A 57,671-nucleotide genomic window follows, 5' to 3' on the forward strand; every position below is an offset into this window, starting at 1 on the left:
CATGAGCAACGACCACTGGTAATGCTAACGGTTACAGCGCCAAATAAGTTAACTCAAATAGAGCAAATACGCCAAACGCACTTGGCTCGCTTGGGTAATAACAGCAAAAAAGCAAAAGATGAATCTGCAGTTGTGTGGATGGGTTACAGCGTGCATGGTAACGAGTCATCGGGTAGTAATGCATCGCTCTTAACGGCTTATTACCTAGCTGCAGCACAAGGTGATGAAATAAACAATTTATTAAATAACACGGTTATTTTACTCGACCCATCACTAAACCCCGACGGACTTGCACGTTTTGCAAATTGGGCAAACAGCAACCGCGGCATGAATTTGTCGTCAGATCCAAAAACTCGCGAGCATACCGAAAACTGGCCAAGCAGCCGCACTAATCATTATTGGTTTGACTTAAACCGAGATTGGCTATTACTACAGCACCCTGAATCGCGTGCGCGTATTGCTAAATTTCATCAGTGGAAACCAAACGTACTTACCGATTTTCATGAAATGGGCCCGAACAGCAGCTACTTTTTTCAGCCGGGCATTCCAAGCAGAAAGCACCCAATTACGCCAGTTGAAAACGTAACATTAACCAAAGCAATTGCTAATTATCATGCCAAAACATTAGATGAAAATAATGCACTGTATTTTACAGAAGAAAGCTTTGACGATTTTTACTATGGAAAAGGTTCAACTTACCCAGATGTAAACGGGGGGATTGGTATTTTGTTTGAGCAAGCAAGCTCTCGTGGCCATATACAAGAGACCATTAATGGCCCTTTAACGTTTCCATTTACGATAAAAAATCAGCTATTAACGAGCTTATCTACCTTTAAAGCGGCGGTCGAAAATCGCCAAGCGTTGCTTGACTATCAAGCTAAATTTTATAATCAAGCAACAGAGCTTGCAGGTGACGAAAACTTTGCAGGTTACGTGGTTGAAGGTGCAAAAGACAGCACTCGCATTACCGACTTTTTAGCGCTATTAAAACAACATAAAATAGAGGCATTCGAGCTTACTAAACCATTAAAAGCAGGTGGCATAAATTTTACTACTAACAGCTACTACGTCCCTTTAGCCCAGCCCCAATATCGTTTAGTTAAAGCGATATTTAGCGAGCAGAAAAACTTTGCAGATAATACATTTTACGATGTATCTGGCTGGACATTAGCGCACGCATTTAATCTACCTTTTGCAAAAGTAAAAAGTAACTGGGGGCTAGGCGTTGCAGACACGCCTTGGAGTAGCGAACCTAAAGCACCCTTAGCAAGTTTAGAGTCTGCGTACGCGTTTGGTTTTGCATGGGACGACTACTTAGCGCCTAAAATGTTAAATACATTATTAAAGCAAGGTATAAAAGCACGAGTAGCACTGAGTGCCTTAACGGCCAAATCGAGCGCGGGCGACATAAATTTTGAACCAGGTAGTATTATTATTCCGGCTGGTTTGCAAACACAGCAAAACTGGATTGCTTTGTTAAACACTGCACAAAGTGAATTTGGCATTGCCATAAAACCTATTACAACAGGTTTAACGAGTAAAGGTGCTGATTTGGGTTCACGCTCTATGGCAGTTGTTAAAGCACCTAAGGTTTTACTGGTTGGCGGCCAAGGCACTAGCCAGTACGAAGTAGGTGAAGTGTGGTATTACCTAGATAGGTTTGTAGGTATTGCCCCTACGATTGTTGAAATGACGCGTTTAAGCTCGCTTGAGCTCAGTGATTATAGTCACATTGTGTTGGCCCACGGTAATTACACTAGCTTAACCGATGCAGAAAAAGTAGCGATTAAAAGCTGGGTAAGAAAAGGCGGGGTTATTTGGGGTCATAAAGGCGGTGCTAAATTTTTAGTCGACCAGCAATTACTTAAAGCAAATTATTTATCGCGACAGGATTTAGCCGGCGCTTTCAAAACTGAAGGCCTCAGCTATGGCGATAAAGATCATCTAGCGGGGCGTCAGCGTATTGCTGGGGCTATTTTTAATACTAGCGTGGATTTAACGCACCCAATGACCTTCTCACTGACGCGCGACACCTTACCGGTATTTAAAAACAGTACATGGTTACTGGAAGCGTCAGAAGCCCCATTTGTTAATGTACTTACTTATACAAAACGCCCGTTATTAGCAGGCTTTACAGACTCTGTAAATGTAGAGCAAGTAGCTGAAGGCGCTGGTTTAATAGCACATTCGTACGGACGCGGCAGTGTTATTGCTATGACCGACAACCCTGTATTTAGAGGTTACTGGTATGGTACAAGCCGATTACTCAGTAATGCACTGTTTTTTGGCCATACATTCCGCGCAAGTGGGCAGTAAAATAAATTAACTAAATTGGCGTTAAGCAGGTTGTAAATGCCCACACCTGTTTGGCGCCTGCCTTTTTTAAGGCCTGAGTTGCGGCATTTAATGTTGCGCCGGTTGTCATAATATCATCAACAATAGCAACTGTTTTGCCACTCATGTCTTCAGTACATATAAATGCATTAGTCAGATTTTTAATACGCTTTGCTTTAGTGAGTTGCGATTGTGCATGGGTTTTTTTATTGCGAATAAGCGCATTACTTAAAACAACGCGAGAGCGTAAACAAGGGTGCCATACTTGGCTTACTTGATTAAAACCTCGCTTTAAAAAGCGGCTTTTGTGCAAAGGTAAAATTATAAATAAATCAGGGGATTGCGTACTACATGTAAAAAACGCATCGAGCTGCTTTTGTACAATTTGTTGAAGTGTTTTTTTGTAATGTATTTGGTTACTAAATTTAAGTTGAGTTAACCACTGTTCAAATGGAGGGCGGTAAAAAGCGCAAGCAAATAACCTTTCAAATTCGCAGTTAGGAAACATATCAACAATATCAGGGCGATGAAGTAAATTTGGGTGTTTGGTTACATCTATTAATGCTAAATCTTCTAAGCAATAACCACATAAACCCAGATCAGCGCATACAGGGCTTTTGCATTGTACGCAGTAGGATGGAAACAGCCAGTTAAACAGACCTTTCATGAGATAGTGCCCTGCATTGCAATCATCTTTTTAAACGTTATTATGAGCCTAAGTTTGGTTAAGATTATGCAAATATGCAAAAAGAGTTAGTACTTTTACATGGTTGGGGAATGAATAAAGGCGTTTGGCAGCTTATACAGCCAGAGCTTGAAAACTTATATACAGGACAAGTGCGTAGCCTTGATTTACCAGGGTTTGGCAATAGCGCAACCACATTACCAACCCCGTATAATTTGCATGATGCCGCTATGCAATTAAGCCAACATTTAAAACCTGATTCTATTTTAATGGGGTGGTCTTTAGGTGGTTTGTTTGCTTTATACATTGCAAAGCATTGGCCTGAAAAAGTGTCTAAGGTTATTTTAGTTGCATCTACGCCTTATTTTGCAGAGCAGGACAAATGGCCGGGAATTAGTGAAAAAGTACTAACTCAGTTTAAAGACCAATTGGTTAATCATAGAGAAAAAACCATTGAACGCTTTTTGGCTATCCAGGCTATGGGAAGTGAGTCAGCGAGAGATGACATAAAGCAGCTTAAACAATTGCTAAACCAATATTCAGCACCCAACAGTGAGGCGTTAACAGCCGGTTTAGATATTTTACAAAATGACGATTTACGCGATTTATTTGCAACGTGTCCGGTAAAAATTATGGGTATATTTGGTCGCTTAGATGCATTAGTGCCGTATAAAGCAATAGCTAAAATGTCAGTACTAAATGCTGAGTTTGAATACCAAGTAATAGATAAAGCATCTCATGCACCGTTTATTTCTCACAAAAGTGAGTTTTTATCTATCGTTAAATCAATGCTTTAAAAATGCAACGGTCATTGTGCCTAGTAAAGCTTTATTTTGCGCATAAACTGAGCGATAATTAAACAATATTTAAGTGGTGGAGGTTTACCATGTCAATCGGATCTGTATTTAATAATGGTGTTGAAGGGTTTAATCGTGCAAGCCAAGGTATTGAAAAGGCCAGCGCAGAAATTAACCGTGCCAGTATAGAACAGCAAGATGATGCGCAACTTGCACAACAGCGACAGTTAGTCGCAGCAACGCCGGATGAAGCTGTAACAGCACCGGTTGCTCAGCCTGCGCGTATTGACGAATCACTTGTTAACCTAAAAGTTGAAGAATTTAACGCTAAAGCCAATGCGCAAACAATTCAAACAGCTGATGACGTACTGGGTACGTTAGTCGACATTAAAGTGTAATGTAATGAATATTGTCACGCCATTTCCATCAATTAATATAAACACAGCCAATGTTTATACGGAAACCGCTCGGCGTGACAACCAACTACGGGAAGTGATCCCTGCTCCGTCTGCAAATAGCGCAAGTAATACCGAAACCAAAGCGCAAAGCGATGCTGAAAAAGCTAAATTACCGGGCAATAATGAAGGTGCAACATATAGCGCGTCGGGTAAGTTAGCTGACGAAAAAGTCGTTCAAGCACGCGATGATGAAAACGCCGAGAACCCTGAGAGCTCTGAAGAGCAAAAAGCGCAGCAACAAGAGTCTGAACAAGAACAGCAAGTTTTAGAGCAAGAGCAGCAGCAAATAAAAGAGCTAAAAGCGCGCGATACTGAAGTGCGTATTCATGAACAAGCGCATGCTTCTGTAGGTGGTAAATACGCAGGTTCGCCAAGTTACGAATACCAGCGTGGCCCCGACGGCACTAACTATGCAGTAGGCGGCGAGGTACAAATTGACGTTGCTGAAATCCCAGGTGATCCCCAAGCAACCATAGAAAAAATGCAAACGGTTAGAGCTGCAGCCCTAGCTCCTGCCGAGCCTTCGGGCGCTGACCGATCAATAGCGGCAGACGCAACTCAAAAGCTGGTAGCAGCTCAAGCTGAACTTGCAGCACCTCAAAATGATGAAGACGACAGTGCTGAAAACAACAGCAAAGCGTCATTCACAAGCAGTGAAACGCAAGAAACTAAAACGGCAGAAAGTGAACAGCAAACACGAGATGCAGACGTAGAAGCACGCGCAGGGCGAATTGCTAATTTTTATCAAATGGTAACTTCGCCATCCACACAAAGTGGTTTTTCAGCAATCTCTTAGCGAATAGCCTTAACACCGACTATTAAACTCTCCTCAATAAATTACTTTTAATGCTTACTGATTTGAATTGAATAAAAAAACCGCTTTCGCGGTTTTTTTTATTTTAAAGCGTAGAGCGCTTTCCAGTTTTTACTTAAAAGCTAAACAAGCTATATGGCCTGCTATTTTTTTACTTTGGCATTCGCAAATGCATCGGCAAACGCGTTACCCATAACCGCATTACCGCTATCGCGTTTAGGTTTAGCTGCCTTTGGTTGCGCGTTGCTAGTGCGCGGCTGTTGTTTTTGTGCAACCGGGGCTGGTTTGTTGCTGGTGTCTATTTCGTCATTTAAACGCATGGTAAAGCTAATACGTTTACGCGAGGCATCTACCTCTACTACTTTAACTTTTACAATGTCGCCCGCTTTAACTACTTCGCGAGGATCAGATATAAACTTATTAGTAATCGCCGAAATATGTACTAAACCATCTTGGTGAACACCCACATCAACAAATGCACCAAAGTTAGCAACGTTCGATACAACACCTTCTAAAATCATGCCTGGTTTTAGGTCACTTATTTTCTCTACACCCGCTTTAAACTCAGCAGTTTTAAACTCTGGACGTGGATCGCGACCCGGCTTATCAAGTTCAGCAATAATATCGGTAACCGTAGGTAAACCAAATTTTTCGTTGGTGTAGTCGTTAGCAACAAGCTTGTTTAAAAATTCGCTGTTACCTATTAACGTGGTTACTTCTGCGTTGTTCTTTTCGCAAATTTGCTTAACAACAGGGTAGGCTTCAGGGTGAACTGATGAGTTATCAAGCGGGTCGTTGCCATTGTTTATTCGTAAAAAACCAGCAGCTTGTTCAAATGCTTTCGGCCCTAAACGTTCAACCTTTTTCAGCTCGCTGCGTTTTGAAAATGACCCATTAGAATCGCGGTAATTTACAATGTTTTGCGCTAAGGTTTTGTTTAATCCTGATACGCGTGTAAGTAAAGGAACCGACGCCATATTTAAATCAACACCTACCGAGTTTACACAGTCTTCCACAACCGCGGTGAGTGTTTGCCCCAGTTGGCTTTGTGATACATCGTGTTGATATTGGCCTACACCAATTGATTTAGGCTCTATTTTAACAAGCTCAGCAAGCGGGTCTTGCAAGCGACGTGCAATCGATACCGCGCCACGTAAAGATACATCTAAGTCAGGAAATTCGTTAGCTGCAAATTCAGATGCCGAGTAAACCGACGCACCCGCTTCGCTCACCATAATTTTATTTAGTTTTAACTCGGTATTTGCTTTCATTAGCTCAGCAACCAATTTATCTGACTCGCGCGACGCTGTACCGTTACCAATGGCAATCAGTTCTACTTTGTGTTGTCGGCAAAGTTGCTCTAATGTACGCAGTGATTTATCCCAATGGTTTTGCGGGGCATGAGGAAAAATAGTTTGCGTAGTTAGCAGTTTACCTGTGCTGTCTACAACAGCAATTTTGCAACCGGTACGTAAACCGGGATCAAGTCCAAGTGTTGTGCGTGGACCTGCAGGTGCCGCCATTAGTAAGTCTTTTAAGTTTTTAGCAAATACATCAATAGCGCCTGCTTCTGCTTTTTCGCGCATGGCTGCAAAAAACTCGTTTTCTAAGTGTAAACCTAGCTTAATTTTCCACGCCCATTGCACCACGCTTAAAAGCCAAGCACTCGCTGTTTGGTCGGTAATATTTAAGCGGTAGTGCTGTGCAATCATGTTTGCACAAAGTTGAGCGGGGTTTTCTGAACTTGGCTCTGGGTTCACATTTAATTGAAGTATGCCTTCGTTGCGAGCTCGCAGCATGGCTAATGCACGATGAGAAGGAACTTTAGTAAGTAGCTCCTGATGATCAAAGTAATCGCGATATTTAGTGCCAGTTTGTTCTTGACCTTTAATTACTGTGCTTTGGATTGCACCGTTTTGGCTTATGTGACTTCTTAATTTAGCGAGTAATTTTGCATCTTCAGCAAAACGCTCCATTAAAATAAACTTAGCACCATCAAGCACGGCTTTTATGTCATTAAAACCATTTTCGGCATTAATGTACTGCTCAGCGTGCTGCTCAGGGTTTAAACTCGCGTCGGTAAATAACGCATCGGCTAGGGGCTCTATGCCTGCTTCTATGGCTATTTGGCCTTTGGTGCGGCGCTTTGCTTTATAGGGAAGATATAAATCTTCGAGTTCTGTTTTACTTTGCGCGCTAGTGATGTCGGCTTTAAGCTCTACGGTGAGCTTTTTTTGAGATTCAATGGTCGATAAAATAAAGCTACGACGTTCTTCAAGTTCTCGAAGGTAAGATAAGCGCTGCTCTAGCAAGCGTAATTGAGTGTCATCTAAACCGCCGGTGACTTCTTTTCTGTAGCGGGCAATAAAGGGAACTGTTGCGCCTTCATCAAGTAATTTTGTTGCAGCAACAACTTGTTGTTGTTGTGCATTTAGCTCACTGGCTAAACGTGCAGAGATATCGCTCATGCAAAAACCTTTTTAAACAAAAAATAAGACCAGAAATAAATATCTGGGTCGGCTAATTGCTTGAATAATATCACATGAAGTTGTAATAAAAAGCTCTTAAAGCAAGCTATTTAACTTGCTTTAAGACGGTTGCTTTAGTTGAGACAGTTAAGCGATAAAACAGCCTCTAATGAGGGTGGTCTACGCTTTCTAGTACGTCGCTAAACGAGTTGGCAATTGGGCTAATATGCAGCGGAATATGCAATGTTTTAGCTATTTGGCGAGCTGAAATTAATCCACATATTTCGTTATTAGCTGTTGTGACTAATAAAAACATCGACCCTTGATGCTCCATTGTTTGCAAAGCATCGCCCACACAGGCATAACTTAAGCTTTGCATGCTGACACCCATTAGCTGGTTTATTGGTGTCATTATATGGCGAAGGCTTACTTCATTTCGTGGTGTGTTTAAACGTTGAGCAATAATAGTAATTTTAGCGCTTTGTAAATCAGCACTTGAAACAATACCTATTAGCTTGTGGTCATCATCTATCACTAATACAAAGTCAGACTGCTGGCTGCTCGTTTGTTTAAGCGCATCAGCGATTGTTGTTTCGTGATGTGCTCGAACAGGTGTTTTTTGCGTAAAGTTATTCACCATTTTTAAAGCGGGTGAGGCTAAATCGATTAACGGTTGATTGTCAGCAAATGGTTTTGCAATAACCCCATGAGAAACATTTTGAGTACGTAATTCTTTAAAGTTAGACATAATATCCACCTATTAGTTAAAAATTTAATTAAATTGAAAGTAATAAATTAAATTAAATAACAGGGGGCCCACGTTGGTACGCAGTGCTAAACGGTCTACTAAAAGATGAACTCTTGTAAAAAGAGTGAGCGCCTTTAGGGAGTGGTTGAGCTGCCTTAAGGGAAGTGACATCAACAAATGAATCTTCGTCAAAGTCAGGGGTTGCCTGATCGGGAATATCTAGGGCAATTAAATTATTTAAAACGGTTGGGTGTTCTAGGTTGGTGTGTTGGTTGCTGGCATGCAAAGTCAAACTCACACTCATAAAAAGTGCAAGCAATACGGCATTACTAAATATGCGCTGTACTACGTTTGACATAACCATTACAACCTTTGCTAATCTCACATTAAAATTATGTGCGAGCTATTTATATATAGCCTAATGCCATAATTTAAACAATCAAAAGTTAATATGATCTGAATCAAATGCTACTTAGCCGTTTTTTGATACTCAATTGAGTTTATGTACCATTCTTTTTTTCCCTGCGGTGTCATTACTACAAAATCGTCATCAACTTGTTTTTTAATCAGTGCCCGGGCCATGGGTGAGTCGATAGAAATATAGTCTTTTCTGTCGTAAATTTCGTCTGGGCCGACAATTCTGAACTTTTTTATGTCGCCTTGCTCATTTTCTATTTCGACCCACGCACCAAAAAATACTTTTCCGTCTTGCACGGGGGAGTAATCAATAATATTTAAATCGGGAATACGCTTTCGTAAATAACGAACGCGTCGGTCTATTTGGCGCAGCAATCGCTTATTATATTGATATTAGAACCCCACCCAAATACATACTAAAATCACTATTTTGATACTTGCTAGATACTAAAAGAGAGCTAAGATTAAGTAAAAGTAAATATACTATATAATAAAAAGTATGGCATATATCCAAAAAATAAACGTAAAGTATCATGACAGAGAGACTGGTAGTGTTTGTGAGTTACCAGCTCTTTATACAGAGAAAGGTGTCGTGATATCACATATTAGATACCTTGCGTGGTACAGCTCTAAAAGCGAATCTTGGAAAGAACGTTCGATATTTTCTTTAAAGCTTCTACTCACATATATTGATGCCGTACCTAACTTTGAAAGCTCAACTTTATTATTAAAAGGCTTTACTAAAGCGCTACTTGTAGGAACAATCGATTATGAAAAAATGGATGATGAACTTGGATTGTATTGGAAGGCGAGAAAGCCTAGAGATGCAAATAATATATTATTTCATATAACGCATTACTCTGATTTTTTGGCCTTACAGGAAGGGTTTGACTCATCAAGGATAAACCCCTTTAGAAAAGCAACAAGTTATGAAGAAAGGTTAAATTGGTGTGCTTATTATCATAAGCATGCAAATGTGTTCTTAAATCACTTATCTAATCAAAAAGACGCTGCCTTTAACGCACAGAGAGTAAGGTTTATTGATCGGTTATTAGAGCCTAAAATCAATAATGAAAAAGCGATGAAATTCCCCGATGATCACTTTGAAAAGCTTCTTTATATTGGAATGGTAAAAGACTCAACACCAGATTATAAATCTCAAGCTATGACCATGTTATTAAATTATGGTGGGTTGCGTAAAAGTGAGCTATTTCATCTTTATGTTTCAGATATAACTTTACATCCAATATATCAAGATGAAGCATTAGTTAGGGTCTATCATCCTGAAATAGGTCGCTCACCTGATAGTAGTTTTGCAAATAGGCGAGAATACTTACTCGAAAGCACTTCTTATAAACCAAGAAATTCATACCGATTATCGGAAAGATTATATGCGGGTTGGAAATCACCTTTACTCACAAATAAAGATGGTTATTTTGAAGTGATATTTAATCCACCGGAAAAAGCAAAAGAGTTTTTAATATCTTGGGCTAACTATCTAAAATATCAACGTGTAGAGCCGGCAAAAACAGATACTCACCCATTTGCATTTACTAACTCCACAGGAACGCCTGAAACGATAAAAAACTTTCAGCGGATTCATAAAAGAGCGGTTAAAAAAATTGGGCTTGAAGCCAAAAAAGAACTCGGAACCACTGAACATGGACACAGACATGCATATGGTTATCGAGCACGAAAGCTTGGTTTAAGCCAAGTTGAAATTCAAAAAGCAATGCATCATAAGAGCTCTCTATCCTGCTTGGTATATATACAACCAACATCAGAAGATATTCGTAATAAGATGAGGGAGATCAAATGAGTAAGCGTAAAGGTAACTCAAGCCTGACCTCAAATCCTCCATTAAATATACCAGTATCAATAAAAACATTGGATGAATACAAAGCAATATGCAAAAGCAACGGTATCACTAACTCAAGGCTACATTTAGAAAATTATAAAAGCATACCAGGTCTAGTTGCACATCCAGAGAGAGTTTTTAAGGATGAGTGGGTAAGCTATAAAGATACATTTGATGTCCCTGATTTTTATTCATATGACAAATTAAAGAATATTCTTAAGCCATTAGCTCTCCAATCACAAAAGGAATACAGGGCATTTGTTAAAAAGCAAGATGACCCTCAAATACCAAATGACCCACAGGGGGTATGGGAAAGTGAATGGGAAAATTGGTTTAAATTTTTAGGTAAAAAAGAGCCTTACAATTTAAAATTTATTGCAAAACCATATATAGCTTGGGCTGTAAAAATAGAAGAATTTATGACCCAAGCATTAGGCGGAGGTTCTAAAAACTCTTTGCTTTGTCGATTCGTTCGAATCTATATAGAAAAACACGATAAAAGCTTAACTCCAGAAGCATTTCTTACAAAGCAAAAGGTTAATATCAGACCCTTAAAGCAAGAATTAGAAAAGTTGAATACCGATAATATGCGGCGTAACTTGATAATTGCAGTGAATGAATTTTTAGACTTTGTGATTACCAACGATCTAACTAGTGAAGATGAGGAGACTGGCGAGATCATTCGAGTAATGGATGCTAGAAATCCTTTATCGCTTCTATCAAATTCAGCAAGTGTGATGTCTCCGCAGCGCGCTGAATCAACTAAACCTTGCTTGCAGTATTACTTTGTTAAAAAGGCCCAAGAGTGGATAATTCCAGCTAATGCAAAAACTTTTAAAGACCTAAAGCATTTGCAAAAATTTGATGCTGATTGGCTGAAAGTATCATCGAAGGAAGTAGATCGAAGTGACCCTGATTGCGTGATAAAAAAGATTGGAGATCAGCTTTATATGTGGTCTCCAATAAATTGGTTGCATACGTTTACTTTGACAAAAGTTCCATTGCGGGGTCGTCAGATTGCATATAATGATTCAGGTGAAGCAGATGATGTAATAGCAAATGTTGATCAGAATGGAAAAATAATTTGGGAAAAAAATAAATCTATTTTTTCTGGGTTAACAAAAAACCAAGCGTTTATCAAAAGAATGCCTGACGATAACGCAGGGATGTTTATCACTACAAACAAAACAAGTAATAATGGTCAAGGTTATTCAATACCTTGGATACCTGAAGACCTTATTTATTGGTTAGTAAAACTTCGTAAATGGCAGCAAAAATATAATCCTATAGATAACCCTACGAACTGGTCTAATTGTAAAAGAACAAATTTAAATGAGTTGCAACTTAAGGCTAAAGGAATAAATTGTTTTTTATTTAGGGCGTATCAGGATGTTGAGCCACAAAGTGTTGGTAATTCGCTAACACCAAGGTTAGCTGCCGCACTCTATAATGTTCAACCATCAAATTTAGAGCTTGCAACGCTATCAGGGAAGGAAACAACGTTAAATCAGTATAAGTCTAAATATACCCCTCACTCAATGCGTGTGAGCCTTATAACGGCTTATATCATGGAAATGGGGATGCCTATTGAAATAGTTATGAAAGTTGTGGGGCACTCATCAATTGTAATGTCTATTTATTACTGCAAAATTACGCAAGGTGATATTAGAAAGCGGCTAGAGCAGGGCGAGAAAGAAGCATTAAAAACGAGGGTTGACGCCACTCAGAGTTTAATTGAACAAAATAAAATAGAGAAAGTAAAAAATGAGCTGGTATCAAATAATGAAGAGTTACTAAATTCACTAACAAATTCTATTCCAGCAGGGAACTTCATTTTCAGGGATTATGGTATCTGCCCATATGCCGCGACTCGTTGTGAAGATGGCGGAGAACTTAATGGTAGTGGAACATCATTACGTGTACCGGCTCCATCTGGTTATCTAGGGACGCAAAATTGTCTTCGTTGTCGTCATTTTATTACAGGCCCCGCATTTATTGGTGGGTTGCTATCCATCACTAATGAAATATTATTTCACTCTAACACCCAGTCATCTCAATGCACAAAGCTACAAAGTAAAATTACTATGCTTGAGAAAAGTTTAGATGAATTAGATCGCCAAGAGTATGTAGCTAATTTAAAAAATGAAAAAATTGACTTATCAGAGCGTAAAATTCTTGAGTTAAAAATAAGAAAAACTGAGTCAGAATATGAAAGTGCAGCAAAAAAAATGGATATGCTTTTATGTGACTTACAGTCGTCCTACAAGCTAATTAAAATGACACAATCAATAGCTAATCAAAAAGACAGCTTGTCCCTAGTTAAAATGAGTGATTCAGAAATAGAGATATCTTTAGAAGAGACATCTTCATTTGAGCAACTTCAAGAGGTTTGCGAAAATGCAACGATTTATGAGTCGGCCAATGCATCGCATGCCATAATTCCAAGATCTCAACAGTTGGATAAAATGGCTGTATTCAATGAAATATCTCCCGGCTTATTCTTACTCACAGAAGAGCAACAATTGCACGCTGGAAATCAATTAGCGCGCCTTTTAAAGTCTCGTTTAAAAACATGGTCAAAAGTTAGTCGTGTAATTAATTGTGATATTAAGCTCTCAGACCTTTTTGGTGATGAACAGATTTCAAAGTCTGAAATCGAATTTATTAATAAGAATAATACGTTAATTAATAGTGAGTTATGAGTATTTCACCTGAAGATCTACTAACTGAATTACAAAAAGGTTGCTCTGCTAAGATTAGTGAAACCCTCGAAGCAATCTATATGGTTTGTATGGAGCAAAGAAAAAGAGGTGTTGATGACTATTCTATTTCTACAATATCAAAGTTAGGCACTCAACGAGGGGTTCCAAAAGCGCAAAGTATTCGTAATAAATCGGGTGAAAAGTATAGAGCACTTATTGCATCATTTGCAGAGAGCAGCCCAGTAAAAGATCTTGGTAAGCAAAAGCATCAAGAGTTGGATTGGATAGATGAAATAAACAATCCAAAGCATCGATTGCTAGCAAAAATTCAAGCTTCCGAGCTAATTGCGACTCGAAAAAAGTTACAAGAAATTATTCCACCAAACCTTAAAATTGATATTTATGACTACAAGTCTACTGGGCTTGGTTCTGAGCATAAACTATCGACTCAAGAGCGCAGAGCATTAGAATACTTATTATCAAATAGCTTTCAAAGCAAATGGAAATTAACGTCAACCGATTATGGAGAGCTTATTGATGAAAATAAGCAGGCAGTTTTTAAAGCGGCTACCCTTGACGCTATAAAAAAAGCTTTAGAGTTTTTATAGTCACAATATTTATAAGTACACACTCAAATCTAATTTGCCTGTCTGTTTATTTGTAATCTTTATGGTTTAGTCATTCTATTTCATTAGTTTCGCAGTTGTAATGGACAAAGATCATATCGCTAGTGAGATCCTCTATTTCCCACGGACAGCCTATTGAGTTTAAAGTTTGCAACCCCAAGTGATAATCAGATATAAAGTCCATAAATCTATCAACAATCAGCTTGTAGTTGGAGTTATTATTATGTTTTGGAAGTAATAACTTGAATACTTTTCCATTTTCAGCCTCGGCGTGGATTGAACACGCAAGTGAAAATGGGTTGTTAGAGCTTATCTTCCCTTCTGTTGCAAATAAAGTTGGCTCAATTCTAGGTTCTGACATAGCCTTATCGGTCAATTTTGATAACTTATCTTTTAGCAGTGAGTAGTGCTCTTTACCCATTTCTTTTAGAAAAACATCAAAATAGCTTTTAGCAATGTATGCCATTATAGTAGGAAAGATAAACCATTCAGCGCACATCATTGCGCCCATAGGTTCTCTAGTTTCAACTATAATTTTTAAACCATCTGCTTTTACTCCAATTTCAAACTCCCTGAAAATTTCATCAGGTAAATTTTCTTCAAATATTAATCCGATATCAGGTTTTTGCACAAGTAATCCTTAGGTAGAGTAATAATACTCTGTTCATTTTTTACTGATAACTACCCATGGCCTAAGACCATGGATAGTGTTTGTTATATCTTATTGTCGTAGCATCACCAAGTAGTGCAAGTTCTGCATGGTGATGCTACAAAAAGCTATAAAAGCTCAGAAAGTTTTCTAATTAAACCAATCCAATCGCTTCGATTAGGTCTTTTGCTATTTCTGTTAGCGACTAAATCAGTAGTTGTCTTAGTTACCCACACGGTTAAACTAATACATGTAGGGTCGGTAAGAGCCAGCGATAGATTAATTAGCCTCAAAAGCACCCACGACTTACTAATACTTATATCGTCTAAATATTTCGTATCAGCTGTCTTAAGTGATATTTGACCTGAATTTAAATCATTTGATTCTCCGTTTTTGTTATTATTACTCTCATTTTCGTGCATATAGTACTCCTTTGTCGTATGAACATATTAATTTCTTCATGTGTATAAAAATTCATATTGGAAATTCCAAGTTGTTGAATAATTAAAAGTTGAGGTTTTACCTCGCTAGTTTTCTCATTACTTTTTTCTTTCTTTCTTAAAACTTACATATCGACCTCCTCATAGATGTTTGACAATACCAGAATTCATAGGTACTATTATGGTGTCTAAATATTTCGTATCCGCTGTTGTGTAACTAGTCAATTAAGATTAGTTACAAGCACGAAAAAAACTGGTAAGGCCTAAAGCCAAACCAGCTGGTTTGTTGTTACATCTTCTCTCGATTTTATAAATCGAACTTTATTGATTATTAAATTAAAACCTACCTAATTATATAAACCTAAAAAATTTAGAAACTTTAACCACAACCCAACTAATTTTATTATAACTTAATCTCTAAGTGTATATGTTTAAAGTCAACATGTCAAGTTTTAAAAGTCAATAGCTCTTTTATATTTATTTTAGTTCAGCAAGCTCATGTTGCGCTTTGGCTTTGAGTGTTTTTAGCTTGAGTTTGTAGTGAAAAGATGCTTTGACTATTCGTACTTTATTTTATTAATAAACCAGCTTGTTTTGCCTTCGGGGGCATCAACAATAGCTTCATCATCTACCTCTTTTTTTAGAAGTGCTCGGGCCATAGGTGAATCGATTGAAATACAATCTTTTCTTTCATAGAGCTCATCAGGTCCAACTATTTGAAGATTTTTAATATCTCCGTTTTCATTTTCAATTTCAACCCAAGCACCAAAAAACACTTTTCCGAATTGTTGGGGAGATGGATCAATAATACGAAGATCAGTTAAGCATTTTCTTAAATATCTAATTCTTCTATCTATTTGCCTTAGTAAGCGTTTATTGAAGGTATAGTCAGCATTATCCGAACGGTCTCCTAAGCTAGCAGCCCAAGCGACTATTTTAGTCACCTCAGGACGTTTTTTTTCCCATAAGTATTCATGTTCTTCTTTTAATTGGTTAAAGCCTTTGCGAGTGACTAAGTTTGTTTTCACACCAATCTCTTCAAATAGTTAATTTCGAACATTAATGACAACAATTTAATAAAGAAGGCTTTATACCTCTCCACCTTATTGTTATCACACCGTTTTTACCAAATCATTCTACTGCATGTATTGCTCTAGTAAAAGAAGTCTGAGGGTGCAGAAAAACAGGAATATTATTCCGCTCTATTATTTGGGTTTTAGGTAAAAGTTCAACTAACCTCAGTTCATTGATCTAATACATTGAAATTAATATGACTGATTTATACATTTGTTATGAGCAAGAAGTAAATGAGCGTGAGATTATAATAATTAATGAGTATTGGAGCCTAGCAAGCTCTGAGATACCGAGTTTCACTTATTCAGTTAAAGAGCATAACGAACTCTATAAGATCTATAAAAGTGATGTTGGAAATCTTGCTAATTTAATTAAAAAAAAGAGCAGTGTTAGTTGCTGTCATCCTAGCTTTATATGTGACAGTTGTAAGTCAAAAATGACTACTTCATCAAGACATGTGTGTTTGTCTAGGTTAAAACAAACATCCTATACATGTGACCGTTGTGAAATGATAGCGGTAGAGAAAATTAAAAAAGAGTCATTAGATATTATTAACGCCTACAAAAACAAGATGTTGCAATCGGACTACAGTTTTTCGTCTTTAACATACGTTGAAAAGCTATGCTTGTTTATACTACTTACTGAATATCACTCAGCGGATAAGCAACCGTTGAGAATAAACCCTGAATCTTTACATTTAACTGGTTGCGATGAGGTCGATATAAAATACATACGAAGCCTTAAATCGAAAGGTGTGTTGGCTATAGTTGATTCGGTTCCTGATGAGGTTATTCAAGCTAATAATCAATTAAATTACAATCGGTATCGAGTAACAAGTTTTTGGGCTCCAGCAGAGGTAAAGCGAGGTGATAGTGAGTTTAGCCCTGGTATATATCTGCGCTATACAAATGAATTTGAATCATCCGCTGAGCTTCAACAAAAATTGTATTCTGAAATATGCTCTCGAAAGTTTAAAGAAAGCGATATTGAAGAGCTCCGCATACTGATAAATGATATAAGACTAAACAACTTTTATAACATCATTACTTGGGTAAGCGAAGAGTTTCGAATCCATATTGAGAGCTCTTTGAAGTTAGAAGGGTTACTTAATCATTGTGCAAAGAATCATTCGCTTCTTGCCATTTGCTATTGTATATACTCAAATGCGGAAAAGGTGGCAGCAAAGCTTCATAGCCGAGATACACCAATATACATAGCAAATAAGCTGTTCACTAAGTTGTTTGACGATTATCTTACTATGGCTTCAGATAGAGGTTGGTCACTCACATATACAAAAAGATTACCAGATACAGTTGAAACATCTCCGCTCGAATCTTTAGTTAGCAGTCACTTTTGTGGTAATTACTTTAACTGGTTTTTATTGAACACTAATGAAATATTTGATTATTGGATTTCAGGTGCAGACCTTAATACAGAGTTACTCAGGGTTGAAGCTAAGTGATGATTATTTAACTATATGAGGGATAGTAAAGACATATCCCCCTCGTGATTTTACCCTGACTTTACGGTCAGGCATCATAAGTTAACAGTCAGATAAAAGTAAGGAAAATCATGACAAAACCCAAAGTTTTACAATTTCATTTTATAAGCTAACATAGATGAAATCATATATAATCCAATAGCATATCTCTATTCTTTAAGGCAAATTTATAATATTTATCATCTGATGTAGATTCGTTAGTATCTATATGCCATTGTTTAGTAATAACCCAAATTAATGCTGCCTTTTCCATTATGATTAATTCATTTTGATCTGGTTTCATTCCGTAGTCACTGCGTAAATTTTCTTTTGCCTTATCATTTAAATTAGGGTGTATTGTTAGTATTACTGGGACTGATAAATTCCAATTGCGATCTTGAGCTAATGATTCATAAGGTAATTGCAACTTAGCTTCACCATTTATATTCTCAACTTTATCTATACGTGAGAAATTAAAGTTTTTGAAGGCATATTTTTCTTTTTCACTTCTATCGTAAGCCCTAAAGATCCAATTTTTTCCATCACTTAAAATAGTTAATGGAACTAAAGGACGAGGTGTATGCTTATCACTATTTGCAGATAGATAGGTACAGCTAATAGCATGTAAATTAAACATAGCACGAGTGACTTTTGCTACATCATCAATGTCAGTTTGGTCCGGAACTACACCTATTCTTGAATAAGGTAAAAATGGGTTACGAGAAAGTTTATTTTTGTTGAAGCCGTGGGTTAGCATTCCAAGAGCTATATTTACACTAATTTCTATTAATGGTTGGTATGTCTCAGTTCGAATACTATTAACTTTTTGGCTTCTATCATATTCTAAATTATCCGGTCGAAGTTCACTGTATTGAGCTATTAATTTAGATGCGCTTGCATCAGATAGATCAAACTCATCAAGTAAGTCACTTCTTTTTACAATCCCAGTAAACCTTAATTTAAAATCAATAAATGCAATTCTTTCTGCATTAGATCCTACAACCGATTGAAGCATAAGGTAATTCATAGAGTTATTCATTATTAATTATCCATTAAATAATAATTTCCATGCGTTATTATAGTGAATAACCCAACAAACAGCAAATAACACGTGTAATTATTGGATGTGTTCTGTTGATCTAGGTTTCTTTACATGTATAATTAGCGATGAGTATATTTAAGATCCTCTTGCCAATGTTAAGATCTTAATGTACTGTAATACTACATGTTGTGTTGTTAATTTTGTTTTGACACTAAATGTAGTGTTTTAGGCAAGAGCAATCCTTGTAGGATGAATGCAAGATGTATAACTTTATGAATGGATTTTATATGAAATTCTGGAAGTTAGGGTGTTACTTAATGGCGCGGGAACGCCACTAAGTAACCAGTATGCAATCACATAGAGAACACACTTAGGAATGTTTAACCAAACCTTGGAAGGCTGAATTTAGTCTATTTGGTAATACATTTCAACTTGTGTCTTTATTTAATTTTATTAAATGAGGCATTTAAAATGCGCAAAGCTAAATTCGTGCTATTTCAAAGCACAAAAAATGATGAATACTATTTCCATCTTAAAGCTGGAAACGGCGAAATAATTTTAGATAGCGAAGGATATACTACTAAAGCAAGTTGCTTGAATGGTATTGCGTCAGTAAAAGAAAACTCACAAAACCTCAAGCATTTTAAGCTACTAGTAGCTAAAAATGGAGAAGACTACTTTAACTTGGTTGCCGGTAATGGTGAAGTTATTGGTAGCAGTGAAACCTACAAGTCAAGACAAGGCCGTGACAATGGTATTGAATCAGTTATGGTCAATGCACCTAGCGCTGAAATAATAGATTCTACAACTGAACATAATCAATCAGAGCCAGAAAATGAAATTACCATTATCATTAACGGCCGCCCAAAAATTGTGAGAGAGAAAAAACTTTCGTTCATAGATATCATTAAATTGGCTTTCGGTAGCTATCTTGATAATGATCGCACAGTTTATACTATGACTTATAAAAAAGCGGTAGATAAGCATCAGGGCAGTTTAGTATTAGGTGAAGAGTTAAAAATTAAATCGGGGGTGATTATCAATGTCACATCAACTGATAAATCTTAGTCCCGATTTAAAAAAGCTTTCTGATGAAGGCTTTAGTCTTGAAATACGAGATACTCACGTTTTAGTACATGATATTCCTTATGTTAATAGTAATAAGGAAATTCAGTATGGAACGATGATCACTTCTTTAACTATAGAATCAGGTTGTGCAGGTAAGCCAACAACTCATGTAATGCATTTTTCAGGTGAACAACCATGCAATATTGATGGTTCTGAAATTGTGCAGATTAAACATACGACCTGTCGAGAAAATTTAACAGGAAATATTATTTCCGATCGTTCTTTCTCGAATAAACCTCAAGGAGGTTATTCAGACTATTACGAAAAATTCTCTCGATATATTTTAATTGTTTCAGCTCCTGCAAAATCGATTGATGGGACAGTTAAATCCAATCCGTATAAACCTGTAACATCAAAAAGTGATGATGTTACAGTTTTTAATTATCTGGATACCAATGCAAGCAGAGCCGGTATCGCTGCAATAACATCTAAAGTAAAGCATCAGAAAATCGCGATAATCGGTTTGGGTGGAACAGGATCGTATATTTTAGATTTGGTTGCCAAGACCCCAGTTAAAGAGATTCATCTTTATGATGGTGATGACTTTGTACAGCATAATGCTTTCAGGTGCCCTGGTGCTACGGCATTAGAAGATCTTCAACAGGGAAGAAAAAAAGTTGATCACTTTAACGCTCAGTATAGTCAGATGCGATCAGGAATATTCGCTCATGCTGAATATATTACAAGCGAGAATATTACACAGCTTCATCAATATGATTTTGTTTTTATTAGTGTTGATAATGGAGCTATCAAAGAGTTAATTTTTAATCATTTAACTCAAATGAAAATTTCATTTATTGATGTCGGAATTGGTATTCAAAAAGATAATGATAAGTTGTCGGGAATACTGAGAACTACGGCTGCAACTCCAGACAAGCACGATCATTTATCAAAAAATGTATCATTTATTAATAGCGATGAAAATGAATACACAACCAATATCCAATTACCCGAATTGAATAGCTTAAATGCGAGCTTTGCCGTTATCAAGTGGAAGAAGTTAAGCGGGATTTACCATGATCATGACGAGGAACACGATAGTACTTATACGATAAATGCCAATATGCTTTTAGGTAGTGATTATGTTGCGGCATAAGTTTGTTGAGTTTATGCCTGACGATATATCGCCAGGCATTCTATATGTTTCGATGAATTATGGTACTGCTATTCATAAATGTTGTTGCGGTTGTGGTGAAGAGGTTGTAACACCCTTTAGCCCTACTGATTGGAAAATAACATTTGATGGAGACAATGTCTCGTTATCACCTTCAATAGGTAATTGGTCTTTTAAATGTCAGTCCCATTACTTTATACGTAATGGTCGTGTTGATTGGTGCCAGAGTTGGACTAAACAACAGGTTAGCGATAATAGAAAGGAAGACTCTTTAAATAAGCAATTACACTTCCAGGAAAATAAAACTAAAGAGGTAACTGCAAAGTTAGGTTTTATCAGCTGGATTAAAAGGTTATTGAGAATTTACAAGTAGTCACTTTTACATATCTCAATGGGCTCTAAAGTTACTTTAAGGCCCATTCATATCAAAATTATTGTTAATCCTATCTTGTGTAGTCAGCCATATATAAAAAACACAGTATGACTTTGTAAAAAGTAAAATTTTCCTCATAGTATTACTTAAGTGGTTGTAGCTTGTTATATTGATAGGGCTCCGCTTACCGTAATCTGCAGACATGAAACTTATTTTTTGAGTGTGGAATTGCTTATTAAATACCAATAGTAAGTCACTATCTGAAAGTATATTGCTTCATATATCGGTAATTTAGTATAGAGTATAGTATGTGTACTATATTCAGCTAATTGTTTTTATTGGCTTTAAAATAAAATAGTATATTTTGTGGGGTTATAACTACATGTCGGCGTTTTCAGAGCGATCGCCTAAGCTTGCTGCCCAGCTAACTATTTTTGTTACTTCAGGGCGTTTTACATTCCACAGGTGGTCGTGTTCTTGTTGCAGTTGCAAATAGCCTTCACGGGTAATTAAATTTGTTTTCATCGACTTTTAATTATTAGCTTCAATGATGGGCACGGTAATAAACTTAGAAAAATTTGTCGAGCTTAAAGTGTTTAAAGCAGCCATTATTGTTGTTTGAAATGTTCAGTAACAATCTAAGGCCGTAATTAGTTTTTGATTATTTGGTTTTTCATTTATATTAATACTTAATTGGATATAAAAATAAGAAACAGGTAATGGGACACGAAACGACAAAAGTATTGGTTGTAGACGACGATATGCGCTTACGTAGCTTATTGGAGCGTTATTTAGTAGAGCAAGGTTTTATTGTAAGAACCGCTGCAAACTCAGAGCAAATGGATAGGCTTTTAGAGCGAGAAAACTTTCACTTAATGGTACTCGACTTAATGCTTCCCGGTGAAGATGGCTTATCTATTTGCCGTAGGTTACGCCAAAAAGAAAACGAAATCCCTATTGTTATGCTCACCGCAAAGGGCGACGAAGTCGACCGTATCATTGGCTTAGAGCTTGGCGCAGATGATTACATTCCAAAGCCATTTAATCCTCGTGAGTTACTTGCGCGCATTAAAGCCATATTACGCCGCCGCGCTAAAGAAGTGCCAGGTGCGCCCGCCGCAGAAGAAAACCTAATTGCCTTTGGTAAATTTACGCTTAATTTAGCCACTCGTGAAATGAGCGAAGGCGATAAAACAATATCGCTAACCAGTGGCGAGTTTGCCGTACTTAAAGCGCTTGTGTCACACCCAAGAGAGCCGCTTAGCCGCGATAAACTCATGAACTTAGCGCGTGGTCGAGATTACAGTGCTCTAGAGCGCAGTATTGATGTGCAAGTGTCGCGCCTTCGCCGCATGATTGAAATTGATGCGGCTAACCCGCGTTATATTCAAACTGTGTGGGGCTTAGGGTACGTGTTTGTTCCTGACGGTGAAAAGTAGTTTTTATGGGATTTTTTCCACGTAGCGCGTTTGGGCAAACTGTATTTTTGGTGGCGGCGTTATTACTTATAAACCAAGTTGTGTCTTATGTAACAGTCAGTTTATATGTTGTAAAACCCACCATAGAGCAAGTTAACTTAATGCTTGCTAAGCAAGTTAAAACTGTTTTTATTGACTGGGAAGACGGTATAGAAATAAACGACGACTTATCAGAAAAGTTTTTTGAAATAACCGGTATTGATGTCATGACCCAGCGCGAAGCCATGCGCCAAGGGCTTGGTCAAACCCGTGAGTACCCGATGCTTTCACGTAGTATGTCTGCGCAGTTAAATGGCTCGGCGCGGGTGCGTATTACGCAAACTGGCCCACTCGTTTATTGGATAGAGGCTCCGCAAGCGCCTGGCTACTGGGTTAAAATTCCGCTTTCAGGGTATCAAGAAAACAACCTCGAATTTTTAACGTTTTACTTATCAAGTATTGGCTTTTTGAGTGTTTTAGGTGGTTGGTTATTTGCACGCCACCTAAACCGCCCGCTTAAAGCACTGCAACAAGCGGCTGTAAAAGTGGGCAAAGGCGATTTTAGCTCCAAGCTAGAAGAAGAAGGCTCTACTGAAGTCATAGAAGTAACGCGTGCGTTTAACCAAATGTCGCGCGGTATCGCTGCCCTTGAAAACGACCGGCGTTTACTTATGGCGGGTGTATCTCACGATTTACGCACACCACTTACACGTATTCGTTTAGCAACCGAGATGATGAGCGACCAAGACGAGTATCTTCGCGAAGGGATTATTTACGATATTGAAGACATGAACGGTATTATCGATCAGTTTATTGAATATTTACGTCACCACAAACGCGAAGAACTCAGTTGTGAAGATATAAACGCGTTAGTGGGTGAAGTCGTTAATTGCGAGTTAAAGCATCAGCGTTCTATAACCTTTAAAAGTAACCCAAGTATAGAGAGTATTCCGCTCAGCAGCGTGGCTATAAAGCGTGTTGTAACTAACATGATTGAAAATGCCATTCGTTATTCTGACGGCGATATAGAGGTACTTAGTTATTATAACTCCAATAAGAAATACGTGGTCATTGCTGTAAACGACAACGGCCCAGGTATTCCTGAAAGTGAATTAGAGTCGGTATTTGAACCGTTTAAGCAAGGTGATGCTGCGCGAGGCAGTGAGGGCAGTGGCCTAGGCCTTGCTATTATTAAGCGCATTGTTGATATGCACGATGGCAAAGTAAAACTTGAAAACCGACCTGAAGGCGGCTTAAGTGCACAAATTTATCTGCCTATAAAAATACAAAACTCTGCACAGTAACCTGTGCAGAGTTTGCTATTTGTAACACTTATATATCTGTAAAACTGATATAACCGTGAAGCTTAAAGTGCTTTAAAGCGGATGGCAGTGCCGCCGCTGGTGGCAAGTGTTAGTGTTAGCTTGTCGTTAGCGGTCACCATGCGTTTTTCGATGTTTAAATCGTACGGGTTGTTTTTCCATTCGGCGTTTTTACCGTCTTGGTATATATGCGCTTCAAACTTTTTACCTTTTTCTAAAAAGTCGAGTTTTACCTCAATGGTGCGGGCTTTTTCGTCAGTCACTGCACCTAAGTACCAATCGTTTCCTGAGTATTTATCGCGTTTTCGTTCTTTACGAGCGAATACAATAAAGTCGCCCACCTCGCCATCAAGCGCAATACTCTGCTGCCAATCGGTTGGTACATCTTGAATAAATTGAAATGCATCTGGCTTAGCTAAGTAGTTTTTAGGTAGGTCGGCAGCCATTTGAATCGGGCTATACAGCACAACATAAAGTGCAAGTTGCTTGGCAAGCGTTGTTTGTGGGCGGTTTGTATCATCGCCTAAGCCATTAAAGCCCATATCAAATATACCGGGAGTAAAGTCCATTGGCCCTGCCAGCATACGGGTAAACGCAAGCATAGGGATATGCTCTGGCGGGTTAGGCGGTGTGCCCCATGCATTAAACTCTTGCCCACGTGCGCCTTCGCGCGCAATCCAGTTGGGGTAGGTACGGCGCAGGCCAGTGTCTTTTATAGGTTCGTGAGTGTTAATACTAATTTTATGTTTAGCAGCGAGCTTTACGTTATAAAGATATTCGTTAACCATAAATTGACCGTCGTGCCACTCATGGCGGGCAACGCCGTTTTCATCTATGCGTTTTATGTTTCCGCCATCGGCCACATAGCCCGTTTTAACTTGGCTTACGTTTGACTTTTCGTAAAGGGCAAAGGCATCTTCCATTTGATTGCGATAGTTAGTTACGTTGCCTGAGGTTTCGTGGTGGCCAATTAACTGCACCCTTTTTTGCTTACCGTAGCGGGTAAGCTCCTCAATATCAAAGTCGTCGTAGGGTTGTGTAAAGCTAAACACATCGCCATTAAAAAACCAGTCGCCATCCCAGCCTATGTTCCATCCTTCTACTAGCACGCCGTCAAAGCCATATTCTGCGGCAAAGTCCATGTAGTATTTGGTTGTTTGAGTTGTAGCACCGTGTTTTTCACCACTGCCCCATGTTTGCGTATTTATGTGCATACCCCACCAAATACCGACGTATTTACCCGGTTTTACCCACGAAACATCACCTAATTTATTTGGTTCATTAAGGTTTAAAATAATATCCGAGTTAATCAGGTCGACCGCTTTACTGCCTATTTGAATAGTACGCCACGGTGTATTAAATGCGCCTTGCTTTTTTACTGCAATGCCGTCAGACCATGGTGTTAAATCGGCTTGAAAAACACCTGGTCGACGCTGGTTCAGGGTCATACCTGCATAATCGACAAGGGCTGCTTCGTGAATGCTAACGTGTACGCCCTCTTTATTTTTAAATGTAAAAGGGGTGTGTACTAAGGGGGCGTCGTTAACTGGGGTGGTGTTATAAACATATTCGTAACGGTTCCAGCCTCGGGCTGGGATCCACCACGCTGTTGCACTTTGGCTGTCGGTAATGGCAAATTCGGTAAGTTCTTTTGTGATTTCTATATTTTCAAAACCGGGTTGCTTGGGTAGTTCGTATCTAAAGCCCACGCCGTTGTTAAAGGCTCTAAATTTAACGGTAAATACGCCGCCTTGTGGTTTTTTAAATGTAACAGCAACTTCGTTATGGTTGTCGGTAACGATTTGTCGCTCGCCCCAGGGTTGTTGCCACTGTGTATTTTGTGTGTATTTTTGTGTATGGGTTATTTTAAAGCCTTCGCTAAAAGGGGCTTGTTGTTTAAATTTAAACCCAAGCGCGGAGCTATTAATAACCGGTTTGTTTTTAAAGTCGATTGAATAGCTGGGGGTTGTTAATTCGTCAGAAATAGTTATTTTAATATTGCCGTTGGGCGATTGTAATATGGCTGTTTGTGCAAAACAGCTGCCCGAAAAAGCGAAAAGCAAAAGTGCTGATGTTCTCATTTAAGAGATCCTTACTGTGTCAGTGTGACTTATCAGAATAAAGGCTGTTGTTAACAAATACGAATATCTACATACGTATTCATTTATCAATAAAATAGAAAGAAATAAGTCACCTAATAGGTCTATACTGTAAATAATTTGAAAAATAAGAATAGTAAGATGATGTTCAAATATTTAACGTTAATGACTGCCATGCTGTTAACGTGGCAGGCACAAGCGGTTTCTATCACGGTTAACAATAATAAAAACGAGCCTATGGCTGATGCCGTGGTGTGGCTGACTTCTGAGGTGCTTTCTAGTCAATCCAGCCAAGTAGATACGCTTTATTCTATGGTGCAAAGAGATAGGGAGTTTACACCGCGCATTTTAGTTGTACCACAAAATGCAAAAGTGGAATTTCCGAACGCCGATTCAATTTTGCATCATGTGTATTCGTTTTCTGAGGCAAAAACGTTCGAATTAAAGTTATATAAGGAACAACCCAAGGCGCCATTAGTGTTTGACCAAACAGGTGTTGTTGAGTTGGGATGTAATATTCATGACTGGATGCTTGGTTATATTGTGGTTGTTGATAGCCCTATTTTTGCTATTACCGATAACCGCGGACATGTAAATTTAAGCGCAGAGCCAGGTGAGTACACCCTTAATGTATGGCATTCAGGGTTTGGCGATATAAGCCATGTTGAGTCTAAAAAAGTCACCATAGGGCAAGCTCCATTTATATATAAAATTAAACAAGCGATAACCGAGCATTTTGATTTTGCTACGGATGAATTTGATGATTATTAACCACATGCTTAAATATGCGGTTATAAGTGGTGTGTTTTTATTTAGCGCATCAATTAGTGCACAGGTTAAGGGGCTGCTACAAGTACGTGCAGTTCAAGGCGATGCGCTAAAAAGCTTTCAAGACGGAGGCACCGGCTTATACCGGCACAATACTAAAAGCGATAGCGTGTTGTTATCGCAAGGTATTATTGATGTGCGCGCCGATTTAGCAACAAGTTGGTCTGCTCATGGGGTGTTAAACGTTAATCAGGACCCTGATGTAGGATTAGGTTTAACACAAGCCTATTTTACATATAAACCATTAACCAGTAGTGCTTATAAGTGGCATGTGAGAGTGGGTGGTTTTTATCCGCTAATGTCGTTAGAGAACCCAGATATTGGCTGGACATCTCCTTATAACTATACCAATTCAGCAATTAATAGTTGGATTGGTGAAGAGCTTAGAACCGTTGGCGCAGAGGTAACAATAAAACGCCCAGCTAAACGTTTTAACAGCCCGCATAGTTTTAGTTTAGTGGGGGCAACATTTAAAGGTAACGACCCTACAGGCACGCTGCTGTCTTGGCGCGGTTTTGCCATGCACGATAGGCAAACTACATTTAACGAAGGTATTAGGTTTGCACCCGTTGCGGCACTTGATGACTTTTCACTGCGTTGGCAGGCAAACCAGGTTTTACCGTTTGAAGAAGTTGATGGGCGCTTTGGCTATTACCTAGGTGCACACTGGGATTATTTAAAACAGTCACAATTTAGGGTTTATTATTACGACAATAACGGTGATCCGACTAAACTTAACATTAGTTCTGGGCAATATGCATGGCATACACGCTTTACCAGCGCTGCTTGGTTATATAAATTTAATAATAAAACGCGTTTTATAACGCAGGTATTAACGGGTAAAACCGAAATGGGGCATAACAAATTAATAGATAACGCCTTTTATAGTCATTATTTAATGTTAAGCCATAAAGAAGGTAAACATAGAGTATCGGTACGGTACGACTACTTTAAGGTGACCGATAACGACACGACAGTATTTGACCCAAATGCAAGCGATGGCGAAGGGTTAACAGCCTCATGGCGTTACGCGTTTAGCAAATACGGTCAACTAGGTATTGAAGGCTCAGCACTAAAAAGCTTTATAGACAATAGAGCTGCAATGGGGTTACAGCAGCGAGTTTCGCAGCAGCAAGTGATGATTAACACGCAATGGAAGTTTTAGGTTTTATCAACCTACTGCAATTTTAGGTTTAATTTGTAATAGGCGTTTAGGGCCTTGTAGGATGATAAAATGAATTTGCATAGTATTCGCGTTAAAGTGTCGTTTCCTATTGTTGTATTAGGACTTGCCATACTCTCGTTAATTGTGGGGTATACCTACTTAATAACTTTACAAAAAAATGCACTTGATGTGCAGTCTGAAAAGTTTATTAAGGCGCTGTCTCTTGCTTTAAATGCAGACCGCGACCTATACCAAACTAAAGTTGCCGAATTAAATTTAGTAACCCATTCAAAAAATACAGAAAAGTACCAGGCAGAGCACGAAGAAAATGCAATGCAAGTTACTGATAAACTAAATCAGTATTTATCTTTAATGAAAGATTACCCCAGTATAGCTAAAGAGCTAAATGGCTTTGAAAACGACTTTAATACGTGGCTAGCAGCGTCAAAAAGCTACATGGCCGATAAAAATAACCAAGCTAAACAAACGAATTCAGAGCAAGCATTTGCCACTTTAAGAGTTAGGCTTGATAAAGCCGGTGAACTGGCTGAAAAAACCTCTGAGCAAGAAATTATCACGCTTTCATCTAATATTATTTCAACCAAAATTATGATGTTAGTCATCGTTGTTATTATTTTAATTGCAGCGAGTTGGTTTAGTTACAGTGTGCCTAAACAACTTACTCGCCAAATCAATTATGTAACTAAGCGTATTAGTGATATTGCCTCCGGGGATGGCGACTTAACTGGGCGCATACAAGTTACGTCTAAAGATGAGTTTTCTGACTTAGCCACCGAATTTAATACCTTTTTAGATAACTTACAGCAGTTAATACGCGATATATTAGAGCAATCTAAAGAGTTAAATGGCTTAGGTGTTGAGCTAAGTAAAGTGGCCACACAAAATAACAATGTAAACCAAGCCTTGGGGCAAGCGTCAGAGTCTATTGTAAGCGCAGTACATGAAATGAGCACTGCCAGCAAAGAGGTGGCAGGGGTTGCGCAGCAGTCATCAAGCGAAGCCGATAACTCGTTAAAACTGGCTCAACAAGGACTTAGTGCAGTGGCTAACTCTAGTTCGCGTATAACTTCCCTTTCTAACAATATGGAGCAAGCAATGGCTCGTTCTACAGAGCTACAGCAAAGCTCTGACAATATCGCTAAAGTTTTAGAGGTCATTCGCGCCATAGCAGAGCAAACAAACTTATTAGCACTTAATGCGGCAATAGAGGCGGCACGCGCTGGTGAATACGGGCGAGGCTTTGCGGTTGTGGCTGACGAAGTAAGAACGCTCGCTACGCGCACACAAGATAGTACCAACGATATTCAACAAATGATTGAGCTGTTTGCATCGAGTGTATCGCAGTCAATTAATGCCATCGATGAGAGTAAGCAATTTGCAGATGATGCTGTGGAGTCGTTTTCACAAACTAACGATATACTCAATGCTATGCAAAGCTCATCGACTAAAGTAAACGATATGGCGATGCAAACTGCGCAGGCTACGGAAGAGCAAACAACGGTTTCTGATGAAATAAGCCATAACTTATCGTCACTTAACGATCAAACCTTAGAAGGTGGGGCGCTGGCACGCACAACGCAAGATGTATCAACTAAAATGGAGCAGCTAACAGATGAGCTTAATCGATTAGTTAATCGGTTTAAGGTTTAATATAACAAAAAGGGAGCCTGTAGAGCTCCCTTTTTGGCGTATTAGCATTTATTATTTTTTATCAAACACGCGTTTCATAAAGTTAGGTGTTGCTAATGCACCATGGTGAATACCGCTGTTGTAGTATTCACTTTGCTCGGCTATTTGTGCTGCGCCATCTTCTCTGAAGCCCTTAAAGGTTTCAGACTTACGAGCAAGAGTTACCGACCATAAACCGCTTGGGTAAATTGGTTGTGGGAATGGTAATGTTTGTAAATCGTTAAAGCCAACACTTAGCATCGCTTCACGCATTTCAACAAGTAGTGGCATATGCATAAGTGGCGATTCACTTTGCTGTACTAAAATACCACCAGGGCGAAGTGCATTTAAGCAGCTTGTGTAAAATGCATGGTTAAATAGACCTTCGCCAGGTCCTACAGGGTCAGTACCATCAACAATAACCACGTCGATAGACTCACCAGCTGCTTCGCGCATGTACTTAATACCATCGTCAAACATAACTGTAGCGCGTGCATCGTTATTAGATTCGCAAAGCTCAGGGAAGTATTTTAACGACATTTGCGTAACTACTTCGTCTATGTCAATTTGCATTACGCTTTCTACGCCAGGGTGCTTTAATACTTCACGTAACGTGCCGCAGTCGCCACCACCAATAATAACCACATTTTTAGGGTTTGGGTGTGCCAAAAGTGCAGGATGGCTGATCATTTCATGATAAAAAAAGTTTTCGCGGGTTGATACCATGGTACAACCGTCGATGATCATTAAATTACCAAAGTCTGTGGTTTCGAACATTTCTACTTTTTGAAAAGGAGACTGTTTTTCATCTAACTTTTTGTTAATACGTAATGAAAATGCGCTGCCGTCACGATCGCTAATTTCAGTAAACCACTTACTTTGATCTAAGTTTGCCATAGTTGCTGATACACTTTTTAGGTTGAGGTAAAAAAAGGGCAATTCTGCCAGTGCTTGGCAGTTTGCTCAATGACATTTTAACTGATTTAGCGAATAAAGTTAGTTAGGAGTGAGTGAAAGTTCAATTTTTGTTAGCCTCGGAGATAGCGACGTATTAAAATGCGCCTTTATACCTAATTGACGAAAGAAGAGTTGCCATGACCTGGGGTTTAGAAACAGCACGTGCCACTTACAATGTTGCTCATTGGAGTGATGGCTATTTTGATATTAATGCACAAGGCGAATTGGTTGCCTACCCCGACGGCGATCAAAGCAAAGCAGCAATCTCTTTAACCGATTTAACTGAGCAATTTAAACAGCAAGGGTTAACACTGCCTGTTTTAGTGCGCTTTACCGACATTTTAAAAAATCGTGTCGATACGCTTACTAGTGCCTTTACTAAAGCGCGCAGCAGTCGTGAGTACAATGGTAAATACACCTGTGTTTATCCTATTAAAGTAAATCAGCAGCGCTCTGTTGTTAGTAAATTATTGGCGCATCCAAGCGGGTTAGTTGGCCTTGAAGCGGGCTCAAAACCAGAGTTAATGGCTATTTTAGGTGTGGCAAAAGAGCCAATCACTATTGTATGTAATGGCTATAAAGACAGTGAGTTTTTACGTTTAGCGTGCATTGGCCAAGCTATGGGGCACAGCGTAAAAATAGTAGTAGAAAAGCTATCTGAGCTAACTACTTTACTTGAAGAAATCGATAATTTGGGTATTGAACCTGCAATAGGTATTCGAATTCGTTTAAATTCGGTGGGTAAAGGTAAGTGGCAAAATACCGGTGGCGAAAAAGGTAAGTTTGGTTTAACTGCAGGGCAAGTATTAAGTGCGGTAGAAGTGCTTAAAAAACACAATAAATTACACTTGATGCAAATGGTGCATTTTCATATTGGCTCTCAAATTGCCAATATACGTGATATACATCGCGCACTTCGTGAATGTGCGCGTCACTTTGCAGAATTAACACAGCTAGGTGTGCCGCTCAATACCGTAGATGTTGGGGGCGGTTTAGGCGTAGATTATGAAGGGTCGGGCTCTCGTAGTGCGTGCTCAATGAACTACACAGTGGAAGAGTATGCTCGTAATGTAGTCAATGCGTTTGCTGAGGTGTGCGACCAACACGATTTAACCCATCCGGCTATTATTACCGAATCAGGCCGTGCTTTAACCGCGCATCATGCGGTACTCATTACCGATGTGATTGACGTTGAAAAAGCACCCAATCATTTAAATCCTGAGCCACCGCTTGAAAACAGCGTGTTAGTGCTTGATGAAATGTGGCAATGCTTACAGCGTTTAAATCCGCGCATGGCGCTAGAAATTTACCACGATGCGATGCACTTATTTAGCGAAGCTCACGATCAGTACGTACATGGTTTAGTAAGCATGTTAGAGTGGGCGAAAATAGAGCAGCTTTATTTTACTATTTTACACCGCGTGCGTGCGTCGCTTAGTAATAACGCCCGCGCACACCGAGAAGTACTTGACGATTTAAATGAAAAATTAGCCGATAAACTGTTTGTTAATTTTTCACTGTTTCAGTCGTTACCTGATGTGTGGGGCATACAGCAGTTGTTTCCGGTTATGCCAATCGAAAACTTAACGCAACCACTTACTCAGCGCGCCATTATCCAAGATATTACTTGTGACTCGGATGGGCAAATACGCGAATACGTTGAAGGTGCAGGTATTGAAACCAGTTTACCAATCCCTGAATATAAGCATGGCGAACAATACCACCTTGCTATGTTTATGGTGGGCGCGTATCAAGAAATTTTAGGCGATTTACATAACCTCTTTGGTGATACCGATTCAGTGCATGTTGAGCTAAACGACGACGGCTATGTATTAACCAATGCCATAAAAGGTGATAGCGTTAAGGATGTATTAAAGTTTGTTGATTACGATAGTGCTATTTTAGCTGAAAATTTTGCTTATCAAATTAATAAACTGGACGCCTCAGAGCAGTGTAAAGCCGGGTATTTGGCCGAACTTAATGCAGGGCTTGAAGGCTACACCTATTTTGAAGATTAATTTTTAAGTATAAAAGCGCAGTGTTTAATGCTGCGCACCGTTAAAGGAATAGAAGTAATGTCAGTTATTCGTAGTGTTTTTAGTCTTATTTTTTATGCATTAAACACACTTTTTTGGTTTATACCTATTTTTATTTGTGGCTTATTAAAGCTTATTCCTATCAAATCATTACAAAAGTTATTGAGTTGGGTTGCTAAACAGTGCGCCACTATTTGGGTGTCGTTCAACACTTTAAACCAGTTGTTGCTCACACCAACAAAACTTAACATAACGGGCTTAGACTCTATTAAACTAAAAGATTGGTACTTGGTGATTGCCAATCATCAAAGCTGGGTAGACATTTTAGTATTACAGCGTGTATTTAATCGTAAAATTCCGTTTTTAAATTTCTTTTTAAAGAAAGAGCTCATTTATGTACCTGTGTTGGGATTATGTTGGTGGGCACTCGACTTTCCATTTATGACGCGCACCAGTAAAAGCCAGCTTAAAAAGAACCCTAAACTACGTGGTAAAGACTTAGAAACAACACGTAAAGCATGCGAAAAATTTAAAGAAATGCCTGTAACGGTAGTTAACTTTGTTGAAGGTACGCGCTTTACGCAAAGTAAACATGCAAAACAGCAAAGTCCGTTTCCGCATTTATTAAAACCAAAAGCCGGTGGTATTGCCTTTGTTATGCAAGCAATGGGTGAGCAAATTTCTCAAGTTGTGAATGTTACATTGCATTACCCTGACGGTATTCCTACGTTTATGGATTTTGCTGGCGGAAAAGTAAAAAATATTAATATACACGTGAATGTCATGCCAGTAAGTGACGAGCTAATTGGTGATTACACGGGCGATTCTGAATTTAGAGTTCGTTTTCAAGGCGAGTTAAACCGTTTATGGGAAGAAAAAGAACAAACATTGCAATCACTTGACGCCCCAACAAGTACAAAATAACACGGTGAGCTTACAGTTATGCTAAAAAAATGGTTACCAAATTGGCTAAATGGCCTAATTGTAGGCTGCGTATTATTTACTAATCTTATAATTTTTGGCGTATTGGTATTACTTTTAGGATTAGTGAAGTTATTACTGCCTATCCATGCTGTTAATCGGTTATTACATAGCGCTTATCGGGGGTGGTGTAACGGTAATCGGTTAGGTTTATGGCTAGGCTGCCCAGATATTAAAATTGATGTAAAAGGTGATTTAAACTCAAAAAGTTGGTACTTACTAATTTGTAATCATATGAGTTGGTTAGATATTACGGTACTTAGTTCGATGCATGCGTTACCCGCCCCTAAGTTTTTTTTAAAAGACGATTTAAAGTATGTGCCATTTATTGGCACTGGCGCATGGGCGATGGGAATGCCATTTATGAAGCGTGTAAGCAAAGCGCAAATAGCTAAAAACCCAAAGTTGAAAGGGTTAGACATAGAGCGTACCAAAAACAGCTGTCGTAACTTTCGTAACCACCCAACAACTATTATCAACTTTGTTGAAGGAACGCGTTATACCCCCGCTAAACATGCACAACAGCAAAGCCCGTTTAAGCACTTACTAAAGCCAAAGGCTGGCGGAATTGCCTTTGCACTGGAAGTACTCGGAACCCAGTTTGATGCTATGTTAAATACCAGTTTGGTCTATAGCGGTAAGTCAGATCATGTGTGCCGCAACTTATTAAAAGGTGAGCTAGACTCTATTCACGTATCAATTGATGTAATGGCTATTACCGACACTATGTTAGGTAGTTATCAAACAGATGAAGCGTTCAAAGTTAACTTTCAACAATATGTGAACGATTTATGGGTTGCAAAAGATAAGCAATTGGCAGGTATTTATGCTCAGCACGCTATGCCAGATGCACAAATTAGTAAGGAAGCCAAAACACTATGACCAACACCCATATACAAGAGCTAATTGCTCCTTGGTTTGAAAATGTCCCCGACGCTGCTTTTTTTAGTGCACTAACGGCTACCGCCATTGGCATTTGTTCGTTACTTGTTGTGTATTTATTTACTCGCAGGCTTATGCTACCAGGTATTCAAAAGGTGGTTACTAAGTTATCGCCTGAGCGTATTGGCGCGCTTTCTCCAATGTTAACTAAGCTAAATAAGCGTATTGCTGGGCTACTGTGTTGTGTATTGTTTTTAGCCACCTTCGACAGTTTTTATCCGGTTGGTGAGCTAGCGGCTGAAATACTTAAAACCATAGGCCAAGCCTTATTAATTATTTACACTGGCTTTATTATCAGCAGCATTGTTAGTATCGCTGCTGCTATTTATAACCAATTAGACTTTGCCCGAGAAGTCCCCATTCAAGGCCTTGTTCAAGTTGTAAAACTAATTACCTTTATTGTGTGTGGTATTTTAATTGTTAGTATTGTGCTTGAAAAATCACCGACATATATTCTTTCGGGTTTTGGTGCTATTGCCGCCGTCACTTTATTAGTATTTAAAGATACAATTTTAGGGTTTGTTGCCAGTATACAAATTGCGGCTAACCGATTAGTGACTTATGGCGATTGGATCCAAGTTGATAATTATGGCGCCGATGGTGAGGTAATAGACTTAGGCTTGAACACGGTAAAAGTACGTAACTGGGATAACACCATTACGACGATTCCTACTTACATGCTGGTGGCCGGGTCGTTCAAAAACTGGCGAGGTATGCAAGAGTCGGGTGGAAGGCGGATTAAGCGCTCACTCAATATTGATATGAACAGTATTTGCCTAGTAAACGACGAGTTTAGAGCGCAAATTGATGCGGCTATTCCGCTACATGAGTATATTCGAGTGTCGGCATTACCAGAGCCTGTGTCTAATTTAGGGCTGTTTCGTCGTTATGCTGAAGGGTATTTAAAGCAGCATAGTAAAATAAACTCTTCGCTTACTTTAATGGTGAGAGAGCTTCAACCGTTAAACCACGGTTTACCTATTGAGTTTTACTGTTTTAGTGAAGATAAGCGCTGGATCTCTTACGAACATTTGCAAGCTGAAATAATGGATCACTTACTTGCCGTGCTGCCTATTTTTGGATTACGTGCTTATCAAAGTGTGAGTGGGCAGTTAAGCCCACCAACCAATGCGGGGCAAACTGAAAAGCCCAGTATTAAAGTGCCCAATAATGCTGTGCAAGACCCACGCTAATAAAGAATATTAATAGCCACCAAATAGGTGGCTTTTTAAATCGTAGCCATGCAAAAGCCACAACAACTAACCCAACATGTAACCAGCTGTGCACTGCCGATGTCCAAATAGGTGAGTATAAAGCTGCGGCCAAAAAGCCCACAACGGCGGCATTAAGTGCGGCAATTGAACTAGCAAAACGCGGTTTATTAGCCAAGTTAAGCCAGCTTTTTTGAAATGCTAACATCAATAAAAAGCCGGGTGCAAAAATTAATAACGTAGCAACCAGTGCGCCAAATAAAGGCTGCGCAGTATTAAGTTGTGCACCTAAATAAGTAGCAATAGTAAACATAGGGCCAGGGATTGCTTGAGCGCTGGCATAAGCGCTTAAAAATTGGTCATCGCTCAGCGCAGGTACACCAGCTTGCAATACGGGTAATACAACGTGCCCACCACCAAACACCATAGCGCCTGCTTGGTAAAAAGGAGCAAATAAAGCAAATTCTTTTCCAAGGGGGGCAAAGCTAATAGCCAGTAACAATGCAAATAAGCTCAGAGCAACCCAGTTAATATTACTTTTTGTGTTGGTATTCGTATTTTGATTTGCCTCGCCTAATTTTAATAAAGGCCATATAGCACCAATAGATGCAGCAATAACTAAAACTGCAATTTGCGTGCTTAACACCGGAAGTAGTACAAGCGCTAAGGTGCTTAATACGGCAAGTAACTTTAGCACCGCACTTGTGCAAAAGCTTTTAGCCATAGACAGTGTGGCATCAGCTACGATGACCACGGCAAATAGTTTTAAACCCGCAATAATCGCATAATAAACGGCATCAAATTGGTGTGCACTAATGGCCAGTATCACCATAATTAAAAAAGATGGCAGCGTAAAACCAACAAACGCGGTAATACCACCTAATATCCCTGCGCGTTCAACGCCAATAGCAAAGCTTACTTGGCTCGAACCAGGCCCCGGCAACGCTTGGCTTAAACTAATTAATTGCGCGTAGCGTGTGTTGGTGATCCAATTTAATGTATCTACAAAGTGGCGCTTAAAATAGCCTAAGTGTGCCGCTGGGCCACCAAAGCTCATGCAGCCAAGTAAAAAAAACTGTCTAAAAATAGCAACTAGCATTGCGCTTGTATCCTTTTTTGAATTCATTAAATTGTCACAAAGGAATATGACATGTTTATTAAAACTCAATTTTGTAGGGTTAATAACAAAATTATAAGGTGATTGTTACGCACTTCATAGTTTGTTCATACAGGTAATTACATACTGTTGCTAATTTCTAAATGAATAGGACATCATCATGACATTAACAAAATCACTTTTAAGCGTTACAGTAGTAGCCGTATTACTTTCAGGTTGTGAAATGAATAATACCGGCAAAGGCGCGGCAATTGGCGCAGCTGCTGGTGGCGTGCTAGGTAAAGCAACGGGTAACCACAAAGACAAGCGCATATTTATTGGTGCTGCTATTGGTGCATTAGCAGGCGCTGCTGTGGGTGATTACATGGATAAGCAAGAAGAAGCGTTTCGTGATGAACTAGCAGGTTCTGGTGTTGAAGTAGTTCGCGAAGGCGATAACTTACGCTTGGTTATGCCCTCTAATATTACGTTTGCAACCGATCAATCATACATTTCAACAGGGTTTAACGATACGCTAAACGCCATTGCTAAAGTTATGAACAAGTATGAGAAAACCTACCTAAGCGTAGAAGGGCATACAGATAGCACAGGGCAAGATAGCTACAACATGAACTTATCGCGCGAACGCGCTCAAAGTGTAAAAGCTTACTTAGCCAACCAGGACATTATGGCAGCGCGCATTAGCACTAGCGGCTTTGGTGAAACACGCCCAATTGCCACTAACGACACTGCAAACGGGCGAGCTCAAAACCGCCGTGTAGAAATTCAAATAGTGCCAAACACAGAGGGTTAATCCTTATTAAACTGTAATTCACACAGCTTTTGATACAACGGGTTGCTTGACACTAACTCTTGGTGAGTACCCGTTGCAATAATTTCTCCATTTTCCATGACTACAATCATATCTGCGTGGATAACTGTTGCTAGCCTATGTGCAATAATAAGCGTGGTTCTATTTTGCATTAAGTGCTCAAGTGCGGCTTGAACATGGTGCTCGCTTTGCGCATCGAGTGCGCTGGTTGCTTCATCAAGAAGGAGTATTTCAGGGTCTTTTAAAATAGCCCTAGCAAGTACAATACGCTGCTTTTGACCACCGGATAACCTAACGCCTTGCTCGCCTAAAAAGCTGTTGTAACCTTGTGGTAATTGTTTAATAAATTCATCGGCATGAGCATGTTTTGCAGCAGCGTATACTTGTTCATCAGTGGCGTTTGGGTTGCCGTAACGAATGTTATGCACTACATCTGAGCTAAATAAAATAGGGTTTTGTGCCACCATGCCCATTTTATCGCGCAGAGTGTTTAAAGAGAGCGACTTAATATCAATATCGTGAAATTTTATTGCGCCACTAGCTGGGTCGTAAAAACGTTGTAGTAGCTCAAATAAGGTTGTTTTACCTGCGCCAGATGGGCCAACAATAGCCACTGTTTGACCTTGCGAAATGCTTAAGCTTATTTTGTTAAGTGCGCTGACATCCGGGCGAGACGGATAATTAAAGCTGATATTTTCAAGCGAGATTGCAGGTAAACTTGTGTTATTTTGTAGCTGAGCGTCTTGCGGGTTTTCAGGATTTTCAATTTCACTTTTAACCGCAAGTAATTCAAGTAAGCGGGCGGCTGCGCCTGCCGCTCTTTGCAATTCGCCGTATACTTCTGCAACCGTTGCTACCGACATTGCCACCATAATAGCGTAAAACACGAATGCACCCAGTTCACCCCCGGTCATAGTGCCTGCCAGTACATCACTGCCGCCAACCCACAGCATTGCGCTGATGGCACTGAAGGTTAAAAATATTACAGCAGCAATTAAAAACGAGCGCTGTTTAATGCGGCTTTTGGCAACGTTAAAGGCTTTTTCGGTTTCAAGTGCAAAAGCATGTTGCTCTTGCGTTTCGTGGCTGTAACTTTGTACCACTTTAATATTTTGAATGATCTCGCCGGCATAGGTGCTTATATCGGCAATGGCGTCTTGGCTAGAGCTTGCAAGCTTGCGCACCTTTTTGCCAAATACCATCATCGGCACTAATACTAGTGGCACACACGCAACCACTACAAGCGTAAGCTTTAAGTTGGTAATTAATAACATGACCAAACCGCCAACCAGCATTAATGTACTGCGCAGCGCCATTGAAAACGAGGAGCCAATAATAGATTGCAGTAAAGTGGTGTCGGTTGTTAAACGCGACATTAGCTCGCCACTGCGGTTTTCTTCAAAGTAGCTTGGATGCAATGTCACAATACGGTTAAACACGGCCTTACGAATATCGTTACTGACTCGCTCGCCAATCCACGACATTAGATAAAATCGGCTAAACGTGCCTACAGCCAATAAGCTAATTAAACCAATAAGTACCAATACAGCTTGTTGAAGTTGCGCTTGAGATCCCGCAATAAAGCCATGATCTATGACAAATTTAACCCCTTGGCCTAACGATAAATTAACACCAGCCGTTACTAATAAAGCGCCAAGGGCTGCTACGACCATCCATTTATAGGGTTTAATAAATGCAAAAATAGGCAATAAACTGCTAAATGCAGCTTTTTCGGTTGCGTGGGTACTGTTTGGCATAGTGGATTCTTTTTATAAGTTGAGGTATAGATATGGCATCATTGAATTAAAAATCAATAGCTTTAAAAATCATCAATAAGGAATCGTTATGACAAGCAACATAATAACAGGCCAATTTACGGTGGCGTTAGCCCCAATAGATGGCTATGCCAAAGGTCAAAACGGCATTAATTTAGGACGTATGTCTATTGATAAAACATTTAAAGGTGCACTTAATGCTTCCAGCCAAGGCGAAATGTTAAGCGCGATGACGCCAGTGCAAGGCAGTGCCGGTTATGTAGCAATTGAGCAAGTAATAGGCGAGCTTGAAGGCAAAAAAGGCAGCTTTGTATTACAGCATTTTGGTACTATGGATAAAGGCCAAGACAGCCTAATTTTAAATGTAATTCCCGACTCAGGCACTGATGAGCTAGAAGGATTAGCTGGTAGTATGAAAATACACATTGAAAACGGTGTACATCACTACGATTTTCAATACACGTTATAAAATACACAGGGATTTAAATGCAAAAAGTAATCGAATTTAGAAAGACCCGCTTTATGGGTGGGGTAAATATAGCGGCGCTGAATGATCGTATACAGGAATTAAATCAAGATGGCTGGAAAGTAATTAGCGCAGTGCCAATAACCGGTTTTTATGGGCAAGTGCATGGTTATACATTATTTATTGAAATTGACGAGCTGTAAATGACTCTTTCTATGTGGTTAGGCCTAGTGGCTATTTGTATGATGGGCGCAATGTCGCCGGGTCCAAGCCTTGCGGTTGTATTAAAGCATTCGCTTAACGGCAGTATGAAAAACGGCATGCTAGCGGCGCTAAGTCATGGTATTGGAGTGGGATTATATGCGGGAGCCTCATTACTTGGCTTGGGTGCGTTAATGCTGCAGTTTCCTACTGTGTATCAGGTGTTAGTGTATTTAGGCGCTGCCTATTTAGCTTACTTAGGAATTAAAATTTTATTGTCTAAACCCAATAATGATGAACTTAAAATACAAAATAGCGAAGTGAGTAGCATTAAAGCGTTGCAAGATGGGTTTGCCATTGCCTTTTTAAATCCCAAACTTGCTATTTTCTTTTTAGCCTTGTTTTCACAGTTTATTGATCCAGAAAATCTTACCCTAAGCATTGCAATGGTGATGTGTTTAACTGTATTTGTGATTGATACCGGTTGGTACTTACTTGTTGCCGCCCTAACAGAGTTTTCTAAAAACCGTTTTGGGTTTACTAAACACAATCCATGGTTAGACAAAGTACTGGGTTTTGTATTTGTTGCCTTAGCCATTAGGGTGGTAGTGAGTATTTAAGCTATTGCTAGCTAAATTGCTCAAAATAGCTACAGCCTAAGCAGGCTATACTGCATACGTATTCATCACAAAACATTCACCTTTTGGTTACAATTTGTTGGTTGTGTTTTTACTGCACTGACACACCACACAAAACAATAACCAAAAGGCACACACATGCAAAAGTTTAAATTAAATGCGCTCATGCTGGCATTATTTGCCGCCAATAGTGCTATTGCAGCTACTGAAGAACCACCTGAAGACACGAGCAAACCCGCTCAAGTTCAAACCGATGTAGAAGTGATTGAAGTGCGCGGCTTTAGTCGCAGCTTAATTCAATCGCTTAACCAAAAGCGATTTAGCGATACCGTTTCTGAGCAAATTTCTGCTGATGACTTAGGCGCCTTGCCTGATATTTCAATGGCCGATGCACTGACTCGTTTACCGGGTATTTCAGCTGTGCGTACTGGTGGGCAGGCTGCACAAATTAATATACGCGGGCTTTCGGGTGGGTTTGTATTTTCAACACTTAACGGTCGTGAGCAGGTATCTACAAGTGGTAGCCGCAGCATTGAGTTTGACCAATACCCATCAGAATTAATTAGTTCTGCGGCGGTATATAAATCGCCTAAGGCATCGCTTATAGAAGGCGGTGTGGCCGGTACGGTAGAGCTTGAAACTGCCAGCCCACTTAATAATGATCAAAAACATAAATTTGTAGCTAATGTGCGCGGTATGTATAACGACCGTGCATCTGAGGTATCGGATGCCACTGAGTTTGGTGACCGAATTAGCTTTTCGTATCAAGGTAAATATCTAGACGATACATTAGGTGTAGCACTGGGGTTTGCGCGTTTATTTCAGCCAAGTGTAGCAACACAGTTTATTGGCCTTGCATACAACGATAGAAAAGATGTTGATGGCGTACCAAACGACACAAATGGCCCCATAGATAGCCCAGAAAGTGAATACATTAGCGAGGGCTTTGAGCTACAGCATTTAGGCGGTGAAGAAACCCGTAATGGCTATTTGGCTGCCATAGAGTGGGCACCGGTAGATAATTTTAAATTAAAAGGTGATGCGTTTTTATCGCGCTTTGATAAAGAGTCATTTGCCCGCGGTTTTAGGGTTAAATTAGGCGGCCCATCTGCAGCATACGCAAATGCGCAACTTGATGGTAATGCTGTAATTGGTGCTGCGGTTAATCGTACTTCGAAAAGTTATACCCGTGTTGAAATAGTGAATGACGACAACCAAGATTTTGACGAAGTAGACAGCTTTGGCGTTAATGCCGATTGGCAAGTAACCGATAGACTAAATGTTAATGCTGATGTAGCGCTTTCTCGCGCAAAAAGTAATTTTAGAAACGGTTTGTTGTGGAGCTTAGTGGCTGAAGATGCCAATGCAGAAACGCCGGTATTTGATAACAACGTTGCAATTAACTATCAGTTAAATGGGTTAAATTTACCTGACGTTGGGTTTAATCAGGCGGCCGCCTTTAGTGATATAGACCGAGTAATGGTCAGTAAATATGGTATTTACCCTGATCAAACCGAAGATGAAGTAACGGCATTTAGACTCGATTTTAAATACGAGCTAGAAAGCGATATTTTTAGCTCAGTAGAATTTGGTGCACGCTATTCAGATAGAGAATACAGCCGAAAGCGCTCGGTGTTTGAGTACGGTAACGACGGGGCATTTTCAACAACGCAGCCCCCTTTGCGTTTAACCGACGATATGGCATCAGTGGTTGATTGGCAGGGCGACTTTAGTTATTTCCCATCTTATTTAGCCATTGATTTAGATAAAGCACTTAATGCGTGGTTTCCAGATGGCACGCCACAGCCAGTGCAAACATGGGGCAACGCCGATGGCGTAGACGACGCGCAAGGTTACACAACTAACTATTCGTGGTCAGTGTTACAAAGCGGCTCGGTGTTTGAAGATGTGCTAGCCGCGTACGTGATGGTAAACATTAACACGCAAATTGCCGGCCTTGACCTATCAGGTAATGTGGGTGTGCGCCGTATCGAAACCGACCAATCAGCAACCGTACTTGAAAACGTAGCAGGCGATGCGCGCTTAGGTGCGCAAAATATTGTTGATGAGAACGGCATTGTAAATGACTTATACGCGCCAAATATATTAGGCACTAAATATACAGATTACCTGCCTTCGCTAAATTTAAACCTGCAACTTAACGACAATTCACTTGTACGTTTTGCTGCGGCTAAAGTTATGTCGCGTGCGCCAATTAACCGCTTAGCGGGCGATGCCAGCGCAAACGTAAGTGACGATGGTGTTATTAACGGTTCAAGTAACAACAACCCATTTTTAAAACCCTTTTATGCTGACCAGTACGACTTATCTTACGAATATTATTTTGAAGAAGGTAACGGTACTGTCGCTGCGGCGTTATTTTATAAAAATATAGACTCGTTTGTTGAAACGCTATCGATTGAGAACTTCGACTTTAAAGGTAATGGCTTTAATGTCCCTGATTCTATAGAAGATCCGGTCAGTGGTGAGCAAGTTGCTACAACAAACGGTATTTACACCACGGCAGTTAATAATGGCGAAGGTGGCTACATTAGAGGGCTAGAGCTTGCCTATACGCAAGTGTTTACCTTTTTACCAGAGCCATTTAATGGCTTAGGCGCTAATGCAAGTTACTCATACACCGAAAGTGAAATTGAATCGATCACCAGTTTAGGGGGCGATACTCTCGTTCAATCTTTACCTGGATTATCTAATAATGTGCTTAATGCTACGTTATTTTATGCTTTAGACGATTTTGAAACGCGCCTTAATGTACGCTACCGCGATGAGTTTGTATCAGAGCAGGTTGCCATTAACGAACAAGTGGTCAATTTTGATGCTGAAACCGTCATTGATTTTCAAACGTCTTATCGCTTTAGCGATTCACTCACCATGCTTTTGCAAGTTAATAACTTAACCGATGAACCAACCCAAAGTTACTTTGGCTCAGAGCAGCGAACAGGGACTACTCAGTACTTTGGTCGTCAGTTTTATCTTGGTTTTACATACAGTCATTAATTAGCAAACGGAGCGTTTAAAAATGAAAATTATAACAATGTCTAAATATTTGCTAATAGCCTTAGGGTTAATGATATTAGCAGGATGTGGTGGGACAGATGAAGTTGAGTCGGGGCAGCAGCTTTTAACCTGTAATGTGCCACAAGTACCAAACGAAGCAGGCTCGCAATGTGTGGACCCTGAGCCTATAACGTGTGCAGCGCCTACTGTACCGGATGAAAAAAACGAAAGCTGTGTAGTGGGCGCCGACCCAACATTGCCTGATCCTATTGTATTTGCTGGTGAAGGTGAGGCGGTTTTATTTTATAACCGTTTAGCCGACGATAACTACGAAGGTTACCGATTACATTCGTGGAATAATGATGTGTGTGATGCTTATGCACCTCCATTTGACACGAGCGATTGGGCTAACGGCCATGAATACGATGGCATTGACCCAAACTACGGTGCCTACTGGATAATTAACCTCAAAGAAGGTTATAGCGAGTGTGCTAATTTTATTGTGCACATTGGTACCGAAGGATCGGGTAAAGCGTTTGGTGATATTGATTTAACCATGCCGCTTATGCAAGACGATGAAAAATTTCAGCGTATGAACTTCACCATTCATGGTGAGCCTTCGGTGTTTGAATACCCTATTTTAAGCTTGGGCGAACGTCCGGTAGCGATAGATGGTGCATCAGCACATTGGATTGATTTAAATACAGTCTTGTACAAGCCAAGTAATGAGCTTACACAAATCATTAAGTTGCATTCTTCAGCAGCCGCTGACTTAGTTGTTGATTTAGACACTGGGCTAAATGGTGAAACCGTTGAGCTGACTGCAACTGAGTTAAGTGATGAGCAAGCTGTAAAAGTACCGCATTTAACGGATTGGACTGCTTATCAGGGGAATTGGGATGCAGATGCTGCAAAGCAGCTTATAAAGCAACAGCTTGTTGTTGCAGGCTACGACGCCGATGGTAAGCTACTAGAAGCAACTTTTGTACAATCAGCAAAAGCATTAGACGCACTTTACACTCAAGGTGAAGACGATGCTAACGAGGCATCGCTTGGCGTAAATTATGGCAATAACGCGATTGATGTCACAGTGTGGGCACCCACAGCTAATAACATGACGCTAAACGTGTTTGATGGCGCAAAAACACAAGTGCACTCTACGCCAATGACATTAAATACGCAGACAGGTATTTGGCAAGCAAGTTTAGATATGCAATATGACCGCCATTATTTCCGTTTTGCATTTGATGTTTATCACCCAACCACTAAAGCAATTGAAAGCTTATGGAGTACCGACCCATACTCACTCAATGTATCGAGTAATGGGCTTTATTCGCAACTAATCAACTTAAGCGACGACGACACTAAACCAGAAGGCTGGGATGAGCGCATCGTGCCTACTGTTACTAACCCAGAAGATGCGGTTATTTATGAAGGCCATGTACGTGATTTTAGTGTTCGCGACCAGTCAGTAAGCGAAGCAAACCGCGGTAAATACCTTGCATTCACTGAACTTGAAAGCGTGCCAATGCAGCATCTTAAGCAATTAGCTGATAAAGGCTTAACACACTTTCATTTACTGCCAGTGACTGATATTGGCACCATTGAAGAAGATGCCTCAGAGCGTGTGGAAATTACAGACACCTTAGGTAAATTATGTGAGCGTATTAACGATGAAGCGGATGCGTGTAAAATCGAGGATAAAAACAGCACCATTGTCGATATTATGCAAAGTTACTTGCCTGGCTCAGATGATGCACAAGCATTAGCCAGTGCGATGCGTGATTTAGACGGCTTTAACTGGGGTTACGATCCTCATCATTTTATTGCGCCTGAGGGGTCATATGCATCAAACAGCGATGGCATTGCTCGTGTAGTTGAGACACGCGCTATGGTGCAATCACTGCAAGAAGTAGGACTTCGTGTGGTGCTTGATGTGGTTTATAACCATACAACGTCGTCGGGTATCTGGGAAAAATCAGTGTTTGATAAGTTGGTACCGGGTTATTACCACCGTTATAACGAAGTAAGTGGTGAAATAGAGCGCTCAACCTGTTGTGAAAACACAGCAACTGAACATGTGATGATGGATAAGTTTGTTGCAGATTCAATGGTTATTCTTGCTCGTGACTTTGGTTATGACAGCTTTCGTTTTGATGTAATGGGGCATATGCCTAAATCATCAATATTAGCTGCGCGTGAAGCAGTGCAAGCAGTCGACCCTGATAACTATTTTTACGGTGAAGGCTGGGACTTTGGTGAAGTAGCTAACAATCGTTTATTCACACAAGCTAAACAGGCTGATATGGCCGGCTCAGAAGTTGGTACATTTAACGACCGTATTCGTGAAGCTGTGCGTGGTGGTGCAATGTTTAGTAATAACCCGACAGATGGCAACCTAGCCGAACAAGATACGTTACGGTTATCGCTGGCGGGCAACTTACAAAATTACATTCTTAAAGACTTTAAAGGTAATTCATCTAAAGGAAATAGCTTTACTTGGAATACTCAACCAACAGCGTATGCATTAGACCCAGCAGATAGCATTAACTACGTGTCTAAGCATGATAACGAAACACTGTGGGATCAGTTGCAATACAAACATGCATCAAGCATGAGTATTGAGCAACGTGTGCGCGCGCACAACATGGCATTGTCTATTCCACTTATTAGCCAAGGCATTCCATTTATGCAATTGGGCGCTGATTTACTGCGTTCTAAGTCAATGGATCGTGATAGCTATAATGCCGGTGATTGGTTTAATGCTGTTGATTTAACCAAGGAAAATAATAATTGGAACATTGGTTTACCAAACGCAGAGAAGAACCAAGAAAAATGGTCTGAAATTATGCCTATCTCTGCTAATCCAGATGCACAGGCAATGCCGCAAGACATAGCCTATGCAGGTGATGTATTTAACGAGTTTTTACAAATACGTAGCAGCAGCCCACTATTTAGATTAACCACGGAGCAAGATGTTATTGACCGTGTCGGATTTCATAATGTGGGTAAAAACCAGCAACATGGCTTAATTGTAATGAGCATTGATGATGGCGAAGGGCTAACAGACTTAGACCCAGCACTTGATGCGCTTGTTGTCGTGATTAACGCAACCGAGCAAACTCTTAGCCATACTATTGCTACCGCAGCGGGCTTTGAATTACACGATGTATTAAAAAACAGTGTTGATACAAGCATGACCAGTGCTAATTTTGCTGCTGGCGAAAACGAAGGCACATTTACTGTACCGCCTTACACGTTAGCTGTTTTTACTAAAAACCAAGGTGAGAGCCAAGGTACTGGTTTAAGTGCAAATGCAACCGTAGGCGCACCTGATGTTGTACCTTATGGCAGCACAGCCGTATTTGTTCGTGGTACGTTAAACGACTGGGGCACTCGTGATGCATTTGAATATATTGGCGAAGGTGAATACCGTATAGCAATTGCGCTAAGCGCTGGCGACTACGAATTTAAAATTGCCTCTGAAGATTGGTCTACGGTTGATTTTGGCGCGCTTTCTGATGCCGATAAAGACGTTGTTGAAAATCAAAGCGAGCCATTAACGCGCTCAGGTGCAAACATGACCTTTAGTGCAGCCATCGATGCAACTTATGTATTTTCGCTTGATGCTTCAAACCCAGAAAACCCAACGCTTACTTTATACAACGAAGAGCCATTTGTGGGCACTGCCATCTATGTGCGCGGTACGCTTAATGGGTGGGGAATAACCGATGAGCTGAGCTATCAAGGTAAAGGTATTTATACCTTTACTAAAACACTGAGCGCTGCAAGCTATGAATTTAAAATAGCGTCTGAAGATTGGAGCACGGTTGATTATGGCTCTGGCGAGGGGGATGCAAGTGTAATGATAGGCACTGCAGAGCAGTTATCGGTTGCAGGCGCAAATATGACCATGGATATTGCAGAAGAAGGTGAATACCAGTTTATATTTGACGCCAGTGATTTAAATAACGTATCACTGAAAGTACTTAACGCTGAAATGTTTGCACAAACACCGGTGTTTATTCGCGGCAGTTTAAATGGATGGGGTACAGACAACCCACTGATGTACGAAGGTAATGCGGTTTACTCTACATCCATAGAGTTAGAAGCGGGCGACTATGAGTTTAAAGTAGCGTCTGAAGATTGGAGTACCGTTGATTATGGCGGTACAGGTGATGCACCTGTAGCCACCATTGGTGAGCTTACTTCACTCGAAGCCATAGGTGCCAATATAGCACTGAATATTACCGAACAAGGTACTTACACCTTTAAGGTAATAGGTCCAGATAGAGAAAATGTGAGCATACTTATAGATAAACAGTAGCAGTTATATTTTCCCAGACCTAAGCCGAGCATAATCCTGCTCGGCTTTTTTAATGCCTAATTAATGCCCAACTAAAGTCATATTAAAAACGATAGTTAACCGACATCATAAAGGTTGTAGAGTAGTCGGTATCAATAATCGGAGAGTCTTCAATGTCTGAGTCGAGTTGCTTGTAATTAAACATCGCATTCGCGTTCCAATTTTTATTAATGTAATACATTAAAAATAACCCCGCATTGTAGTTTACTGTAGAGCTTAGTTTGTAAGGCGCATACGTGCTTGATTCGCCTTGGGCTACACCATAATAATAGTTAGATATATCACTGCTGTTTAACTCAACACCCACAGAAGGAACAAGCATTAATTGCTTAGATAACTTAATAGGGTAGCTGTAATTGGTTTTAAATTTAGCACCATCACCGTGGCCTATTACATCATGAGTGGCACTGGCCGTAATTTTGCCAAAGCCTGCGCTGTAGCTCACTTGTGTACCAGCATAAAGTGACAGCTTTCGATCGTTCAAAGCCTTTATTGCTGCAAGGTCTGAATCGGAGGTGTCAAAGTTATCACCTGGTTCTAGCACGAGTGACCAATTAACCCCGTCATCTTCTAGTAATTTGTAGTCAAGAGACAGCCCCCTCAAGCTGAGCCGTTCGCCTTCGTAAGTGATCATAGGTAACACTAAGGTTTTATTATCGGTTCCCGCATAAGGGGAACTGGTAGAAATAACACCGCCCCCTAACGAAAATTGTGATTCAGCCTGAGCAGTGATACTACAAAACGCCAAGGTGCTTACTATTATCTGTATTGAGTTTTTAATATAAGGATTCATAACATACCTTGAATTTAAGATAAGAAAAAAATAGGTCTATATTCAGACGGATAACACTCTATCCTTAACCGGTGATTAGCTATAACTGGGTTTAGTGTAGCTTTATATGCTGCAGTTGTTTGTAAAAGAGTGTGTGAAAGTTTATTTGAATGTAAGTAGCTCAATTGCAATAACGTCATTGTTAACGTAATTTAGGTGTTTAAGGTGAAAAAACGATTTAGTACAGGATACACACCCAAATTAAATTAAGGATAAACACATGAATAATCTCGTTTTAAAAAGTGCATCTTTCGACCCCAAAGTGCAGCAATACTGGATGTTAATGGCCACTTTTTTTAGTGTGTTAGCACTGGTGACCATTCCGTTATTACCTATTGTTTTGGCGATTGTGTGGCTGGTGGGAGGGCGAATATTGGCTGCTATGTCGGCACAATTACTCACGCAAAAACTCGTTGTAAAACGCGGCGTGTTTTTTAAAGAAGAAAAATCGATACCGCTTGAAAAAATAACCGATGTAGGCCTAAGTCAAGGCCCAATAATGCGCATGTTTGGGCTGTATCGGTTAAGTTTTGAAACAGCAGGGCAGTCTGGCCACGGTGCATTGGTGTCATTACTTGGTGTTGAAAATGCCAGTGAATTCAGAGAAGCCATACTTGAGCAAAAAGATAACTTAACAGCAAACACACCAGCAAAATCAACAAATGAAGAAACCCCGCAAAGCCAACTAGAGCTAATACGTGCACTTACCTATAGCGTAAAAAACATAGAGAATATGCTTGTTACGCTACTTGATGAAAAAAAATAGCTTTTGCTACACAAAAAATCACTTACTAAGGAACTTAAAAAAGTATGCTGAGATATGGACTGTTTTTATTTTTATTGATTAATTCGGCTACGATTAAGGCCAGTGGCATGCCACCTTATTTTAATGAGGATATAGACGCAGAATATAGAGCATTGCTAAAGCATGCTGGAGATATATTACCTAAAAGTGATTTACCTCTCGCGTATCTGCCGTTATTTTATCCTTTTAGTTTTCTTGATATTCATCCGACTAGGTTTAAAAGTGATAAAGATAAACAAGCGTTTGCAAACTTTAATTTAGGTGTTTTGGGTCGTAATTTTTTAAATATAAATAAGGCACAACTCTCCAAATTACCTACTGTTACGATATGTAAAAAACAAGCCTGCAAAGAAGAACGGTTAGGCTTAATTGACGACTTTTTAAAAGTAACGATGAATGAGCTACTTAAATTCAATCAGTCAAAAGATCTAAATCTTATTCAGCAAACAGACATGTTTGTTTATCGAATAAATAATACATTTTTCACGCCAGCTCAACTTGTTACTTATTATCCATCTAAGTATGCGGGATTTGTTCCCTCAGCTAATTATAAAGTTTTTGAGTTAGGTGAAAATGAAGAGTTAATGACGTTATCAGCAGAAACTAAGCAAGTTAGGGAGTTAATGAATGCTTATAATGTTGCTGCTATCACTAAAAATGATGACAAAAGCATGAGCATAATTTTTGGAGGAGTGAGTGATAACCATTGGGGTGTCGTTGTTAATTACAGTTCAAGAATGCCAACTCAAGGTGAGTATAACCACATGGGCTTGGAATATGACATTATTGAAAAAATATCAGAAACGCGCTTTTATTTTCAAACAAATTAAGTCCAATCTGAATAAGTCAGCTCGACGATTTTTTATCGTCGAGTCTACTAACTAAGGCCCTAATTATTTGGGTTTATAATAATTAAAAAGCGTCACACACTTGCGTTGCGTTACAAGTAATAACGGTGACGTTTTCGTATCCTACACGTGTGATTGCTTCAGCACTTAATGTGGCGCGTGCGCCACTAGCGCAGTGCAGATAAATAGGGCGGGCCGCGTCTTTTTCTATTTCCATCAGTTTCATCTCGAGTAAGCCGCGCGGAATATTAATTGCGCCTACAGCAGGATTAGTGGCATGTTCTGCGGGTTCGCGCACATCAATAAGTAAGCCCTTGTTTTCGCTAATCTCTTGTTTTGCTTGCTCAGCGTCGATACGTCGTTGGTTAGGTGTAATAACTTTTAGTAAATCGGGGATAGAAGTAAGCATTATATTTATTCCTTAACGCCAAATTTGCGTAGTAGTGTAATCATAGGGCACCAGCTAGTGAAAGCCGATTGCATTAAGTTTAGGGCAATAAACACAGTAAAATATACCCACCTAGGATCGTGATAGGTTTGTAATAAAATTGAGATCACAATCATTATGCCTGCGATCAGACGAAGCGCATTATTGAGTTTCATTATAGTCGGTCACTTATCCAGTTAAATACCTAATTACTATAATCGTATTTTATATATTAGTAAATCCTAATATTAGACTTTTCTAATGTAACAATTTATACTGCCATCACATTAGATTATTAGAGCTTTATATGAATATTGATTTTACTGCTATGGCGGGGAACGTTGAGCAAGCAGAGCAGCTATTAAAAATTTTAGCTAATAAAAATCGTTTAATGATTTTATGTTCGTTGCAAGATACCGAAATGAGTGTAACACAGCTTAATGAAGCGGTGCCGTTAGCGCAGTCGGCACTTTCTCAGCATTTGGCTGCCCTTAGAAAAACGAATATTGTTGCGACTCGCCGTGAGGGGCAAACTATTTATTACCGTGTGATTGATCAAAATGCAATTCATCTTTTAGGCACATTGTATGGTTTGTTTTGTAAGGGGTAGTGGTAATGAACATGATTGATAACGCAGTAAAAAGCAGTTTAACGGGTCGTATTCCGGTTATTATTTTTGTGTTATCAATTTTGTTTGGCCTGTTTGCTTTAAAACAAACGCCTCGCGAGGAAGAGCCGCAAATAGTGGTGCCTATGCTTGATATATATGTATCGGCTCCTAATGTAGAAGCGCCCGAGGTTACCCGGCTGGTGACTCAGCCTCTTGAAAAGTTACTTGCCCAGCTTGGCGGTGTTGAACATATTTACTCAACCACACAAACTGGCGCTAGCGTGGTGACACTTAGGTTTGAGGTGGGCCATGATCGCGAACAAGCTATTTTAGATACCTACGCCAAGCTTAATAGTTACCAGCATACAATGCCTTCTGTTATTGAACACTGGCAAATTCGTCCCGTTGAGGTCGATGATGTTCCCATTGTTATGCTTGGGCTGTACAGCAAAGATCCACAACTCTATAGCGATTACGAATTAACACGATTTGCAAACGAAATTGCGAGTGCTTTACAACGTATTGAAAACACCAGCGAGGTAAAAGTGATTGCTGGGCGTAAACGCACGCTCACTATTAATTTAAACGCCAGCGCGTTGGCTGCTCACCAAACGACAATAAGCGATGTACTTTATGCATTAAGTGTATCTAATCAACTTACGCAACTAGGCAGTGTTGTAAATGGTCAGCAAAAAATAGCTTTGCAAGCGGGTGACGTTTTACGTAATAAGTCTGCAGTAGAGCAGCTTGTAGTTAATGTAGTAAATGGTAAAAGTGTTTACTTACTTGATATTGCAAACGTGATTGACGGCCCTGGCGAGATTGAACATTACCAATGGCTTGCACAATCTTCTAATGAGCAACACTCACCTATGGTCACATTAAGTGTGGCTAAGCAAACAGGCACGAATGCTGTGGCGGTTGCAAACGATGTTCATCAAATGATGGCTGAGTTATCAGGCACGCTTTTACCGCCCGAAGTGAGTTATTCGGTATTAAGAGATTACGGGCAGACCGCCGATGAAAAAGTAAATAATTTAACATCAAGCTTGGTGTTTGCAGTATTTACGGTGGTGATATTTGTTGGGGTATTTTTGGGTTGGCGACCAGCCATTGTTGTTGGGTTAGCGGTCCCTATTTGCTATGGCATTACACTGTCACTGGATTTTGCGTTTGGTTATACCATTAACCGAGTAACGTTATTTGCACTTATTTTATCGTTAGGATTATTGGTCGATGACCCAATTACAGGGATTGATAATATAAGCCGTTTTTTAAATAAAAAAGGCAACAAAAAACAGCAAATAGTTGGCGCAATGAGCGAAATTCGCGGTGCGTTACTGATGTCTACCTTGACTATTATGGTGGCATTTATTCCGCTGGCATTTATTACCGGCATGATGGGGCCATACATGGCACCGATGGCATTTAACGTTCCAATCAGCGTGATGGTGTCTACCATTGTGGCGTTTTTTGTAACGCCTTGGCTTGCTATGAAGTTACTCAAGCCCAATACAGATACCCACACAGAAGTTGAGCCAAAAATAAGTATTTATCAAACGTTATTAAGCCCATTGCTTGTCTCAAAGCAGCGTGCAAAATGGGTATTATGGGGCACATTAATTTTGTTTATTATAAGCGCCATGCTACCGGTTATGCGTTTAGTGCCTTTAAAGCTATTACCGTTTGATAATAAAAACGAGCTACAAGTATTAATAGATATGCCAGAGGGAACACATTTAGAACGAACTGCTGCCTTTACTCAACAGGTGCAAACACTCACATGGCAATTAAACGAAGTAAGTGAAATAGCTGCGTACGTTGGTAAGCCTTCAAGTATGGATTTTAATGCGATGGTACGTGGGTATTATCGCCGTGAAGCTTCACATTTAGCAGAGCTAAGAGTGTTATTGATTGATAAGTCTGAGCGCGAGCAGCAATCACATGCTGTGGTTATGCGCTTACGTAAACAGCTCGCACCTTTAGCAAAACAAGGCATAGTAATAAAAGTTGTTGAGGTGCCTCCTGGGCCGCCGGTATTAAGTACTTTAGTTGCTGAGGTTTACCGAGATGATTTTGTTGATCAGCAAACTCATTACCAAGCAGCTAAACAATTAGCTGAACGTTTAAAGCAAGAGCAACACGTAGTTGAAGTGGATACCTCTTTGGTTGCACCTTCACTTTTGCAGCGTTTTGTAACCGATAAGAGCAAAGCAGCACTCAGTGCCATTTCCACTCAAAATATTGCTCAATCGTTAAGTGTTGCCACGCAAGGTGAAACCGTGGGTGTGCTTTACGTAAGTAACGAAACAGAGCCTGTTGATATTAAATTACAGTTACCATACAGCGAGCGTAATCAAATTTCGCAATTGCTTGCACTGCAAGTCAGGGGTGATAGAGATTTAGCTAAAACCAGCAATGAATTTGGCTTACAAAGTGCACCAAGGCCATTAGTGTCGCTTTCAGAGTTAGGTAAATTTACGCAACATCAGGTTGCTGACATTCGGGTTCGTAAAGATCAACGCGATGTAATTTATGTTATGGCTGAGCTAAACGGGCGAACGCCAGCAGAAGTTATTGCAGACGTAAATGCTGATTTTAACGCCGAGGATAACTATTTTGAAAAAACACCGTGGATAAACCGCCACTTTTTTAATAATGGCGGTACTGTGCCATGGCAGTTACCTAAAGGCACTTATGCTAACTTTAGTGGCGAGGGAGAGTGGCGCATTACCATAGATGTGTTTAGGGATATGGGAATTGCATTTGCCTTTGCGCTTAGTGCCATATTTATTATTTTACGTGTACAAACACAATCTGCGAGCTTGTCGCTAATTATTATGTCGGCTATTCCGCTCACTGTTATAGGTATTATGCCAGGCTTTTGGTTTTTAAATCAGTTTGGAGAGCGTGTTATAGCCGGCGCTCCTGAGCCGGTACTATTTACCGCCACAGCGATGATTGGGATGATTGCCCTTGCTGGTATTGTGGTTCGTAATTCGCTTATTTTAGTTGAATTTATTAATCAAGCACGAGGCCAAGGCATGGCTATAAAAGATGCGCTGGTTGCTGCAGGAACAGTGCGTATGCGTCCTGTATTATTAACCGCAGGAACGACCTTATTGGGTAACTTAGTCATCACACTAGACCCTGTATTTAGCGGGCTCGCGATTGCGATAATTTTTGGTATTGTGGCGTCTACTGTATTTTCGTTATTTGTAGTACCGCTTGTTTATTATTTAGTGTTTGCAAGTTCAGAGGGTGAAGCGCATGCAGGGTAAATCAAAACTATTAGGCGCTTTAATCGCTTTATTGGTAATTATTATGGCTGTGTTTTATATGGCTGGCATTTTTTCTGACCAGAAAAGCGCAGGGTTAAAAGAATCACAACACAGTAATTATCAGGGCGAGCGCGTCACCATTGCGCTGCAAAGCATTACCGGTAGTGAGCAGGTGCCGGGTAGTGTAATAGCAAAACAAAATACGCAAATTTCATCAAATGTGATGGCGCAGGTTGAGCAGTTAAAGGTACGAGCGGGCGATAAAGTCACTAAGGGCGATTTACTTATTACCCTCAAGCAAGATGATTTTAAAGCGGCGTTGGCACAAAGCGACGCTAATATTAACGCCGTGCAAGCATCGTTGACACAAGCTCAAAAGCAATTAGCCAGACTGACTAACTTAAATGCTAAAGGGTTAGTATCTGTTAGCGAAGTAGATGACGCTAAAGCTAAATTTGATAACCTCACGGCTAATTTAGCCGCCGCTAAGCAGCAACAAGCACAAGCCAAAGTGGCATTAAATTATACTCAAATAACGGCACCCATTTCGGGTGTGGTGGTTGAGCGCTTAACAGAGCCTGGCGATACCGCAACACCGGGTAAGCCACTCATTACTGTATATAACCCATTGCAATTACAGGTTGAATTTAATGTACGTGAACAACAAGCAGTAAAATTAAAACTAGGGGATAACTTAAACGTAGTACTGCCATCGCTCAATTTAACTATTTCGGCTACAGTGAGTGAAATAGTCCCTGTTGCGGACAATAGCGCGCGCAGCTTACTTATTCGTTTAGACACGAATACACAATTAGGCTTGATCCCTGGGCTTTACGCACAGCTACAATTGCCCACAAAAAACGCTCAAGGTATTTTAATTGAGGCAAGCTGGGTGCATGAGTTTGGTCAATTAAGCATGGTGTATGTGTTGGAAAACGAAACGCTAGTTAAACGTTTCGTCCGTTTAGGCGCCAGGGTAAATAATAAGCAGCATGTTGTTGCTGGCCTGAAAGAAGGGGATGTACTGGCTATTGATTATGCTCCCTTGCAAAGTATTAAATAAAACTGGCTATTTCATCAATCGTTTTTTTATCTAGGGCATGCATTGGTACTGTTGCATGCTCATCGGGGTAGCCTGTAATTAATAGCATGTAAGGGCGTTCGTTGTCTTTATCTCGGTCACAAATGTCCGTTAAAAAGCTCATCGGTTTTGGGGTGTGGGTCAGTGTTGCAAGGCCTGCACGGTGCAGAGCTTGTATTAAAAACCCCGTTGCTAGCCCAACAGACTCATGCACATAATAATTTGTATTTTTATCATCGGTACTCACACCGCCCTTTTTTTGACTAAATACAGCAATAAGCCAAGGTGCATGCTCTAAGTAGGGTTTGTTAGCATCGGTGCCTAAAGGCTTTAATGCATCTAACCATTCATCGCCTGCTCGCCCTTCGTAAAAAGATCGCTCTAGCTTTTCAGCCGCGTCGCGTATTTGTTTTTTTACATCGCTACTGTTAATAGCTACAAAATGCCAAGGTTGGTGGTTTGCACCACTGGGTGCTGTACCCGCTGCTTTTATACAGGTTTCGATAATCTCTTTTGGCACTGGGCGGTTACTAAAGCTACGAATACTATGGCGGCGCTGGCTTGTTTGTAAAAATTCATTTGCACGGGCTAACATTTCATCCTGTGGGTATTCTATGAAATCGGTCAATGGCTGGTTTTTATGTTCTTGCATGGCTTTTCGCTTCTTATCAAAAGTGTGTGGTTTTTATACCGAGAGGCTCACTTCTAAGCAAGTGTTATTAGAGTGTGTTGCTGTTTATTTATTGTTACAAAGTTGGCCACAGCGTAACTTATGTTCCCGTTTTTAATGTGGTATAAAACAGTATAAAAATAATACTTACAATTCAAGGAAGTAAAAAATGCTATCAATAACAGGGTTATCAAAAACCTACGACAACGGCGTGCACGCTCTGCAAGGTGTTGATTTATCAATAGGTAAAGGCATGTTTGGGCTACTTGGGCCAAATGGTGCCGGTAAGTCATCATTAATGCGTACTATTTCTACGTTGCAATCTGCCGATTCGGGGGCAATTACCTTTGATGGTATTGATGTTTTCAAAGACCCACAGGCTTTGCGCCAACGTTTAGGTTACCTACCGCAAGATTTTGGTGTATACCCACGTGTTAGTGCTTACGACTTGCTGGACCATATGGCTGTTCTAAAGGGCATTCATAACAAAGGCGAGCGTAAAGAGTCGGTGGAAGGCTTGCTTGCACATACTAATTTATATCAACATCGCTCAAAAGCGGTCAGTGGCTTTTCGGGCGGTATGCGCCAGCGTTTTGGTATTGCACAAGCCTTACTAGGTGACCCTGATTTACTAATTGTTGATGAACCAACTGCAGGGCTAGACCCTGAAGAGCGAAATCGCTTTCATAACTTGTTAGTAAGCTTAGGTGAGCAAAAAGTCGTTATATTATCAACCCACATAGTAGAAGACGTTGCTGAACTATGCCCAAACATGGCAGTACTGGCAGGCGGAAAAATATTATTAGAGGGTAACCCCATTGCCCTTACCGA

At 39.9% G+C, this 57,671-nt stretch carries 48 protein-coding genes and 2 pseudogenes (2 of these 50 only partly in view); 32 read left to right on the plus strand and 18 right to left on the minus strand.

Annotation, left to right across the window (positions count from 1 at the left end; all coding sequences use genetic code 11):
- A protein-coding gene (locus ATS76_RS05680) for a M14 metallopeptidase family protein (RefSeq protein ID WP_058551432.1) crosses the window boundary here: on the plus strand, positions 1 to 2,316 show its 3' portion. 234 nt of this gene lie to the left of the window's left edge; 2,316 of the gene's 2,550 nt are visible here — the last part of the coding sequence; its start codon lies off the left edge, out of view; the stop codon is at positions 2,314 to 2,316.
- Between the two features lie 10 nt (positions 2,317 to 2,326).
- On the opposite strand, the gene ATS76_RS05685 is transcribed toward ATS76_RS05680, so the two are convergent.
- Entirely contained in the window at positions 2,327 to 3,001 is a 675-nt protein-coding gene (locus ATS76_RS05685; protein WP_058403609.1) for a ComF family protein, read from the minus strand.
- A 74-nt stretch (positions 3,002 to 3,075) separates the two neighbouring features.
- On the opposite strand from ATS76_RS05685, the gene bioH reads away from it, so the two are divergent.
- The 3 genes from bioH to ATS76_RS05700 all read left to right on the plus strand — a co-directional run bounded on the left by bioH (position 3,076) and on the right by ATS76_RS05700 (position 5,070).
- Complete coding sequence (bioH, locus tag ATS76_RS05690) at positions 3,076 to 3,816, plus strand: pimeloyl-ACP methyl ester esterase BioH (protein ID WP_058551385.1); 741 nt, start codon at positions 3,076 to 3,078, stop codon at positions 3,814 to 3,816.
- A gap of 89 nt (positions 3,817 to 3,905) precedes the next feature.
- Positions 3,906 to 4,214, plus strand: a complete 309-nt coding sequence (locus ATS76_RS05695) for a hypothetical protein (protein WP_006793799.1) — start codon at positions 3,906 to 3,908, stop codon at positions 4,212 to 4,214.
- 4 nt (positions 4,215 to 4,218) lie between these two features.
- Positions 4,219 to 5,070 carry a putative metalloprotease CJM1_0395 family protein gene (locus ATS76_RS05700; protein WP_058551386.1) on the plus strand — a complete coding sequence of 284 codons (852 nt, stop codon included), beginning with the start codon at positions 4,219 to 4,221 and terminating at the stop codon, positions 5,068 to 5,070.
- A 161-nt stretch (positions 5,071 to 5,231) separates the two neighbouring features.
- On the opposite strand, the gene ATS76_RS05705 is transcribed toward ATS76_RS05700, so the two are convergent.
- The 4 genes and pseudogenes from ATS76_RS05705 to ATS76_RS05720 form a co-directional block, all read right to left on the minus strand.
- Positions 5,232 to 7,556, minus strand: a complete 2,325-nt coding sequence (locus tag ATS76_RS05705) for a Tex family protein (RefSeq protein ID WP_058551387.1) — start codon at positions 7,554 to 7,556, stop codon at positions 5,232 to 5,234.
- Positions 7,557 to 7,722: 166 nt separating this feature from the next.
- Positions 7,723 to 8,304 (minus strand): CBS domain-containing protein, encoded by a 582-nt coding sequence (locus ATS76_RS05710; protein ID WP_058551388.1) that lies wholly within the window; start codon positions 8,302 to 8,304, stop codon positions 7,723 to 7,725.
- Positions 8,305 to 8,356: 52 nt separating this feature from the next.
- Positions 8,357 to 8,662, minus strand: coding sequence for a hypothetical protein (locus ATS76_RS05715; protein ID WP_058551433.1), 306 nt, complete (start codon positions 8,660 to 8,662; stop codon positions 8,357 to 8,359).
- Positions 8,663 to 8,772: 110 nt separating this feature from the next.
- A pseudogene (locus ATS76_RS05720) lies at positions 8,773 to 9,114 on the minus strand (GreA/GreB family elongation factor); the annotation flags it as partial.
- Positions 9,115 to 9,220: 106 nt separating this feature from the next.
- On the opposite strand from ATS76_RS05720, the gene gmtY reads away from it, so the two are divergent.
- Genes gmtY through gmtX form a run of 3 tightly spaced genes read left to right on the plus strand, consistent with a single transcriptional unit; the run spans position 9,221 to position 13,889 of the window.
- Positions 9,221 to 10,540: a gamma-mobile-trio recombinase GmtY gene (gmtY, locus tag ATS76_RS05725; protein ID WP_058551389.1), complete on the plus strand. Its 1,320-nt coding sequence runs from the start codon at positions 9,221 to 9,223 to the stop codon at positions 10,538 to 10,540.
- Positions 10,537 to 13,281, plus strand: a complete 2,745-nt coding sequence (gene gmtZ / locus ATS76_RS05730; RefSeq protein ID WP_058551390.1) for a gamma-mobile-trio integrase GmtZ — start codon at positions 10,537 to 10,539, stop codon at positions 13,279 to 13,281. Before gmtY ends, gmtZ begins: the two co-directional genes overlap by 4 nt.
- The gene (gmtX, locus tag ATS76_RS05735) at positions 13,278 to 13,889 is read left to right on the plus strand and encodes a gamma-mobile-trio protein GmtX (RefSeq protein ID WP_235590914.1); all 612 of its coding nucleotides are present in this window, start codon (positions 13,278 to 13,280) and stop codon (positions 13,887 to 13,889) included. Before gmtZ ends, gmtX begins: the two co-directional genes overlap by 4 nt.
- 70 nt (positions 13,890 to 13,959) lie before the next feature.
- On the opposite strand, the gene ATS76_RS05740 is transcribed toward gmtX, so the two are convergent.
- The 3 genes from ATS76_RS05740 to greB all read right to left on the minus strand — a co-directional run bounded on the left by ATS76_RS05740 (position 13,960) and on the right by greB (position 16,024).
- Entirely contained in the window at positions 13,960 to 14,538 is a 579-nt protein-coding gene (locus ATS76_RS05740) for a hypothetical protein (RefSeq protein WP_058551391.1), read from the minus strand.
- 146 nt (positions 14,539 to 14,684) lie between these two features.
- Complete coding sequence (locus ATS76_RS05745; RefSeq protein ID WP_058551392.1) at positions 14,685 to 14,978, minus strand: hypothetical protein; 294 nt, start codon at positions 14,976 to 14,978, stop codon at positions 14,685 to 14,687.
- 575 nt (positions 14,979 to 15,553) lie between these two features.
- Complete coding sequence (gene greB, locus ATS76_RS05750) at positions 15,554 to 16,024, minus strand: transcription elongation factor GreB (protein ID WP_058551393.1); 471 nt, start codon at positions 16,022 to 16,024, stop codon at positions 15,554 to 15,556.
- Between the two features lie 242 nt (positions 16,025 to 16,266).
- Here greB and ATS76_RS05755 point away from each other — a divergent pair, with 242 nt between their 5' ends.
- The gene (locus tag ATS76_RS05755; protein ID WP_152995627.1) at positions 16,267 to 17,532 is read left to right on the plus strand and encodes a hypothetical protein; all 1,266 of its coding nucleotides are present in this window, start codon (positions 16,267 to 16,269) and stop codon (positions 17,530 to 17,532) included.
- Positions 17,533 to 17,695: 163 nt separating this feature from the next.
- Here the strand turns inward: ATS76_RS05755 and ATS76_RS05760 are convergent, their stop codons facing one another.
- Entirely contained in the window at positions 17,696 to 18,589 is an 894-nt protein-coding gene (locus ATS76_RS05760) for a WYL domain-containing protein (RefSeq protein ID WP_058551395.1), read from the minus strand.
- Between the two features lie 474 nt (positions 18,590 to 19,063).
- On the opposite strand from ATS76_RS05760, the gene ATS76_RS19545 reads away from it, so the two are divergent.
- Genes ATS76_RS19545 through ATS76_RS05775 form a run of 3 tightly spaced genes read left to right on the plus strand, consistent with a single transcriptional unit; the run spans position 19,064 to position 21,207 of the window.
- A complete protein-coding gene (locus ATS76_RS19545) occupies positions 19,064 to 19,660 on the plus strand; it encodes a multiubiquitin domain-containing protein (RefSeq protein ID WP_008465363.1) in 597 nt (198 codons plus the stop codon).
- The gene (locus tag ATS76_RS05770; RefSeq protein ID WP_058551396.1) at positions 19,635 to 20,816 is read left to right on the plus strand and encodes a ThiF family adenylyltransferase; all 1,182 of its coding nucleotides are present in this window, start codon (positions 19,635 to 19,637) and stop codon (positions 20,814 to 20,816) included. Before ATS76_RS19545 ends, ATS76_RS05770 begins: the two co-directional genes overlap by 26 nt.
- Positions 20,803 to 21,207 carry a DUF6527 family protein gene (locus ATS76_RS05775; protein WP_058551397.1) on the plus strand — a complete coding sequence of 135 codons (405 nt, stop codon included), beginning with the start codon at positions 20,803 to 20,805 and terminating at the stop codon, positions 21,205 to 21,207. The genes ATS76_RS05770 and ATS76_RS05775 overlap by 14 nt, the downstream gene beginning before the upstream one ends.
- 384 nt (positions 21,208 to 21,591) lie before the next feature.
- On the opposite strand, the pseudogene ATS76_RS18965 reads toward ATS76_RS05775, so the two are convergent.
- A pseudogene (locus tag ATS76_RS18965) lies at positions 21,592 to 21,732 on the minus strand (transcription elongation factor GreB); the annotation flags it as partial.
- A 194-nt stretch (positions 21,733 to 21,926) separates the two neighbouring features.
- Between ATS76_RS18965 and ompR the strand changes: the two are divergent.
- Both ompR and envZ read left to right on the plus strand, forming a co-directional pair.
- Positions 21,927 to 22,646 carry an osmolarity response regulator transcription factor OmpR gene (ompR, locus tag ATS76_RS05780; RefSeq protein ID WP_006793806.1) on the plus strand — a complete coding sequence of 240 codons (720 nt, stop codon included), beginning with the start codon at positions 21,927 to 21,929 and terminating at the stop codon, positions 22,644 to 22,646.
- Between the two features lie 5 nt (positions 22,647 to 22,651).
- The gene (envZ, locus tag ATS76_RS05785) at positions 22,652 to 23,968 is read left to right on the plus strand and encodes a two-component system sensor histidine kinase EnvZ (protein ID WP_058551398.1); all 1,317 of its coding nucleotides are present in this window, start codon (positions 22,652 to 22,654) and stop codon (positions 23,966 to 23,968) included.
- Positions 23,969 to 24,030: 62 nt separating this feature from the next.
- Here envZ and ATS76_RS05790 read toward each other — a convergent pair whose 3' ends face one another.
- Positions 24,031 to 26,067: a glycoside hydrolase family 97 protein gene (locus tag ATS76_RS05790; RefSeq protein WP_058551399.1), complete on the minus strand. Its 2,037-nt coding sequence runs from the start codon at positions 26,065 to 26,067 to the stop codon at positions 24,031 to 24,033.
- A gap of 162 nt (positions 26,068 to 26,229) precedes the next feature.
- Here ATS76_RS05790 and ATS76_RS05795 point away from each other — a divergent pair, with 162 nt between their 5' ends.
- The 3 genes from ATS76_RS05795 (at position 26,230) to ATS76_RS05805 (ending at position 29,749) form a co-directional block, all read left to right on the plus strand.
- Positions 26,230 to 26,856 (plus strand): methylamine utilization protein, encoded by a 627-nt coding sequence (locus tag ATS76_RS05795; protein ID WP_058551435.1) that lies wholly within the window; start codon positions 26,230 to 26,232, stop codon positions 26,854 to 26,856.
- Complete coding sequence (locus tag ATS76_RS05800; protein ID WP_058551400.1) at positions 26,846 to 28,078, plus strand: hypothetical protein; 1,233 nt, start codon at positions 26,846 to 26,848, stop codon at positions 28,076 to 28,078. The genes ATS76_RS05795 and ATS76_RS05800 overlap by 11 nt, the downstream gene beginning before the upstream one ends.
- A 69-nt stretch (positions 28,079 to 28,147) precedes the next feature.
- A complete protein-coding gene (locus ATS76_RS05805) occupies positions 28,148 to 29,749 on the plus strand; it encodes a methyl-accepting chemotaxis protein (protein ID WP_058551401.1) in 1,602 nt (533 codons plus the stop codon).
- Positions 29,750 to 29,800: 51 nt separating this feature from the next.
- Here the strand turns inward: ATS76_RS05805 and speE are convergent, their stop codons facing one another.
- The gene (gene speE, locus ATS76_RS05810; protein ID WP_058551402.1) at positions 29,801 to 30,664 is read right to left on the minus strand and encodes a polyamine aminopropyltransferase; all 864 of its coding nucleotides are present in this window, start codon (positions 30,662 to 30,664) and stop codon (positions 29,801 to 29,803) included.
- 197 nt (positions 30,665 to 30,861) lie between these two features.
- On the opposite strand from speE, the gene speA reads away from it, so the two are divergent.
- The 4 genes from speA to ATS76_RS05830 are packed head-to-tail and all read left to right on the plus strand — an operon-like array spanning position 30,862 to position 35,876.
- The gene (gene speA / locus ATS76_RS05815; protein ID WP_058551403.1) at positions 30,862 to 32,742 is read left to right on the plus strand and encodes a biosynthetic arginine decarboxylase; all 1,881 of its coding nucleotides are present in this window, start codon (positions 30,862 to 30,864) and stop codon (positions 32,740 to 32,742) included.
- Positions 32,743 to 32,799: 57 nt separating this feature from the next.
- Complete coding sequence (locus ATS76_RS05820; protein ID WP_058551436.1) at positions 32,800 to 33,684, plus strand: acyltransferase; 885 nt, start codon at positions 32,800 to 32,802, stop codon at positions 33,682 to 33,684.
- Positions 33,685 to 33,702: 18 nt separating this feature from the next.
- Positions 33,703 to 34,623, plus strand: a complete 921-nt coding sequence (locus ATS76_RS05825) for an acetyltransferase (protein ID WP_058551404.1) — start codon at positions 33,703 to 33,705, stop codon at positions 34,621 to 34,623.
- Positions 34,620 to 35,876: a mechanosensitive ion channel family protein gene (locus ATS76_RS05830; RefSeq protein WP_058551405.1), complete on the plus strand. Its 1,257-nt coding sequence runs from the start codon at positions 34,620 to 34,622 to the stop codon at positions 35,874 to 35,876. Before ATS76_RS05825 ends, ATS76_RS05830 begins: the two co-directional genes overlap by 4 nt.
- Here the strand turns inward: ATS76_RS05830 and chrA are convergent.
- Positions 35,839 to 36,993 carry a chromate efflux transporter gene (gene chrA / locus ATS76_RS05835; RefSeq protein ID WP_058551406.1) on the minus strand — a complete coding sequence of 385 codons (1,155 nt, stop codon included), beginning with the start codon at positions 36,991 to 36,993 and terminating at the stop codon, positions 35,839 to 35,841. The genes ATS76_RS05830 and chrA overlap by 38 nt on opposite strands.
- A 178-nt stretch (positions 36,994 to 37,171) precedes the next feature.
- Here chrA and ATS76_RS05840 point away from each other — a divergent pair, with 178 nt between their 5' ends.
- Positions 37,172 to 37,804 (plus strand): OmpA family protein, encoded by a 633-nt coding sequence (locus ATS76_RS05840; protein ID WP_058403595.1) that lies wholly within the window; start codon positions 37,172 to 37,174, stop codon positions 37,802 to 37,804.
- Here the strand turns inward: ATS76_RS05840 and ATS76_RS05845 are convergent.
- The gene (locus tag ATS76_RS05845) at positions 37,801 to 39,579 is read right to left on the minus strand and encodes an ABC transporter transmembrane domain-containing protein (RefSeq protein ID WP_058551407.1); all 1,779 of its coding nucleotides are present in this window, start codon (positions 39,577 to 39,579) and stop codon (positions 37,801 to 37,803) included. The two genes, ATS76_RS05840 and ATS76_RS05845, sit on opposite strands and share 4 nt — an antisense overlap.
- An 88-nt stretch (positions 39,580 to 39,667) precedes the next feature.
- Here ATS76_RS05845 and ATS76_RS05850 point away from each other — a divergent pair, with 88 nt between their 5' ends.
- The 5 genes from ATS76_RS05850 (at position 39,668) to ATS76_RS05870 (ending at position 48,247) form a co-directional block, all read left to right on the plus strand.
- The gene (locus tag ATS76_RS05850; RefSeq protein WP_058551408.1) at positions 39,668 to 40,066 is read left to right on the plus strand and encodes a DUF3224 domain-containing protein; all 399 of its coding nucleotides are present in this window, start codon (positions 39,668 to 39,670) and stop codon (positions 40,064 to 40,066) included.
- 17 nt (positions 40,067 to 40,083) lie between these two features.
- A complete protein-coding gene (locus tag ATS76_RS05855) occupies positions 40,084 to 40,266 on the plus strand; it encodes a hypothetical protein (protein WP_006794217.1) in 183 nt (60 codons plus the stop codon).
- Complete coding sequence (locus tag ATS76_RS05860) at positions 40,267 to 40,884, plus strand: LysE family translocator (protein WP_058551409.1); 618 nt, start codon at positions 40,267 to 40,269, stop codon at positions 40,882 to 40,884. It abuts the gene before it with no gap.
- A 156-nt stretch (positions 40,885 to 41,040) separates the two neighbouring features.
- On the plus strand, positions 41,041 to 43,920 hold the full coding sequence (locus ATS76_RS05865; protein WP_058551410.1) for a TonB-dependent receptor: 2,880 nt from the start codon (positions 41,041 to 41,043) through the stop codon (positions 43,918 to 43,920).
- Positions 43,921 to 43,942: 22 nt separating this feature from the next.
- Positions 43,943 to 48,247 carry an alpha-1,6-glucosidase domain-containing protein gene (locus ATS76_RS05870; protein WP_058551411.1) on the plus strand — a complete coding sequence of 1,435 codons (4,305 nt, stop codon included), beginning with the start codon at positions 43,943 to 43,945 and terminating at the stop codon, positions 48,245 to 48,247.
- Positions 48,248 to 48,329: 82 nt separating this feature from the next.
- Here ATS76_RS05870 and ATS76_RS05875 read toward each other — a convergent pair whose 3' ends face one another.
- Positions 48,330 to 49,079 (minus strand): MipA/OmpV family protein, encoded by a 750-nt coding sequence (locus tag ATS76_RS05875; RefSeq protein ID WP_058551412.1) that lies wholly within the window; start codon positions 49,077 to 49,079, stop codon positions 48,330 to 48,332.
- Positions 49,080 to 49,338: 259 nt separating this feature from the next.
- On the opposite strand from ATS76_RS05875, the gene ATS76_RS05880 reads away from it, so the two are divergent.
- Together ATS76_RS05880 and ATS76_RS05885 are read left to right on the plus strand one after the other, a co-directional pair.
- Positions 49,339 to 49,884: a PH domain-containing protein gene (locus ATS76_RS05880; protein ID WP_058551413.1), complete on the plus strand. Its 546-nt coding sequence runs from the start codon at positions 49,339 to 49,341 to the stop codon at positions 49,882 to 49,884.
- Between the two features lie 44 nt (positions 49,885 to 49,928).
- Entirely contained in the window at positions 49,929 to 50,753 is an 825-nt protein-coding gene (locus ATS76_RS05885) for a hypothetical protein (protein WP_235590915.1), read from the plus strand.
- 82 nt (positions 50,754 to 50,835) lie between these two features.
- Here ATS76_RS05885 and ATS76_RS05890 read toward each other — a convergent pair whose 3' ends face one another.
- Positions 50,836 to 51,180 (minus strand): rhodanese-like domain-containing protein, encoded by a 345-nt coding sequence (locus tag ATS76_RS05890; RefSeq protein WP_058551415.1) that lies wholly within the window; start codon positions 51,178 to 51,180, stop codon positions 50,836 to 50,838.
- A gap of 5 nt (positions 51,181 to 51,185) precedes the next feature.
- Entirely contained in the window at positions 51,186 to 51,374 is a 189-nt protein-coding gene (locus tag ATS76_RS18970; RefSeq protein ID WP_006794224.1) for a YgaP family membrane protein, read from the minus strand.
- Between the two features lie 131 nt (positions 51,375 to 51,505).
- On the opposite strand from ATS76_RS18970, the gene ATS76_RS05895 reads away from it, so the two are divergent.
- The 3 genes from ATS76_RS05895 to ATS76_RS05905 are packed head-to-tail and all read left to right on the plus strand — an operon-like array spanning position 51,506 to position 56,152.
- Positions 51,506 to 51,808 (plus strand): ArsR/SmtB family transcription factor, encoded by a 303-nt coding sequence (locus ATS76_RS05895; protein ID WP_006794225.1) that lies wholly within the window; start codon positions 51,506 to 51,508, stop codon positions 51,806 to 51,808.
- A gap of 5 nt (positions 51,809 to 51,813) precedes the next feature.
- Positions 51,814 to 55,089, plus strand: coding sequence for an efflux RND transporter permease subunit (locus ATS76_RS05900; protein ID WP_058551416.1), 3,276 nt, complete (start codon positions 51,814 to 51,816; stop codon positions 55,087 to 55,089).
- Positions 55,079 to 56,152 (plus strand): efflux RND transporter periplasmic adaptor subunit, encoded by a 1,074-nt coding sequence (locus ATS76_RS05905; RefSeq protein ID WP_058551417.1) that lies wholly within the window; start codon positions 55,079 to 55,081, stop codon positions 56,150 to 56,152. Before ATS76_RS05900 ends, ATS76_RS05905 begins: the two co-directional genes overlap by 11 nt.
- Here ATS76_RS05905 and ATS76_RS05910 read toward each other — a convergent pair.
- A complete protein-coding gene (locus ATS76_RS05910) occupies positions 56,145 to 56,822 on the minus strand; it encodes a nitroreductase family protein (protein ID WP_058551418.1) in 678 nt (225 codons plus the stop codon). The two genes, ATS76_RS05905 and ATS76_RS05910, sit on opposite strands and share 8 nt — an antisense overlap.
- A gap of 187 nt (positions 56,823 to 57,009) precedes the next feature.
- Between ATS76_RS05910 and ATS76_RS05915 the strand changes: the two genes are divergently transcribed.
- On the plus strand, positions 57,010 to 57,671 hold the 5' portion of the coding sequence (locus tag ATS76_RS05915) for an ABC transporter ATP-binding protein (RefSeq protein WP_058551419.1). The gene runs 220 nt beyond the window's last position; 662 of the gene's 882 nt are visible here — the first part of the coding sequence; the start codon lies at positions 57,010 to 57,012; the stop codon falls past the right edge of the window.

The sequence above is a fragment of the Pseudoalteromonas sp. 10-33 genome (assembly GCF_001469195.1).
Lineage (GTDB): Bacteria > Pseudomonadota > Gammaproteobacteria > Enterobacterales > Alteromonadaceae > Pseudoalteromonas.

Coding starts and splice junctions, on each gene's coding strand:
- ATS76_RS05685 (WP_058403609.1), bottom strand. CDS start 3,001: ATGAAAGGTCTGTTTAACTGGCTGTTTCCATCCTACTGCGTACAATGC.
- bioH (WP_058551385.1), top strand. CDS start 3,076: ATGCAAAAAGAGTTAGTACTTTTACATGGTTGGGGAATGAATAAAGGC.
- ATS76_RS05695 (WP_006793799.1), top strand. CDS start 3,906: ATGTCAATCGGATCTGTATTTAATAATGGTGTTGAAGGGTTTAATCGT.
- ATS76_RS05700 (WP_058551386.1), top strand. CDS start 4,219: ATGAATATTGTCACGCCATTTCCATCAATTAATATAAACACAGCCAAT.
- ATS76_RS05705 (WP_058551387.1), bottom strand. CDS start 7,556: ATGAGCGATATCTCTGCACGTTTAGCCAGTGAGCTAAATGCACAACAA.
- ATS76_RS05710 (WP_058551388.1), bottom strand. CDS start 8,304: ATGTCTAACTTTAAAGAATTACGTACTCAAAATGTTTCTCATGGGGTT.
- ATS76_RS05715 (WP_058551433.1), bottom strand. CDS start 8,662: ATGTCAAACGTAGTACAGCGCATATTTAGTAATGCCGTATTGCTTGCA.
- gmtY (WP_058551389.1), top strand. CDS start 9,221: ATGGCATATATCCAAAAAATAAACGTAAAGTATCATGACAGAGAGACT.
- gmtZ (WP_058551390.1), top strand. CDS start 10,537: ATGAGTAAGCGTAAAGGTAACTCAAGCCTGACCTCAAATCCTCCATTA.
- gmtX (WP_235590914.1), top strand. CDS start 13,278: ATGAGTATTTCACCTGAAGATCTACTAACTGAATTACAAAAAGGTTGC.
- ATS76_RS05745 (WP_058551392.1), bottom strand. CDS start 14,978: ATGCACGAAAATGAGAGTAATAATAACAAAAACGGAGAATCAAATGAT.
- ATS76_RS05755 (WP_152995627.1), top strand. CDS start 16,267: ATGACTGATTTATACATTTGTTATGAGCAAGAAGTAAATGAGCGTGAG.
- ATS76_RS05760 (WP_058551395.1), bottom strand. CDS start 18,589: ATGAATAACTCTATGAATTACCTTATGCTTCAATCGGTTGTAGGATCT.
- ATS76_RS19545 (WP_008465363.1), top strand. CDS start 19,064: ATGCGCAAAGCTAAATTCGTGCTATTTCAAAGCACAAAAAATGATGAA.
- ATS76_RS05770 (WP_058551396.1), top strand. CDS start 19,635: ATGTCACATCAACTGATAAATCTTAGTCCCGATTTAAAAAAGCTTTCT.
- ATS76_RS05775 (WP_058551397.1), top strand. CDS start 20,803: ATGTTGCGGCATAAGTTTGTTGAGTTTATGCCTGACGATATATCGCCA.
- ompR (WP_006793806.1), top strand. CDS start 21,927: ATGGGACACGAAACGACAAAAGTATTGGTTGTAGACGACGATATGCGC.
- envZ (WP_058551398.1), top strand. CDS start 22,652: ATGGGATTTTTTCCACGTAGCGCGTTTGGGCAAACTGTATTTTTGGTG.
- ATS76_RS05790 (WP_058551399.1), bottom strand. CDS start 26,067: ATGAGAACATCAGCACTTTTGCTTTTCGCTTTTTCGGGCAGCTGTTTT.
- ATS76_RS05795 (WP_058551435.1), top strand. CDS start 26,230: ATGTTCAAATATTTAACGTTAATGACTGCCATGCTGTTAACGTGGCAG.
- ATS76_RS05800 (WP_058551400.1), top strand. CDS start 26,846: ATGATTATTAACCACATGCTTAAATATGCGGTTATAAGTGGTGTGTTT.
- ATS76_RS05805 (WP_058551401.1), top strand. CDS start 28,148: ATGAATTTGCATAGTATTCGCGTTAAAGTGTCGTTTCCTATTGTTGTA.
- speE (WP_058551402.1), bottom strand. CDS start 30,664: ATGGCAAACTTAGATCAAAGTAAGTGGTTTACTGAAATTAGCGATCGT.
- speA (WP_058551403.1), top strand. CDS start 30,862: ATGACCTGGGGTTTAGAAACAGCACGTGCCACTTACAATGTTGCTCAT.
- ATS76_RS05820 (WP_058551436.1), top strand. CDS start 32,800: ATGTCAGTTATTCGTAGTGTTTTTAGTCTTATTTTTTATGCATTAAAC.
- ATS76_RS05825 (WP_058551404.1), top strand. CDS start 33,703: ATGCTAAAAAAATGGTTACCAAATTGGCTAAATGGCCTAATTGTAGGC.
- ATS76_RS05830 (WP_058551405.1), top strand. CDS start 34,620: ATGACCAACACCCATATACAAGAGCTAATTGCTCCTTGGTTTGAAAAT.
- chrA (WP_058551406.1), bottom strand. CDS start 36,993: ATGCTAGTTGCTATTTTTAGACAGTTTTTTTTACTTGGCTGCATGAGC.
- ATS76_RS05840 (WP_058403595.1), top strand. CDS start 37,172: ATGACATTAACAAAATCACTTTTAAGCGTTACAGTAGTAGCCGTATTA.
- ATS76_RS05845 (WP_058551407.1), bottom strand. CDS start 39,579: ATGCCAAACAGTACCCACGCAACCGAAAAAGCTGCATTTAGCAGTTTA.
- ATS76_RS05850 (WP_058551408.1), top strand. CDS start 39,668: ATGACAAGCAACATAATAACAGGCCAATTTACGGTGGCGTTAGCCCCA.
- ATS76_RS05855 (WP_006794217.1), top strand. CDS start 40,084: ATGCAAAAAGTAATCGAATTTAGAAAGACCCGCTTTATGGGTGGGGTA.
- ATS76_RS05860 (WP_058551409.1), top strand. CDS start 40,267: ATGACTCTTTCTATGTGGTTAGGCCTAGTGGCTATTTGTATGATGGGC.
- ATS76_RS05865 (WP_058551410.1), top strand. CDS start 41,041: ATGCAAAAGTTTAAATTAAATGCGCTCATGCTGGCATTATTTGCCGCC.
- ATS76_RS05870 (WP_058551411.1), top strand. CDS start 43,943: ATGAAAATTATAACAATGTCTAAATATTTGCTAATAGCCTTAGGGTTA.
- ATS76_RS05875 (WP_058551412.1), bottom strand. CDS start 49,079: ATGAATCCTTATATTAAAAACTCAATACAGATAATAGTAAGCACCTTG.
- ATS76_RS05880 (WP_058551413.1), top strand. CDS start 49,339: ATGAATAATCTCGTTTTAAAAAGTGCATCTTTCGACCCCAAAGTGCAG.
- ATS76_RS05885 (WP_235590915.1), top strand. CDS start 49,929: ATGCTGAGATATGGACTGTTTTTATTTTTATTGATTAATTCGGCTACG.
- ATS76_RS05890 (WP_058551415.1), bottom strand. CDS start 51,180: ATGCTTACTTCTATCCCCGATTTACTAAAAGTTATTACACCTAACCAA.
- ATS76_RS18970 (WP_006794224.1), bottom strand. CDS start 51,374: ATGAAACTCAATAATGCGCTTCGTCTGATCGCAGGCATAATGATTGTG.
- ATS76_RS05895 (WP_006794225.1), top strand. CDS start 51,506: ATGAATATTGATTTTACTGCTATGGCGGGGAACGTTGAGCAAGCAGAG.
- ATS76_RS05900 (WP_058551416.1), top strand. CDS start 51,814: ATGAACATGATTGATAACGCAGTAAAAAGCAGTTTAACGGGTCGTATT.
- ATS76_RS05905 (WP_058551417.1), top strand. CDS start 55,079: ATGCAGGGTAAATCAAAACTATTAGGCGCTTTAATCGCTTTATTGGTA.
- ATS76_RS05910 (WP_058551418.1), bottom strand. CDS start 56,822: ATGCAAGAACATAAAAACCAGCCATTGACCGATTTCATAGAATACCCA.